This window comes from Mycobacterium sp. KBS0706 (assembly GCF_005938675.2).
GTDB lineage: Bacteria > Pseudomonadota > Alphaproteobacteria > DSM-16000 > Inquilinaceae > Inquilinus.
In genome coordinates this window covers 1-57330 of the sequence record NZ_VCCH02000005.1, presented here as the reverse complement: position 1 = coordinate 57330, position 57330 = coordinate 1, and the positions used below count along the sequence as shown (strand labels likewise).

The 57330-nt window shown below is 69.7% G+C and carries 51 protein-coding genes (1 of these 51 only partly in view); 24 read left to right on the top strand and 27 right to left on the bottom strand.

Annotated features, from left to right (window positions below; translation table 11 throughout):
- The 5 genes in view from FFK22_RS04045 to FFK22_RS04025 are tightly spaced (at most 60 nt apart) and all read right to left on the bottom strand, a layout consistent with a single transcriptional unit that may run on beyond the window.
- Nucleotides 1-613 carry the 5' portion of an ABC transporter permease gene (locus FFK22_RS04045; RefSeq protein WP_138890366.1) on the bottom strand. The gene continues 461 nt to the left of window position 1, outside the view, so the window shows 613 of its 1074 coding nt (coding positions 1-613); it begins with the start codon at nt 611-613; the stop codon falls past the left edge of the window.
- The gene (locus FFK22_RS04040; protein ID WP_138890367.1) at nt 610-2154 is read right to left on the bottom strand and encodes a sugar ABC transporter ATP-binding protein; all 1545 of its coding nucleotides are present in this window, start codon (nt 2152-2154) and stop codon (nt 610-612) included. The genes FFK22_RS04045 and FFK22_RS04040 overlap by 4 nt, the downstream gene beginning before the upstream one ends.
- Nucleotides 2151-2819 (bottom strand): DUF2291 family protein, encoded by a 669-nt coding sequence (locus tag FFK22_RS04035; RefSeq protein ID WP_138890368.1) that lies wholly within the window; start codon nt 2817-2819, stop codon nt 2151-2153. Before FFK22_RS04035 ends, FFK22_RS04040 begins: the two co-directional genes overlap by 4 nt.
- Before the next feature lie 25 nt (nt 2820-2844).
- The gene (locus FFK22_RS04030) at nt 2845-3783 is read right to left on the bottom strand and encodes a D-ribose ABC transporter substrate-binding protein (RefSeq protein ID WP_138890369.1); all 939 of its coding nucleotides are present in this window, start codon (nt 3781-3783) and stop codon (nt 2845-2847) included.
- A 60-nt stretch (nt 3784-3843) separates the two neighbouring features.
- Complete coding sequence (locus FFK22_RS04025; RefSeq protein WP_138890370.1) at nt 3844-4671, bottom strand: phosphogluconate dehydrogenase C-terminal domain-containing protein; 828 nt, start codon at nt 4669-4671, stop codon at nt 3844-3846.
- Between the two features lie 106 nt (nt 4672-4777).
- On the opposite strand from FFK22_RS04025, the gene FFK22_RS04020 reads away from it, so the two are divergent.
- The gene (locus FFK22_RS04020) at nt 4778-6022 is read left to right on the top strand and encodes a ribulose-bisphosphate carboxylase large subunit family protein (RefSeq protein WP_221938372.1); all 1245 of its coding nucleotides are present in this window, start codon (nt 4778-4780) and stop codon (nt 6020-6022) included.
- A gap of 385 nt (nt 6023-6407) precedes the next feature.
- Nucleotides 6408-7766, top strand: a complete 1359-nt coding sequence (locus tag FFK22_RS04015) for a four-carbon acid sugar kinase family protein (protein WP_138890372.1) — start codon at nt 6408-6410, stop codon at nt 7764-7766.
- On the opposite strand, the gene FFK22_RS04010 is transcribed toward FFK22_RS04015, so the two are convergent.
- The 18 genes from FFK22_RS04010 to paaZ form a co-directional block, all read right to left on the bottom strand.
- Nucleotides 7747-9552: a glycoside hydrolase family 36 protein gene (locus FFK22_RS04010; protein ID WP_138890373.1), complete on the bottom strand. Its 1806-nt coding sequence runs from the start codon at nt 9550-9552 to the stop codon at nt 7747-7749. The two genes, FFK22_RS04015 and FFK22_RS04010, sit on opposite strands and share 20 nt — an antisense overlap.
- Entirely contained in the window at nt 9552-10538 is a 987-nt protein-coding gene (locus FFK22_RS04005; RefSeq protein ID WP_138890374.1) for a Gfo/Idh/MocA family protein, read from the bottom strand. The genes FFK22_RS04010 and FFK22_RS04005 overlap by 1 nt, the downstream gene beginning before the upstream one ends.
- Complete coding sequence (locus FFK22_RS04000; RefSeq protein WP_138890375.1) at nt 10535-11578, bottom strand: zinc-binding dehydrogenase; 1044 nt, start codon at nt 11576-11578, stop codon at nt 10535-10537. Before FFK22_RS04000 ends, FFK22_RS04005 begins: the two co-directional genes overlap by 4 nt.
- A gap of 2 nt (nt 11579-11580) precedes the next feature.
- Entirely contained in the window at nt 11581-12861 is a 1281-nt protein-coding gene (locus FFK22_RS03995) for a trehalase family glycosidase (protein ID WP_221938371.1), read from the bottom strand.
- A 37-nt stretch (nt 12862-12898) separates the two neighbouring features.
- On the bottom strand, nt 12899-13939 hold the full coding sequence (locus FFK22_RS03990) for an ABC transporter ATP-binding protein (protein WP_138890377.1): 1041 nt from the start codon (nt 13937-13939) through the stop codon (nt 12899-12901).
- A gap of 14 nt (nt 13940-13953) precedes the next feature.
- Nucleotides 13954-14799, bottom strand: coding sequence for a carbohydrate ABC transporter permease (locus FFK22_RS03985; RefSeq protein ID WP_138890378.1), 846 nt, complete (start codon nt 14797-14799; stop codon nt 13954-13956).
- A complete protein-coding gene (locus FFK22_RS03980) occupies nt 14796-15641 on the bottom strand; it encodes a carbohydrate ABC transporter permease (RefSeq protein WP_138890379.1) in 846 nt (281 codons plus the stop codon). The genes FFK22_RS03985 and FFK22_RS03980 overlap by 4 nt, the downstream gene beginning before the upstream one ends.
- A 298-nt stretch (nt 15642-15939) precedes the next feature.
- Complete coding sequence (locus tag FFK22_RS03975; RefSeq protein ID WP_138890380.1) at nt 15940-17214, bottom strand: ABC transporter substrate-binding protein; 1275 nt, start codon at nt 17212-17214, stop codon at nt 15940-15942.
- 64 nt (nt 17215-17278) lie between these two features.
- Nucleotides 17279-18340: a LacI family DNA-binding transcriptional regulator gene (locus FFK22_RS03970; protein ID WP_138890381.1), complete on the bottom strand. Its 1062-nt coding sequence runs from the start codon at nt 18338-18340 to the stop codon at nt 17279-17281.
- Between the two features lie 219 nt (nt 18341-18559).
- Nucleotides 18560-19180: a glutathione S-transferase family protein gene (locus FFK22_RS03965; RefSeq protein ID WP_138890382.1), complete on the bottom strand. Its 621-nt coding sequence runs from the start codon at nt 19178-19180 to the stop codon at nt 18560-18562.
- A 263-nt stretch (nt 19181-19443) separates the two neighbouring features.
- Nucleotides 19444-20565, bottom strand: a complete 1122-nt coding sequence (gene pqqE, locus FFK22_RS03960) for a pyrroloquinoline quinone biosynthesis protein PqqE (protein WP_138890383.1) — start codon at nt 20563-20565, stop codon at nt 19444-19446.
- Nucleotides 20562-20846 carry a pyrroloquinoline quinone biosynthesis peptide chaperone PqqD gene (gene pqqD / locus FFK22_RS03955; protein WP_221938370.1) on the bottom strand — a complete coding sequence of 95 codons (285 nt, stop codon included), beginning with the start codon at nt 20844-20846 and terminating at the stop codon, nt 20562-20564. The genes pqqE and pqqD overlap by 4 nt, the downstream gene beginning before the upstream one ends.
- Nucleotides 20843-21580 carry a pyrroloquinoline-quinone synthase PqqC gene (gene pqqC, locus FFK22_RS03950; RefSeq protein WP_221938369.1) on the bottom strand — a complete coding sequence of 246 codons (738 nt, stop codon included), beginning with the start codon at nt 21578-21580 and terminating at the stop codon, nt 20843-20845. Before pqqC ends, pqqD begins: the two co-directional genes overlap by 4 nt.
- A 6-nt stretch (nt 21581-21586) precedes the next feature.
- The gene (gene pqqB, locus FFK22_RS03945) at nt 21587-22504 is read right to left on the bottom strand and encodes a pyrroloquinoline quinone biosynthesis protein PqqB (RefSeq protein WP_138890385.1); all 918 of its coding nucleotides are present in this window, start codon (nt 22502-22504) and stop codon (nt 21587-21589) included.
- 57 nt (nt 22505-22561) lie between these two features.
- Nucleotides 22562-22642, bottom strand: coding sequence for a pyrroloquinoline quinone precursor peptide PqqA (pqqA, locus tag FFK22_RS44755; RefSeq protein ID WP_034852526.1), 81 nt, complete (start codon nt 22640-22642; stop codon nt 22562-22564).
- Nucleotides 22643-22943: 301 nt separating this feature from the next.
- Nucleotides 22944-23279, bottom strand: coding sequence for a helix-turn-helix domain-containing protein (locus tag FFK22_RS03935; protein ID WP_138890386.1), 336 nt, complete (start codon nt 23277-23279; stop codon nt 22944-22946).
- A complete protein-coding gene (locus tag FFK22_RS03930; protein WP_306770070.1) occupies nt 23260-23583 on the bottom strand; it encodes a type II toxin-antitoxin system RelE/ParE family toxin in 324 nt (107 codons plus the stop codon). The genes FFK22_RS03935 and FFK22_RS03930 overlap by 20 nt, the downstream gene beginning before the upstream one ends.
- Before the next feature lie 101 nt (nt 23584-23684).
- The gene (gene paaZ / locus FFK22_RS03925; RefSeq protein ID WP_138890388.1) at nt 23685-25715 is read right to left on the bottom strand and encodes a phenylacetic acid degradation bifunctional protein PaaZ; all 2031 of its coding nucleotides are present in this window, start codon (nt 25713-25715) and stop codon (nt 23685-23687) included.
- Between the two features lie 133 nt (nt 25716-25848).
- On the opposite strand from paaZ, the gene paaG reads away from it, so the two are divergent.
- The 8 genes from paaG to trpA all read left to right on the top strand — a co-directional run bounded on the left by paaG (nt 25849) and on the right by trpA (nt 33233).
- Nucleotides 25849-26637 (top strand): 2-(1,2-epoxy-1,2-dihydrophenyl)acetyl-CoA isomerase PaaG, encoded by a 789-nt coding sequence (gene paaG, locus FFK22_RS03920; RefSeq protein ID WP_138890389.1) that lies wholly within the window; start codon nt 25849-25851, stop codon nt 26635-26637.
- Nucleotides 26634-27086 carry a hydroxyphenylacetyl-CoA thioesterase PaaI gene (paaI, locus tag FFK22_RS03915; RefSeq protein WP_138890390.1) on the top strand — a complete coding sequence of 151 codons (453 nt, stop codon included), beginning with the start codon at nt 26634-26636 and terminating at the stop codon, nt 27084-27086. Before paaG ends, paaI begins: the two co-directional genes overlap by 4 nt.
- A 16-nt stretch (nt 27087-27102) precedes the next feature.
- A complete protein-coding gene (gene paaK, locus FFK22_RS03910) occupies nt 27103-28404 on the top strand; it encodes a phenylacetate--CoA ligase PaaK (RefSeq protein WP_138890391.1) in 1302 nt (433 codons plus the stop codon).
- A gap of 94 nt (nt 28405-28498) precedes the next feature.
- Entirely contained in the window at nt 28499-29620 is a 1122-nt protein-coding gene (locus FFK22_RS03905) for an FAD-dependent oxidoreductase (protein ID WP_138890392.1), read from the top strand.
- On the top strand, nt 29617-30369 hold the full coding sequence (gene pyrF, locus FFK22_RS03900; protein ID WP_138890393.1) for an orotidine-5'-phosphate decarboxylase: 753 nt from the start codon (nt 29617-29619) through the stop codon (nt 30367-30369). Before FFK22_RS03905 ends, pyrF begins: the two co-directional genes overlap by 4 nt.
- Entirely contained in the window at nt 30366-31016 is a 651-nt protein-coding gene (locus FFK22_RS03895) for a phosphoribosylanthranilate isomerase (RefSeq protein WP_138890394.1), read from the top strand. The genes pyrF and FFK22_RS03895 overlap by 4 nt, the downstream gene beginning before the upstream one ends.
- Nucleotides 31017-31179: 163 nt before the next feature.
- Entirely contained in the window at nt 31180-32412 is a 1233-nt protein-coding gene (trpB, locus tag FFK22_RS03890; protein WP_221938368.1) for a tryptophan synthase subunit beta, read from the top strand.
- Complete coding sequence (gene trpA, locus FFK22_RS03885; RefSeq protein WP_221938367.1) at nt 32412-33233, top strand: tryptophan synthase subunit alpha; 822 nt, start codon at nt 32412-32414, stop codon at nt 33231-33233. Before trpB ends, trpA begins: the two co-directional genes overlap by 1 nt.
- 88 nt (nt 33234-33321) lie before the next feature.
- Here trpA and FFK22_RS03880 read toward each other — a convergent pair whose 3' ends face one another.
- Nucleotides 33322-33621: a HigA family addiction module antitoxin gene (locus tag FFK22_RS03880; protein ID WP_138890395.1), complete on the bottom strand. Its 300-nt coding sequence runs from the start codon at nt 33619-33621 to the stop codon at nt 33322-33324.
- Nucleotides 33621-33899 carry a type II toxin-antitoxin system RelE/ParE family toxin gene (locus FFK22_RS03875; protein WP_138890396.1) on the bottom strand — a complete coding sequence of 93 codons (279 nt, stop codon included), beginning with the start codon at nt 33897-33899 and terminating at the stop codon, nt 33621-33623. Before FFK22_RS03875 ends, FFK22_RS03880 begins: the two co-directional genes overlap by 1 nt.
- Nucleotides 33900-34023: 124 nt before the next feature.
- Here FFK22_RS03875 and accD point away from each other — a divergent pair, with 124 nt between their 5' ends.
- The 5 genes from accD to FFK22_RS03850 all read left to right on the top strand — a co-directional run bounded on the left by accD (nt 34024) and on the right by FFK22_RS03850 (nt 38503).
- Nucleotides 34024-34965 (top strand): acetyl-CoA carboxylase, carboxyltransferase subunit beta, encoded by a 942-nt coding sequence (gene accD, locus FFK22_RS03870; protein WP_138890397.1) that lies wholly within the window; start codon nt 34024-34026, stop codon nt 34963-34965.
- The gene (locus FFK22_RS03865) at nt 34958-36262 is read left to right on the top strand and encodes a folylpolyglutamate synthase/dihydrofolate synthase family protein (protein WP_138890398.1); all 1305 of its coding nucleotides are present in this window, start codon (nt 34958-34960) and stop codon (nt 36260-36262) included. Before accD ends, FFK22_RS03865 begins: the two co-directional genes overlap by 8 nt.
- Nucleotides 36263-36325: 63 nt before the next feature.
- Complete coding sequence (locus FFK22_RS03860; RefSeq protein ID WP_138890399.1) at nt 36326-36577, top strand: exodeoxyribonuclease VII small subunit; 252 nt, start codon at nt 36326-36328, stop codon at nt 36575-36577.
- A 33-nt stretch (nt 36578-36610) separates the two neighbouring features.
- Nucleotides 36611-37480, top strand: a complete 870-nt coding sequence (locus tag FFK22_RS03855; RefSeq protein WP_138890400.1) for a polyprenyl synthetase family protein — start codon at nt 36611-36613, stop codon at nt 37478-37480.
- A 129-nt stretch (nt 37481-37609) separates the two neighbouring features.
- Entirely contained in the window at nt 37610-38503 is an 894-nt protein-coding gene (locus FFK22_RS03850) for a DMT family transporter (protein WP_138890401.1), read from the top strand.
- 4 nt (nt 38504-38507) lie between these two features.
- Here the strand turns inward: FFK22_RS03850 and FFK22_RS03845 are convergent, their stop codons facing one another.
- Nucleotides 38508-38879 carry a hypothetical protein gene (locus tag FFK22_RS03845; protein ID WP_138890402.1) on the bottom strand — a complete coding sequence of 124 codons (372 nt, stop codon included), beginning with the start codon at nt 38877-38879 and terminating at the stop codon, nt 38508-38510.
- Between the two features lie 154 nt (nt 38880-39033).
- Between FFK22_RS03845 and FFK22_RS03840 the strand changes: the two genes are divergently transcribed.
- The 6 genes from FFK22_RS03840 (at nt 39034) to FFK22_RS03815 (ending at nt 52730) form a co-directional block, all read left to right on the top strand.
- Complete coding sequence (locus FFK22_RS03840) at nt 39034-44238, top strand: alpha-2-macroglobulin (protein ID WP_138890403.1); 5205 nt, start codon at nt 39034-39036, stop codon at nt 44236-44238.
- A 782-nt stretch (nt 44239-45020) separates the two neighbouring features.
- Nucleotides 45021-46484 carry a methyl-accepting chemotaxis protein gene (locus tag FFK22_RS03835; protein ID WP_138890404.1) on the top strand — a complete coding sequence of 488 codons (1464 nt, stop codon included), beginning with the start codon at nt 45021-45023 and terminating at the stop codon, nt 46482-46484.
- 71 nt (nt 46485-46555) lie between these two features.
- On the top strand, nt 46556-47422 hold the full coding sequence (locus FFK22_RS03830; protein ID WP_186002293.1) for an OmpA family protein: 867 nt from the start codon (nt 46556-46558) through the stop codon (nt 47420-47422).
- Nucleotides 47419-48726 (top strand): EH signature domain-containing protein, encoded by a 1308-nt coding sequence (locus tag FFK22_RS03825; RefSeq protein ID WP_138890406.1) that lies wholly within the window; start codon nt 47419-47421, stop codon nt 48724-48726. Before FFK22_RS03830 ends, FFK22_RS03825 begins: the two co-directional genes overlap by 4 nt.
- Nucleotides 48723-51938 carry a DEAD/DEAH box helicase gene (locus FFK22_RS03820; protein ID WP_138890407.1) on the top strand — a complete coding sequence of 1072 codons (3216 nt, stop codon included), beginning with the start codon at nt 48723-48725 and terminating at the stop codon, nt 51936-51938. The genes FFK22_RS03825 and FFK22_RS03820 overlap by 4 nt, the downstream gene beginning before the upstream one ends.
- A gap of 108 nt (nt 51939-52046) precedes the next feature.
- Nucleotides 52047-52730, top strand: a complete 684-nt coding sequence (locus FFK22_RS03815; RefSeq protein WP_143956795.1) for a hypothetical protein — start codon at nt 52047-52049, stop codon at nt 52728-52730.
- Between the two features lie 240 nt (nt 52731-52970).
- Here FFK22_RS03815 and FFK22_RS03810 read toward each other — a convergent pair whose 3' ends face one another.
- Entirely contained in the window at nt 52971-54497 is a 1527-nt protein-coding gene (locus FFK22_RS03810) for a hydroxymethylglutaryl-CoA reductase (protein WP_138892021.1), read from the bottom strand.
- A 237-nt stretch (nt 54498-54734) separates the two neighbouring features.
- Between FFK22_RS03810 and FFK22_RS03805 the strand changes: the two genes are divergently transcribed.
- From FFK22_RS03805 to FFK22_RS42700, 3 genes are all read left to right on the top strand, one after another.
- On the top strand, nt 54735-55622 hold the full coding sequence (locus FFK22_RS03805) for an NAD(P)-dependent oxidoreductase (protein WP_186002292.1): 888 nt from the start codon (nt 54735-54737) through the stop codon (nt 55620-55622).
- The gene (locus FFK22_RS03800; RefSeq protein ID WP_138892019.1) at nt 55619-56470 is read left to right on the top strand and encodes an alpha/beta fold hydrolase; all 852 of its coding nucleotides are present in this window, start codon (nt 55619-55621) and stop codon (nt 56468-56470) included. The genes FFK22_RS03805 and FFK22_RS03800 overlap by 4 nt, the downstream gene beginning before the upstream one ends.
- Nucleotides 56471-56555: 85 nt before the next feature.
- Nucleotides 56556-57330: hypothetical protein (locus FFK22_RS42700; protein WP_186002291.1), on the top strand; the 775-nt coding region annotated here is incomplete at its 3' end.

Below are 57330 nucleotides of genomic sequence, written 5' to 3'. Positions count from 1 at the left end.
CGGCGACCAGGATCAAGAGCCAGATGGTCAGCGGCAGGCCCAGGAAGGTACCGGCGCCGAGCGTGGCGAAGCCGGTGGTGCCGAGCTCCGCCTTGCCCGCGAGGTTGGGGAAGGTGGCGCCGTCGGACAGCAGCAGCGCCGCGCCGCGGGCGACGTAGAGCGTTCCCAGCGTGGCGATGAACGGTGCCACCTTCAGCCGGGTGATCAAGAGGCCGTTGACCGCGCCGATCGCCACCCCGAGGGCGAGGGTGATCAGCATGATCTCCGGCACGTTGAAATACAGCGTGTACTCGAAGCCGAGCGCCGAGAGGTCGATGCCGTGCAGGATCAGCCCGCCCGCCACCATGCCGCACAGCCCGACGATCGACCCGACCGACAGGTCGATGCCGCCGGTGATGATGACGAAGGTCATGCCGATCGCCAGGAAGGCGTTCAGCGCGACATGCTTCGACATCAGGATCAGGTTGGCGGTGCTGAGGAAGTTCGGCGCGATCGCCGAGAACACGATCAGCACCGCGAACAGCGCGATGAAGGTGCGCAGCTTCATCAGATGGAGCGCGATGGCGTCGCTGCTCCACCCCTCCCGCCCGGCCGCCTTGTCCGCTGCCATCATGCGCGCGCCTCCTCCCTGAGGCCTTGGTCAGGTCCATGCCCGGCGGCCGACGCCGCGACGACGCGGTCCTCGGTCGCCGTGGCGCGGTCGAAGATCTCGACAAGCCGGCCGTTGCTCATCACCGCGATCCGGTCCGACAGCGCCATCACCTCCTCGAGGTCCGAGGTGGCGAACAGGATTCCGAGGCCCTGGGCGGCGAGGTCGCGCATCACCCGGAAGATCTCGGCCTTGGCGCCGACATCGATGCCGCGGCTGGGCTCGTCCATCAGCAGCACCCGCGGGCCGGTCATCAGCGCCTTGCCGATCACCACCTTCTGCTGGTTGCCGCCCGACAGCGCGCTGACCTCGATGCCCGGATCCGACACCTTGATCGCCAGCTCGCGGATCGACCGCCGCGCCGCCTCGATCTCGGCCGACCGGCGCAGATGGAAGCCGCGCTTGAAGCGCCGCAGGCTGGACAGGGTCAGGTTCTCGGCCACCGACAGGATCGGCACCAGCCCGTCGCGCTGCCGGTCCTCCGGGATGATGGCGAGGCCGCGGCGGATCCGCCCGGTCACGTCGCGCGCCATCACCCGCTCGCCATCGAGATAGATCGCGCCGCGGGAATAGGGGTGGCGGCCCATGATGCAGTCGAACAGCTCGGTCCGTCCGGCGCCCATAAGCCCATAGAGGCCGAGGATCTCGCCCGCCCGGAGCGACAGCGAGACATGGTCGACCGCATAGCCGCCGGTCGTCCGCGGCAGGCAGATCGCCTCGGCCCGGAACACCTCCGGCCCCGGCGGCCGGTCGCCCGGTGCCGCGAAATCCTTCATGGCGGAGCCGACCATCTGCCGCACGATCCAGGGCACGCCGATCTGCCCCATCCGCTCATGGCCGGTGATGCGGCCGTCGCGCAGCACGGTGATGTAGTCGCCGATCCGCACCAGCTCCTCCAGCCGGTGCGAGATGTAGACGATGGCGACGCCCTGGGCCTTCAGCTCGGCGATCACCCGGAACAGGATCTCGACCTCGGCGGCGCTGAGGGCCGAGGTCGGCTCGTCCATGATCAGGATGCGGGCATCCTGCGCCAGCGCCTTGGCGATCTCGACGATCTGCTGCTGGCCGATGCCCAGGTCGCCGACCTCGGCGCGCGGGTCGATGTCGTGCTCCAGCCGCCGCAGCAGCTCCGCCGCCCTTTGGTTCTGGCCGCGATGGTCGATGCCGCGCAGCCCGCCCTTGAGCTCGCGCGCCATGAAGATGTTCTCCGCCACCGACAGGTTGGCGCAGAGGTTCAGCTCCTGGAACACGATGCCGATGCCGTGCCGGGCGGCGTCCTGCGGGCTGTGCAGCACCACCGGCTTGCCATCGACCAGGACGCGGCCTTCGGTCGGCTGCTCGACCCCGGCGATGATCTTCATCAGCGTCGACTTGCCGGCGCCGTTCTCGCCGACCAGGACGTTGACCGCGCCGCGATGCACGGTGAAGTCGACGCCCTTCAGCGCCACCGTGCCGGGATAGACCTTGGTCACCCCCTCGACCTGGAGGGCAGGGGCCTCGGTCACGGCACCGCCTCCAGGCTGAGCTCGGCCGGGGTGACCAGCGGCTTCGCCTTCGGGTCGTCCAGGGTGAAGACGCCCAGCAGCGTCACCGTCCGCCCCACCAGCTTGTCCCGCGGCAGCGCCGTCAGCGTGGCGTTGTAGATGTGGGCGTTAAGCGCCTTGCCGAATTTGGCGTATTCGATCTGGTTGGCGAAGCTGTTGAACGAGACGAAGTCGATGCTGTCGCGCAGCGCCGTGCCCTTGAACACCGGGCCGATCTGCACGGTCAGGTCGGCGGCGCCGTCGCCATCGGTGTCGACCTCGATGGTCGCCGCCCGGGTGCCGGTGTCGGCCGCCGTGATCTTCCCTTCGATCGTCGCCGCCACGGTCCAGGGCATGCTGTCCACCGCCCGGTAGCCGAAGCGCTTGCCGGCCTCGTCCGGGCCGCCCTGCACCGCCTGCCGCACCTCCGCGAAGGGGCCGGTCTTGGCCTTCAGATAGGGCAGCAGCTTCGGCTGCCAGATCTCCTCGACCGTCTTCTCCGGGTCGAAGGCCGGGTTGTCGAAGGAGGTCGCGACGCTGCCCGCCGTCGAGGCCACCTGCGGCGGCTCGTTCTTGACGAGCTTGCAGGCGGCCAGCGGCAGGCCGGCGGCCAGGATCGCGATCGCCAGGCATCGGGACGGCGCCATCGCGGGGCTCCAGCCTCGACCGCCCTTATTTCATCGCGAAGGTTTCCAGCTTGGTCGCGTTGTCCGGCGTGATCAGCAGGCAGTCCATCAGCTGCTTCTCGGGCTGGCCGGTCTTGCCGGTCTTCAGATACTGGTCGGCCTGCTCGACCGCCAGCTCCGCCTGGCGGTAGGCCGGCTGCAGCACGGTGGCCTTGATCCCGCCCTGCCGGATCGAATCCCGCACGTCGTTGCTGCCGTCGAAGCCGACCAGGATCACATCGGTGCGGCCGGCGGCGGTCAGCGCCGCCCAGGCGCCCATCGCCATGGTGTCGTTGCCCGAGATCACGCCCTTGATGTCGGGATGGGCCTGCAGGATCGACTCCATCTTCGAGAACGCCTCGGTCTGACTCCAGTTCGCCGACTGGCGGGCGACCATCTTCAGGTCGGGATAGTCGTCGATGACGTCGTGATAGCCCTGCGAGCGGATGCCGGCATTGGTGTCTGCCTCGCGCCCGACCAGCTCGGCATAATTGCCCTTCTCGCCCATCAGCTTGACGAACTCCTGCGCGCCCAGCTGGGCGCCCTGGTAGTTGTTCGACACGATCTGGGCGACGGCGACGCCGGTGACGTTGATCTCGCGGTCGATCAGGAAGGACGGGATGCCGGCATCCTTCGCCTTCTGCACCGCCGCCACCGTGGCGTCGGCCCCGGCATTGTCGAGGATGATCGCCTTGGCGCCGCGGGCGATGGCGGTGTCGATCCGCTCCATCTGCTTGTTGGCGTCGTCGTCATGGACCAGGACGATGGTGTCGTAGCCCAGCGCCTGGGCGCGCTTCTGGGCGCCCTCGGCCTCCGCCTTGAAGAAGGGGTTGTCGTGCGACGGGGTGATGATGGCGACCAGGTCGGCCGCCTGCGCCGCGACGCTGAAGCCGAGGGCCAGGGTGCCGGCGATGCCGGCGGCGAGAAGCGCCTTGGTGAAACGCATATGATCCTCCCTGTGGATGTTGTCGATTTCGCCCGGTTCGGGCCTGCGGCCCGCCGGATCTCAGGTGATGCGCTGGATGCTGGCCGCGATCTCGTCCGGCTCGAACACCCGTTTCCAGTCCGGCCGCATCAGCACCGGCTTGCCGAACTCGATCGCCTTGTTGCAGGCGTCGGAGAACACGCCCTCGCGCTCGTCGAAGATGACCGAGGCCAGCACGTTCAGATGGCCCAGCAGGAAGTCGCGGGCCGCGTCATGGGTCACGCCGCGGGCCACCACCTCGTCCATCGCCTCGCGCATCACCACCAGCAGCGTGGCGCAGACAGTCTCGGACAGGCCGGGCTCCAGCAGCGCCATCTGCTCGACCGAGACCCGGTGCGAGCGCATCACCGGGGCCCAGATCACCTTGGCGACCTCCTCGCCCAGGGCATAGGCCTCCTCCGGCCCCTGCATCAGGGCGGAGACGATGTGCTGCTTGGCCGCGATGCCGCCGAAATAGTCGGTCTTCGCCGCCATCTCGGTCTCGTCGTTGAAGATCGGCGGATGGCAGGGATGGGTGACGAAATAGGTCAGGTCGTCGCGCTTCGGCAGGTGGCCGGCGAAGGGGGCGGCGGCGTCCAGCGCCACCACCATGGTGCCGGGCTTCAGCTGCTTCTCGATCCCGGCGGCAACCTTGCCGATCAGCGTGTCGGGCACGGCCAGGATGACGACATCGGCGCCGTCCAGCGCCGTATCGGCCGGGACGCAGTCGACGCCGAGCCTGGCCTTCAGCTGGGCGCGGCCGGCCTCGCCGACCTCGACATGGCGCACGTCGAAGCGCGACCCCTTCAGGTTGCTGGACAGCCGGAAGCCCATCTTGCCGCCAGCCCCGAACAACGCGATCGACGTCATGGGCGCTCCCCTCTCTTGCCAGGTTCTTGTCGAGACGAGTAAGACAACTGGTATGATGAGTCAATCAGCATGATTTGACCATCCGATGGATGGGAGAGGGCAGGGGATGGAGCGTATCGAGGCCGACTACCTGATCGAGACGGCCTATGACCCGTGGACGGCGGCCGAGGCGATGGCGGGCGAGCAGTCCTCCGGCACCTTCGTCGCGGTGCCGGGCGAGACGCCGGCGCTGAAGGAGCGGTCGGCGGCGCGGGTCGAGCGGCTGGAGGTGGTGGGCGAGGCCGCGGCGCCGTCCCTGCCCGGCGCGGGCGGCAAGGGGCCGGTCGTCCGGGCGCTGGTGACGCTGTCCTGGCCGCTGGCCAATCTCGGGCCGTCGCTGCCGAACCTGATGGCGACGGTGGCCGGCAACCTGTTCGAGCTGAAGCAGTTCTCCGGCCTCAGGCTGCTCGACCTCCGCCTGCCGCCGGCCTTCGCCGCCGCCTATGCCGGGCCGCGCTTCGGCATCGCCGGCACCCGGCGCCTGGCGGGGGTCGAGGGCCGGCCGTTGATCGGCACCATCATCAAGCCCAGCGTCGGGCTGGGGCCGGAGGAGACGGCCGAGCTGGTGCGGACTTTGGCCGAGGCCGACATCGACTTCATCAAGGATGACGAGCTGCAGGCCGACGGCCCGGCCTGCCCGTTCGACGACCGCGCCCGCGCCGTGATGCGGGTGGTCAACGACGTCGCCGAGCGCAAGGGCCGCAAGGTGATGGTCGCCTTCAACCTGACCGGCGACCTGGACGAGATGCGGCGCCGGCACGATCTGGTGCAGGCGCTGGGCGGCACCTGCGTCATGGCCAGCGTCAATTCGGTCGGGCTCGCCGGCATGATCGCGCTCGGCCGCCACAGCGCGCTGCCGATCCACGCCCATCGCAACGGCTGGGGATACCTGTCGCGCCACCCGCTGCTCGGCTTCAGCTTCACCGCCTGGCACAAGGTCTGGCGGCTGGCCGGGGCCGACCACATCCATGTCAACGGCCTGGCCAACAAGTTCTCGGAGGATGACGACAGCGTCATCGCCTCCGCCCGCGCCTGCCTGGCGCCGCTGTTCCCGGACAAGCCCTGCCCGATCATGCCGGTCTTCTCCTCCGGCCAGACGGTGCGGCAGGCCTCGGGCACCTGGCAGGCGCTCGGCTCGACCGACCTGATCTTCGCCGCCGGCGGCGGCATCATGGCCCATCCCGCCGGCCCGGCCGCCGGCGTCGCCGCGCTGCGCGAGGTCTGGGAGGCCGCGGTCGACGGCGTCCCGCTCGCGGATTACGCCGCCACCCGCCCCGCTTTGGCCCGGGCGCTGGAGGCGTATAGGGAATGAGAGATCGTTTCGGACTGGCCACTCTTTACTTTAGTCCCCTCTCCCGCGAGCTAGGGCATATACACATCGATCGGCGACACCGACGGCGGGCTTACGAGCAGATTGCCTCTCCCGCTTGCGGGAGAGGTCGGACATCCGAAGGATGTCCGGGTGAGGGGATCGCGGTCTCGCCGAAGGCACAGCTTTGCCGCGAGCGAGCATGGATCTGCCCGGTCCTGAAACGCCGGTCCTGGTGTCGCGGCCGAGCCGCCCTCACCCGGTCTCGCTGCGCGAGCCCGGCCTCTCCCGCGAGCGGGAGAGGCAATCCGATGACGCCGGGCAGATGTGAAGATGCCCTAGCTCCCGCAAGGGGATGGGGGACTCGTCTACCTGGGGAACCCCGCCCATGACCTCCTTCCTCCCCCCAGGCCCGCTCGTCTCCTGGTATGGCGACGACTTCACCGGCGCCGCCGCGGTGATGGAGGTGCTGAGCTTCGGCGGCGTGCCCTCGGTGCTGTTCCTCGACGTGCCGACGCCGCAGCGCCTCGCCGCCTTTGCCGGCTATCGCGGCATCGGCATCGCCGGCGTGGCGCGGTCGAAGGACCCGGCCTGGATGGAGCGGCATCTGCCGCCGGCCTTCGCCGCCCTGGCCGGGCTCGGCGCGCCGATCGCGCAGTACAAGATCTGCTCGACGCTCGATTCCGCGCCCCATATCGGCTCGATCGGCAAGGCCGTCGACCTGGCCGTGCCATGGCTCGGCGGCGCCTGGCATCCCTTCGTGGTGGCGGCGCCGGCGATCGGGCGCTGGCAGTGCTTCGGCAACCTCTTCGCGGCCTTCAACGGTGCGGTGCATCGCCTCGACCGGCACCCGACGATGAGCCGCCACCCGGTGACGCCGATGCACGAATCCGATGTCCGGCGGCATCTGGCGCATCAGACCGACCGGGCGATCGGCCTCGTCGACCTGACCGACCTCCGCTCCGGCGGGGGCGAGGCGGCGCTGCGGCGCGAGATCGCGGCGGGCGCCGGGATCGTCGCCTTCGATGGGACGGACGAGGCCGATCTCGCGGCGGTGGGCGAGGTCATCTGGCGGAACCGCGGCGACCGGCTGTTCGCGATCGGCTCGCAGGGGCTGGAATACGCGCTGCTGGCCCATTGGCGGCAGGCCGGGCTGATCGCACCGCCTCCGCCGGCGCCGAGTGCCGGGGCGGTCGAGCGCGTCGCGGTCGTCTCCGGCTCCTGCGCGCCGCAGACCGCCGCCCAAATCGAGCATGCGCTGAAGCGCGGCTTCCAGCCGGTCCCGGTCGACGCCCGCCGCGCCGTCGACGCCGCCGCCTGGTCCGGCGAGATCGGCCGGGCGGTCGAGGCGGCGCTGGCCGCGATCGGCGAGGGGCGCGATCCGCTGCTGTTCACCGCCCAAGGCCCGGACGACCCGGCCGTGGCGGCGCTGAACCAGGCGCTGGCCGCCTCCGGCGCCGATCCGGCCGCGGTCAACGAACGCATCGGCACCGGCCTGGGCATTGCGCTCAAGGACGTGCTGCGCCAGGCGGGCCTGAAGCGCGGCATCATCGCCGGTGGCGACACCTCGGGCTACGGCGCCAGCGTCCTCGGCATCCATGCCCTGACGGCGCTGGCGCCGACCGTTCCCGGCGCGGCGCTGTTCCAGGCGCATGGCGACGACCTGGCCGGGCTGGAGATCGCGCTGAAGGGCGGCCAGATGGGCGCGCCCGACTATTTCCTGCGGATCAAGGCCGGGGGCGGGTAGACGTCTCATGCGGGCGCAGCGACACGGTGCCGGCCCCAAGCACCGTGCCCTCGAACGGGTGGTCGCTGGCGTTGAACAGGCTGACCAGCTCGCCGCCAGGGGCGCCGCGCACCCGCTGCACGATCAGGTCCGGGTCCGGCCGGCCGATGGCGGCGCCCAGGCGCGGGAAGTCGCAGGGTCGGGCCTTGCCGTCGGCCAGCAGTTCCCGCAGCAGCGCCTTGCGTGCGGGGGAAAGCTCGCCGAGATGATCGCTGGTCATCAGCACCCCGCCGGCGAGCCCGGCGAACCGCGCCAATGAGTCGACCTCGATGTCCGACAGCTCATGGAAGCGGTCGCGCAGCAGGATGCAGTCGGGGTCGGCCTGCCACAGGATGCCATTGGCGAAGCTGCGGGTGGTCTGGTCGCGCAGCAGCGATTCCGCCGATTGGTGGCCGCTCCAGGACACGCCGATGTCGCGGCCGATGCGCATGGCGTCGACCAGCCCCACGGGGGCGAAGATCGGCGAGCCGCAGCCGAGCCACAGCGCGTCGCCGATCTCCTCGCGGATCAGCCGGGCCATCCGCATCCAGATCTCGATCCGGGTCAGCCCGTCCCGGTGCCATCGCGCCCGGTCCGGGCCGAACTCCGACCCCGCATTCATGAAGTCGGTCTTGAAGTAGCGGCAGCCCCAGTCCCGCGCCCAGGTTCGGAACACCCTACGGATATGGGCCTCCGCCCCGGGATGGGTGATGTCGAGGACGTAGTACTCCTCGCTGCGCTTGTGCCAGCGGAACTCGCCGTAGAATCTGGAATAGGCCAGCGGCTCGTCGCGGTCGCGCTGGCGCACCACCCAGTCGGGATGGTCGCGGTAAAGGCGGCTGCGATTGCCGACCAGGAAGGGCGCGATCCACAGGCCGGGAACGAAGCCCGCGGCGGCGATCTCGGCCAGCAGCGGCGCCATGCCGCGCGGGAATTGCGGCTTCACCTCCAGCCAGTCGCCCATCTCCGGCGTGAAGCCGTCATCGATCTGGAACACGCGCAGCGGCAGGCCCTCCGCCTTCGCCTGCCGCGCGCCTTCGAGGTGATCAAGCAGGTTTCCCTCGGTGATCGCCGCGTAGAGATTGTACCAGGAGCACCAGCCGGTGATGCGCTCGTCTGACACGCGCGGCGGGAGAGACGAAGCCTCCGCCACCGCCCGGGCCCAGGCGCGCAGCCCGTCCTCCACCTCTGCATGCTCGAACAGGGCGAACCATTCGGAGACGGCGTGCCCGTCCTGCGGGGCGTGGTCCCACAGGGTTTCAAGGGTGATGGCGAAATCGTCCGCCGCCGGCCGGTAGCTGAAGCGGTGCTGGAACCGGTCGTGGCGCAGCGCTGCAAGCACCACCCCGCCATCGCCCTCGCGCGGCAGCAGCTGGGTCATGGCAAATCCGGTCCGCGCCTTCTCGTCGCCGGCCAGCCGGTCGGGCGTGACGTAGAAGCTGCCGTCCCAGCTGTGATAGCCGGTGCGGAGATAGGCCCGGGCCGGTCCGGCTCGGCCGATCTCGATCCCGAGCGCCGACAGCGGCCGGTCGGTCGGCCGCCCGTCGAGCATGAAGCGGAAGGCGACGCCTTGTGTGCCGCCGAAATCGCGGCGCTCGACCTCCAGCCGGAACTGCCCGCCCTCGACCGGCCATTCCACGGCCCAGCCGTCAGCCACCTCACGGATGTCCGGCGCCCCGCGCACCGCCTCGCCGTCGATCACCGGCGCGATGTCCGCGAGGCGGAGCGTGGAGCCGTGGAACGCAAGGGCGTCGGCGTCGAACCGCATCAGAACGCCACCTCCCGCCTTTCCTCGGCGGAGCGCAGCGCCGCCAGGGCCAGGTGCAGCGACCGGGCGCCGTCGCGGATCGGGGTGCGGGCCGGGCGGCCGCTGCGGATGGCGTCGACCAGGTCCAGCAGCTGGGCGGCGAAGACGTCGCGGCTCTCGGCGATGCGCTCCGCTGCCGGTTCGCCCTCGGTGCGGGTGAGCGTCGCGCTGTTCCAGTCGGTGAAATGGCCGGTCATCCGCTCCGCCACCAGATGGATCTCCTTCTCCCAGCGGCCGGGCACGGCGCCGTTGGTGGCGTTCAAGAGGGCGACGCGGCCGTCGTCATAGCCCAGCAGCATGGCGCTCAGGTCGTCGCTGTCGTAGCGCTCGACGCCGCCATGGAAGAAGGTCGCGCTGCGGGCATAGACCGTCGCCGGGTCGCCCAGAAAGTACCGCGCCAGGTCGATCATGTGGATCAGCTGCTCCACCATCTGCCCGCCGGATTTCTGCCTCTCCCGCCACCACGGCGCGTGCAGCGCATTGCAGTGGAAGCGCGCGGAATACAGGCCCGGCCGGCCGGTGGCGCCGGCGTCGGCCAGTTCCGTCCAGCGCTCCACCGCGGTGCCGAAGCGGCCCATGAAACCGACCTGGGTCGTGATGCCCGCGGCCTCGGCCGCCGCCACCATGCGGTCGGCATGGTCGCCATCCAGCGCGATCGGCTTCTCCAGCAGCAGGTGGATGCCGCGCCGCGCGGCGCTCTCGACCTCGTCGGAATGGGCGAAGGGCGGCAGGGCGACGATCAGGATGTCGAGCGCCGCCTCGTCCAGCATGCGCTCGCGATCGGCATAGGCCCGACCGCCATGCTGGGCGGCGAAGGCGGCGGCTTTGTCCGGGTCGCGGCCGCAGCAGGCGACCAGCGTCGCCGCCTCCGGATGGGCGGCGATCGCCGCGGCGTGGCGGGCGGCGATGCCGCCGGCGCCGAGGATGCCGACGCGCAATGGCTTCATTCGTCCTCTCCGAAGGTCAGCACGGTCTGCAGCATGTCCGGGTCGCCGCGGTCGAGCCGCTCGAACAGCGTCGGCGCCTGCCGGAACGGCACCTCCGCGGTGATCAGCGGCAGCAGGTCCAGCAGCCCCTCATGCTGCAGCTGCACCGCCGTCTGCCACAGCCGCGGCTTCGACCAGCGATAGCTCGCGCCCGGGGCGACGCCGGAGATCTGCGAGCAGACCAGCTGCACCCGGTTGTGGTGGAATTCCTCGCCGAGATGCAGGCCGCGCGACTCGCCCTGGAAGAAGCCGAGAGCGACGACCCGCGCCGAATAGGCCACCGTCCGGATCGCCTCGGCCAGCGCGGCCGGAACGCCGGAGACCTCGATCGCCACATCGGCGCCGCGCCCGCCGGTCTTCTCCTTGACGATCTCCGCGACCGAGCCAGCGGCGGGGTTCAGCGCCTCCGCAGCCCCCAGCCGCAGCGCCGTCTCGCGCCGCGACGCCACCGGGTCGACCGCGATCACCTGCGCGCCGGAGGCCCGCGCCGCCTGCGCCACGATCTGGCCGGGCACGCCGAGGCCGAACACCACGACAACATCGCCGATCCGGATCTCGGCATCGTGCACGCCGTTCAGCGCCACCGCGCCGATATGCGAGAAGATGCCGATCCGCGGGTCGGCGCCCTCCGGCAGCAGCCGCACCGCCTCCCGCGCGGCGACATGGTGGGTGCGGTGGCCCCAGGTGCCATAGACGCGCTGGCCGGGCCGAAGGTCGGCGACGCCGCTGCCGACCTCGACGATCTCGCCCGATTCCTCATAGCCGAGGTTGCGCACCGGATAGTTCCAGCTCGGCGCGTCGGCGGCGCGGAACAGCCGGCTCGCCTCGTCCCAGCGCTTCGCCATGAACGGGCTGGAGCCGCGGTACTGCGACAGCTCGGTGCCGGCGCTGACGCCGGAATACAGCGTCCGGATCCGTACCTCCTCCGGGCCGAGCGGCGGGTGCTCGAAGCTCTCGAAATCCAGCGCGCGCGGGCCGCGCAGCAGCAGGGCGTCCGGCACGGTCAGGCCGCCCGCTTCCGCACCAGCTCGGCGACCATGGCCGCGGTCCAGGTGAAGTTGCCGCCGCCCAGCCCTTCGCCGGTGACCGGGTCGTAATATTCGGCGAAGCCGCCCTCGATCAGCGTCAGGCTGTCCCGGTGCACCGCCTCGGCCGCCTCGGCCAGGCCGCAGCGGGCCAGGCCGTCGGCGACCAGATAGTTGACAATCAGCCACACCGGCCCCCGCCAGTAGCGCTTGGCCTCGAAGCGCGGATCGGCCGGGTCGTGGCTGGCGATGCCGAAGCGGGTCGCGCCGCGCCATTCGGCGATGCGGGCGGCCAGGGCCTGCTGCCGCTCCGGCGTGCCCAGCCCGGCGAACAGCGGCAAGAGCCCGCCGACGCTGCGGCTCTCGACCAGCGCGCCGGTGGTGCGGTCGAGGCACAGATACTGGCCGTGCTGTTCGCTCCACAGCCGCTCGAAGGCGGCGCGGGCCTTGGCCACCCGGGCCCGCGCGGCGGCGGCGAGACCGGCCATGCCCAGCGCCTCGCCCAGCGCCGCGATGTCCTCGTCGGAGCGGATCAGGATGGCGTTGAAGCCGGGGTCGACGACGCGGAAGGGCGAGGCATCGTGCAGCTTGGCGTTGTCCCAGCCGAGGCCGCGGAAGCGCTGCACCAGCCAGAGATAGCGGTCGTACTCCGCCTTGTGCGGCCGCTGGGCCGCGTCGACATGGCTGGTGTCGCGGCGCTGATAAGGCTCGATCCCGTCGGTCGGCACCCGCGCCAGGGCGGCGTCCCAGTCGCAGGAATTGTCGCGGCCGGACTCCCAGGGATGGAGCAGGGCCACCAGGCCGGTCCCCTCGGGGTCGCGGGTGGCGTAGAACCAGCGGTGCCAGGCATCCGCCGCGCCGATCAGCGCCCGCGCCTTGGCTTCGGCCAGCACCTTGTCCTTGGCCTCCTCATACAGGCGCCGCAGCACGAAGCCCATCACCGGCGGCTGGGTGATGCCGGAGGTCGGGGTCGGCCGACCGGTCTTCCACACATCCGGGCCTGGAAAATAGCCATCGTCGTAAACGTGGAAGATGATGTGCGGGATCATCCCATCCGGCCATTGATGGGCGGCCAGGGTCTCGATCTCGGTCCAGGCGCGGGCCTCGTCGATGTGGCGCTGGCCCAGCGCGGTCAGGCAGGAATCCCAGTTCCACTGGAACGGGTACAGCCCCTTGGTCGGGACGGTGTAGGTGCCGCGATCGTTCTCGGACAGAACGGTCGCCGCCCGTTCGAATGCGGTGCTGTCGTCGAAGGTCACAACGGGGCTCCGGTAAGGCTCAGGAAGGGAAGGGGGATCATTGCAAAGCGAGGCCGGTCTCGGCGTCGAACCAGCGGCCGCGGCCGGGCTTCGGCCGCAGGCTGATCGCTTGGCCGGGCTCGACCGCATGCTCGTTGTCGACCACGGCGCGGAACAGGTGGCCGGCGACGTCGACGGTCAGCAGCTTGTGCGGTCCCAGCGGCTCCACCACCCGGATGGCGCCGGGCAGGCCGTCGCCGCGGATCTCGACATCCTCGGGGCGGATGCCGAACTCGATCCGGCCGGACGTGGCCTTCGGCGGCTCCAGCGTCAGCCCGGCCACTTTGAGGCCAGCGCCATTCGGCTCGGCCGGCAGGAAGTTCATCGGCGGGTTGCCGATGAAGCTGCCGACGAAGCGCGTGGCCGGGTCGGCATAGACCTCGGTCGCCCGCGCCGCCTGGACGATGCGGCCCTGGTTCATCACCGCGATCCGGTCGGCCAGGCTCATCGCCTCGACCTGGTCGTGGGTGACGTAGATGGTCGTGGTCTTGCTCTCTTGCAGCACGCCCTTCAGCTCGGCCCGCATCTCCAGCCGCAGCAGCGCGTCCAGGTTCGACAGCGGCTCGTCCATCAGCAGCACCGCGGGCTCGACCGCCAGCGCCCGGGCGACGGCGACGCGCTGGCGCTGCCCGCCCGACAGCTGGCCGGAATAGCGCTGCAGCAGCTGCCCGATATGCATCAGCTCGGCCGCGCGCTTCACCTTCCGCGCCACATCCGCCTCCGGCACCTTCTTCATGCGCAGGCCGAAGGCGATGTTCTCGAACACCGTCATGTGCGGGAACACGGCGTAGTTCTGGAACACCATGGCGATGCCGCGGTCGCGCGGCGCCAGCCCGTCCACCCGCCGGCCGCCGATCCGCACCTCGCCGCTGGTCGCGGTCTCCAGCCCGGCGACGATGCGCAGCAGCGTGGTCTTGCCGCAGCCCGAGGCGCCGAGCAGCACCAGGAACTCCTGGTCGCGGATGGTGAGGTCGATGGCGTGCAGCGCGGTGTAACTGCCGAACCGCTTCTCGACGCCCTTGATGTCGATGTCTGCCATGGTCGGAACTCCGATCAGCGGTTGGCGATGCCCCAGAGGGAGAAGAGGTACTTCCGGATGAGGAACAGGAAGATCAGCGCGGGGACGACCAGCACCAGCGCCCCGGCGAATTTCAAGGGCAGGGGCGAAACGTCCAGGCTGGTCAGCAGGAAGGCGGTCAGGGTCTGGTTCTGCACGGTCAGCACCGAGGCCGCGAACACCTCGTTCCAGGAGGTGACGAAGGCGAACACGCCGGACGCCGCGATGCCCGGCAGGGCCAGCGGCACCACGATCTTCAGGAAAGCCTGGAACCGGGTGCAGCCCAGCGTCCAGGCCGCCTCCTCCAGCTCCACCGGGATGCTGGTGAACAGCGAGAAGGTGATCAGGATGGCGAAGGGCAGGGCCAGCACGGTGTGCACCAGCGCCAGGCCCCAGATGGTGTCGTCCAGACCGGTGCGGATGTAGAAGATCGCCAGCGGCAGGGCCAAGAGCGGCAACGGGAAGGCCCGGGTCATCAGCACCAGCAGGCGGAAACTGCCCTTGCCGCGGAAGCGGAACCGCGCCAGCGCATATCCCGCCGGCGCGCCGATGCCGATTGACAGGATCATGGTCAGCCCAGCAACCAGCACCGAGTTCAGCAGCGCCCGGGCGACCCCCGCGTAGTTCCAGAAGAAGGACAGGCTGTCGATGTCGAAGGTCGGGACGAAGGCCTTGGGCCAGCCGGTCACCGCCTCGCGCGAATTGAAGGCGTTCACGGCCAGCAGATACAGCGGCACCAGCACCCACAGGCACAGGAGGATGGTCGAGATCCGGATCCCCCAGCGGCTCGGCGCGGCCTCCGCGGCCGGGACGGCGACGATGTCGGGCGTGGTCGCGGTCATCGGGTTTCCTTCCGCTCGCCCAGCGCCCACAGGAAGAAGAGGGTGAAGGCGATCGAGATGCCGAGGATGACCATGGCGTAGGCCGAGGCCCCGGCGCGGTCCTGCAGCGCGAACTGCCAGTTGAAGGTCTCGCCCATCAGGATCGGCAGGTTGTTGCCGGCCAGCACCAGGACGATGGCGAACACCTCGAAGGCCAGGATGGTGCGCAGGATCAGCGCGGTCTGCAGGCTGGGCCGCAGCAGCGGCAGGGTGATCCGGACGAAGCGCTTCCACGGGCTGGCGCCGAACACCTCCGCCGCCTCGTAGTATTCGTTCGGGATCAGCGACATGCCGGCGACCAGGATCACCAGCACGATGGCGGTGGCGCGCCACAGCTCGGCGATGATGATGGCGGCGAACAGGGCGACGATGCTCTGGTAGCTCAGCAGCAGCTTCGGGCCGGGAATCAGCCCGACATAGTACACCACGCTGTTCAGGAAGCCGTTCTGCTCCAGGATGGCCAGCCAGATCAGCCCGGCCGCGAGGTCGGAGATGCCGAGCGGGATGGTGAAGATGTACAGCGCCACGTCGCGGCCGCGCTTCAGTGCCATCACCAGGCTGGCCATCGCCAGCGCCAGCGCGATCTGCAGCGGCACCAGGATCAGCGTCAGCACGAAGGTGTTGCGCACGGCCGGCCAGAACTTCCAGTCGCGCGCGATCGACTGGAAGTTGCCGAAGGACAGATGGCCGTACTGGGTGAAGGCCTCGACCGCCACCTGCCCGAACGGCACCAGGAAGAAGCCGACCAGGAACACGGTGGCCGGGGCCAGCAGGATATAGGGCAGCAACCGCGCGTCGCTCATGGCGGGCTCCGTCGGTCAGGCTCGGCAGACGGGAGGAGGCGGACCGAGGCCTCGCGGTCTACCGCACTCGCGGTTGTCTCCGGCGAAATACGTGAGGGGATTGCGGCTGTCCCGAAAGCATAGCTTTGTGGCGAGCGAGCGCATGATTCGCCCTTGTCCTGAAACGCTGGCACTGGTGTCGCGGCCGGCCGCCCTCACCCGGTCTCGCTGCGCGAGCCCGACCTCTCCCGCAAGCGGGAGAGGCAATCGAACCGAAACTGAGAGGACAGCGATCACGGCAGAATTTCCGGGACGGTGATTACTGCACCTTGCACGGGCCGGTCCCGACCGGATCCGGGGCCCAGCAGGGCGCGCCCTTCTCGTCGAAGATCGCCTGCAGGCTCTGCGCCTGCTGGTCCAGCACCTCGCGCACGTCCTGGCCGGACAGCACGATGCGCTGGAAGGTGTCGCTGAACACCTTGTTGTAGCGCCCGCCGGCGTCGCCCAGGCCCATCGGCAGCAGCACCGGCAGGGAATCCTTCGCCGCGCTCTGCGCCGCCACCACCGGCTGCAGCATCTTGATGCTGGTCGGCACGTCGTCCGGCAGCTTGACCTCGACCACCGGGAAGAAGCCGGTCGCCTTCATCATCGCGACCTGGTTCTCCGGCTTCTCCATATGGGCGACCAGCGCCTTGGCGTCCTCCAGCGAATTGCTGGTCTTGGGGATACCGATGCCGGTCAGCACCGGCATATGGGCGCGCCCGGCCGGGCCGGCCGGCACCGGGAAGACCACGAACTCGTCCGGCTTCTGGTTCAGCGCGTCCTTCAGCCGGGCGACATGGTCCCAGGCCACCCAGACCTCGCCAGTCAGCAGCGGCTCCTGCATGAAGGCATAGCCGGTCGAGGCCGGGGTGACCGAGGTGGTCCAGAAGTCGCGGAACGAAGTCCACATCGCCTCGGCCTCGGGCGACTTGAACTTCACCACGGGCGAGCCGGTGTAGGACGGGTACAGATAGCCCTGGAAGAAGCGGTGCATCAGCCCCTTCGGTCCGGCCGGAAAACCGATCTTGGGCGACCCGGCGGCCGCGGCCATCGCCTTGCCCCAGGCGGCCAGCTGGTCATAGGTCAGGGCGTTGATGTCGGCGCCCTGCGGCAGGTACTGCAGCGCCTGCTTGTTGGCGGCCATGACATAGGTCGCCTGCATCCAGGGCAGGTATTTCTGCTCCGCCGTGCCGAGCTTGCCGAGATCGAGATAGGATTTGGCGATGGCGCCGTCGGGCACGATGCCGGACAGGTCGACCAGCCCGTCCGGGATGCTGGCGAATTCGCCATGCAGCCCGCCGATCACGGTGACGGCGCCGGACCCGGCCTTCAGCTCGGCCTGGATCCGGGTCATGAACGGCCCCGGCTCCTGCGCCGAATAGGTCACCGGCTTGCCGAAGCCGGCCAGCACGCTGTCGCGCATCGCCTGGGATTCCTCGACCGGCGTGGCCTGGGTCGACCAGAAGAGGATGTCCTGGGCGCCGGCCGTCCCGGCCAGGCCGAGGCCGATCAGGCCGGCGGTCAAGGCGGCGACTGTGGTCCGGATGGTCATTCCTGTCCTCCCTCTTTGTCTGTGGCCGGCCTCGACGGCGCCGGTCCAATTCACGCCGGCCCGGTCACCCGGGGCGGTTGCGTTTCCGTGGCTTCGGGGCCGGGCCGTGGCTGGCCCGGGCGACGAACTCCGCCGCGACGAGGCGCGGCTGGACCCCTTCGGGTCCCTGCTCGATGGCGTCGATGACCATGTCGGCGATGATGGCGGCGCTGCGCTCGATGTCCTGGGCGAAGGTCGACAGTGGCGGCCGGGCATAGGCGGCGATCGGCACGTCGTCGAAGCCGACCACCGACAGGTCTGCGGGGATGCGCAGGCCCGCCTCCTGCGCCGCCTCCATCACCGCCAGCGCCAGCCGGTCGGTCATGCCGATGATGGCGGTCGGGCGCGGTGCCAGGGCGAGCAGCCGCTGCGATGCGGCGATGGCGGCGGCGCGGTCGGCGACCGGCACCGCCGGCAGCCGCTCCGGCGCCAAGCGAATGCCATGCTCGATGAGGGCGCTCTCGAAGCCGCGGCGCCGGAACTCGGCATAGCTGTAGGGCTCGCTCGGCCCCAGCAGTGCGAATTCGCGGTGGCCCAGCGCGTGCAGCCTGTGCACCAGCCCGGCGAAGGCGGCCTCGCCGTCGGTATCGAACCAGGGATAGGCCGGCGGCGGGTCCAGCAGCCGGCCATGGGCGACGAAGGGGAAGTGGCGCTCGATCAGGTACCGCACGCGCGGATCGTCGCGGGTGACGCGGTTGATCACCACGGCGTCGATATGGCCGCCATCGACGACATGGCGCAGCACGGTCAGGTCGTCCTGGCCGCGCGGCACGGCGGCCAGGAACAGGTCACGCCCGCGCCCGGCCAGCCCGTCGGCGACGCCGGACAGGAACTGGCCCAGGAAATCATCCATGAAGTTGTGGGCGCTGATTGGCAGCAGCACGCCGACGATGTTGGTGCGGCCCGACACCAGCATGCGGCCGATGCGGCTGGCGACATAGCCATGGGTGCGCGCGGCCTCCTCGACCCGGCGGCGGGTCTCGGCGCTGACGTCGGAATAGCCGGCGAGGGCGCGCGACACCGTGGTCGGCGACAAGCCGAGCTTCGACGCCAGCTCCTTCAAGCGGATCTGCCGCTTTGCCGTCACCCGCAGGCCTCCCTGTCCCGCAATCGGGTTCAAAACGTTTTGGATCGTGCACAGGCGTTTTCCAAAACGTTTTGGGAGTGTGTCGCGGATTTAAAATCCGGTCAAGGGTCGGGCGCCAGGGACCGCTCTACAGGAGCGCGGTCGCGGGCTGCGGCATCGCGCAACCCGCGCCCCGGCCGTTCCAAGAATGACGGGTCAGGAGAGGGAGCGGAGCACCTCTTATCCCACCGCCAGCCCGGCAAACGGATCGCGCCAGGCGTCGATCCGGTTCAGCCGGTCGTGCCAGCGCATGATGTTCGCGTATTGCGTCACCGGGATACTGCCCTTCTCGGCGAAGGGCAGCGCGGTGGCCACCCGGAAATCGGCATAGGTCAGGTGGTCGCCGACCAGCCAGCTGCGATCGGCCAGGACCTCGTCCAGCACCGGGCCACACCTGGCCAGGTCCTCGGCCGCGTTGTCCAGCGCCGTCCGGTTGGCGGGCCGCGACATGAATTGCGGCCGGATCAGGTTCTCGAAATAGAACACATCGGCGGCCCGGGTGAAGTGGTGGGTGCCCCAGCTGACCCAGCGCAGCATCTCGACCATGCGCTCATCGGTCGGCCAGAACTCGCCGCCGGCCAGGGTCGACAGGCGATAGGCGATCGCATCCGTCTCCCACAGCGGGGCGCGGCCCTCCTCGGTCAGGATCGGCACCCGGGTGTTCGGGTTCAGCGGCCGGAACTGCTCCCGGTAGCGCGGATCCATCGGCCTGGCGCGGACGAACTCGACCGGCGAGTCGAGATGCTTCGCCACCGCCACGGCGACGCGCGGGTTGAGGTTCGGGGAATAATAGAGCTTCACGGCGCTGCCTCCTGAGCGGACGGGTCGCAGGGCGATCGCCCTGCACCCCTGGTCGCGCGGGGAAGAGCGGATTCGACAGGGCCGTGAACGATAGGTGCTTAGCGGATGGGCCGGGGCCACCCCCTCACCCGAAATCGCTGCGCGATTTCGACCTCTCCCAAGGAGAGGTGAATGGGGCGATGGCTTGTTTTTCCTCTCCTCGGGGAGAGGGAGGGCCCGCCGCGTTGGCGGCGGGAGGGTGAGGGGGATTCGGGCCGGTTGCCCTACCGCACCGGCTCCACCGGCCCCCGCATCCGCCGGTAGACGAAATCCGGCGGGGCCTCGCTGTGCGCGGCGGTCTCGGCCAGGCCCAGCATGGTGTCGTGGAACGGCGACAGCACGCAGGCCGGGTCGGTGGCGTCGGCCTGGCCGGTCAGCGCCAGGGCCTGGCAGCGGCAGCCGCCCCAGTCGACCTCGCGCTGGTCGCAGCTGCGGCACGGCTCCGGCATCCAGGCGGTGCCGCGGAAGCGCTGGAACGCATCCGACGCCGCCCAGATCTGGGCCAGCGGCTTGTCGCGCACCGATTCGAAGCCGAGGCCGGGGATGGTCTCGGCGGCGTGGCAGGGCAGCACCTTGCCAGCGGGGGTGATGTTCAGGAAGCGCCGGCCCCAGCCGCCCATGCAGGCCTTGGGCCGCCGGGCGTAGTAGTCGGGCACGACATAGTCGATCACCAGCGCGCCGTGCAGCCGCTGCCGCGCCGCCTCGACCACGGCGCTGGCGGTGTCGAGCTGCTCGCGGCTCGGCATCAGCGCGTCGCGGTTGTGCAGGGCCCAGCCGTAATACTGGACATGCGCGACCTCGATCCGGGCGGCGCCGAGCTCGACGGCGAGGTCGATCATCTCGCCCAGCCGGTCCAGATTCTGGCGGTGCACGACGGCGTTCAAGGTCAGCGGCAGGCCTTCCTCGCGCACCCAGCCGGCGAAGGCCAGCTTCTTCGGCTGCGCCCCGGGATAATGGCCGATGCGCTCGGCCGACTGTGCATCGGTGTCCTGGATGCTCAGCTGGGCGTGGTCCAGCCCGGCCTCGACCAGGCCGTGGAAGCGGTCGCGGTCGATGGCGACGCCGGAGGTGATCAGGTTGCTGTAGAGGCCTGCCTCACGCGCTCCGCGGATCAGCGCTTCCAGGTCGCGCCGGACGGTCGGCTCGCCGCCGGAGAAATGCACCTGCAGGATGCCGAGCGCCGCCGCCTCGCGGATCACCCGCAGCCACTCCTCGGTCGACAGCTCGTCGCGCGCCCGGTCCATCTCCAGCGGGTTGGAGCAGTAGGGGCATTGCAGCGGGCAGCGATGGGTCAGCTCCAGCAGGGCGGCGAGCGGGGGCTCGGGGCGAGGGGCGATGTGGTTCATGGCGCCAGGATCCGCTTGGCGGTCAGGTCGTCGATCAGCTCCACCACGTCGCCCTCGACCTTGCCGGGATCGGCCTCGAAGCTGCGGGCGAGGTCGGCGACGATCTCGGCGACGGTAGCGGTGCCGTCGCAGCGCCGGACGATCTCATGCGCGGTCTCGTCCAGCAGGATCACCCGCTCCGGCGCCAGCACCACCCAGCTCTGCCGCGCCTCGTCCCAGCGCAGCCGCGACCCGGGCGCCAGCCGTGGGCGTGAGGCCGCAGGCTCGGCCTGGGCGCTCACCGCCGCCCCTCGGGCACGAAGGCGCCGGGCGGGATGTTGCCGGGCTCGACATAGGCGTGGTGCAGCGCGTCCAGCTGGGCCCACAGCACGTCGCATTTGAACAGCAGCGCGTTCATCACATCCTGCTGCTGGTCCGGCCGCCGCGCCTCGCGCTTGACGTAGTCCAGTGCGAAATCGGCGTCGCGCGGCGCCTGGGACAGGCGCTTGTCGAAATAGGCCAGGGCCTCGCGCGACACGAAATCGTAATTGGCCAGCATGCCGGCGACGCGGTTGCCGATGATGCCCGGGGCGAACAGCTCGGTCAGGGATGAGGCGACGGCCTCCAGCAGTGTCCGCTCGCGCACGAAACGGACATAGGCGTCGACCGCGAAGCGGGTGGCCGGCAGGATGCCGCGGCCGTCAATCACCGCGGCGCGGTCCAGGCCCAGCGCATCGGTCAGATGCAGCCAGCGGGCGATGCCGCCTTCGCCGTCCTGCTCGCCGTCATGGTCGACCACGCGCTGCCGCCATTCGCGGCGCAGCGCCGGGTCCTCGGCGCGCGACATCAGGGCCGAATCCTTGAGCGGGATGCGGCTCTGGTAGTAGTAGCGGTTCAGCGCCCAGGCCTGCACCTGGCCGCGGTCCAGCTTGCCGCCATGCAGCAAGGCGTGGAAGGGGTGGCGGTCATGGTAGCGCTCGCGTCCGATCGCGCGAAGCGCCGCTTCCAGCTGGTCGGGGGTCATCAGGTCAGCCATCGGTCCTCACAGCGCGATTTCCATGCCGTCCTCCGCCACCTCCCAGCCGGATTCGGCCAGGGCAGCGCGTTCGGGCGAATCCTCGTCGAGCACCGGGTTGGTGGTGTTGACATGGATCAGGATCCGGCGTCGGGCGCCGAGATCGGCGAAGGCTGCGATCGTGCCGTCCGGCCCGTCGATGCTCATATGGCCCATCCGCCGGCCGGTCTTGGCGCCGACGCCGGTCGTGATCAGCTCGTCGTCGCGCCACAGCGTGCCGTCGAAGAACACCAGGGGCGATCCCTGCAGCCGGGCCCGCAGCTGCGGCGTCATCGCGGCGCAGCCGGGGATGTAGTGGAAGCGCCGGCCATTGGCGGCGATCTCCAGCCCCAGCGTCTCGTCTGGCGCTCCGTTCAGGTCGTCTCCGGCCTGGCCCTCCAGATACAGCGGCACCTTGCCCGGCACGGGGAAGGCGGTGATGGTCAGGCCCAAGCCCCCGCCGCGGCCGGCGATCGGGAACGGGCCGTTCGGCGCCACTGCGTGGCGCTCGACCGAACGGGGGCTCAGCGCGTCGAAGATCGGGTTGGCGGCCAGCGCGGCCAGCACCGGCGGCGCCGCCCACAGCGCGAAGGGCTGGGATTCGCGCATCGACAGCAGCCCGGCGACATGGTCGATCTCGCCGCTGGTCAGGATCACTGCCGAGATCGGGGAATGCCGCAGGCCCTGCTGCGGCCATAGCACCGGCGTGGCTGCGACCTGCTGCCGGAAATCGGGGGAGGCGTTCAGCAACAACCAGCGCTCGCCGTCCGCGCTGACGGCGAGGGAAGCCTGGGTGCGCGGCTTGGCGCGCATCTTTCCCGTCCGCACCCCCCGGCTGGTGGGTGCGTTGCAGTTCCATTGCGGAAAACCTCCGCCGGCGGCGGAACCGAGGACGACGATGCGCATGGTCTCAGCCCCGCTTTCCGCAGCCTCGCCGATCCGCCGCGTGGCGGAGGGTGTCCGTTAAACGGTCGCGCAGGCGTAGGCGTTGATCTCGCAGCCCACGGAGATTTCGCGGATCTTCGGTGTCTTCCAACGCTTCATGAGGCTTCTCCGGTCGAGGTGAGCTCTCTTGGGATGACGCCCTGAACCGGCGATTGGTTCCGGACCGGGGCATCGAGAGCATGATGCGCCTTCCGCGCGTCAGGGGAATACTACTTTGGAGCCATTCCAGGAATTTCTTGTCGCGGCGGCGTGCCGTCGGTCGGCTCACCGGTCTGATCGTCGAGAAGATCGTCGCGAGGAGTGTGCTCTGCTGGTACCTCAGCATGTGCGATCAACTCGGCGTCTTCGTCCGTCACATCCTCGACCCGCACCACGCGGCGATCAGCCACTTGAGAAGGCATCACGCAACGGCCAGCGTCAGATGCCCGATCGGAGCGGCGGCGGGCTTCACCGTGATCTCGATGTCGTAGCCGAGGCGATTCAGGCATTCCATCAGCTTGCGCTCCGACAGGTTGGAGAAGTCGCCGCGCAGGAGCGCGGAGACCTTCGGCTGCGGAAGTGCCATCCGCTGGCCGGCTTCCTCCTGCGTGAGCCCAAGGCGGCGCACCGCCTTCGTGATCTCGATCATCAGGCCGGACTTGATCTTCAGCTTCTCGGCGCCGGCAAGGCCCAGATCGGCGAACACGTTGCCGGAGCTGGCCTCGACCTCGGTTCCGTCAACGACGCGGGGCGTCATGCTTCATCTCCTTCGCGAGGGCCTCCGCCACCCTGAGTCTGGCGCGGATGATCTCCATTTCCTCCCTCGGCGTCGCGATCCCGCTCTTGCTCTTCTTCTGGAAGCAATGCAGGACGAACACCGCCTCAACGAACCTCACGGTGTAGACGGCGCGATATGTGTCGCCGACGGCATCCTCGATAACTTCGAGGACGCCGGCCCCACCGAAACCTTTGAGCACCTTCGCGGCCGGATGCCGGCTTCCCTGCTGTGCGAAATGCAGTGCATAGCCGAAGACCTTCCGAACCTTGGTCGGAAGCTGCATCAGGTCCTTCCGGCTGCTGCCGATCCACAGCAGTGGGCGTTCTTCCGAGTTCACGCTCAAGTTATACCGGAACGGGTATAAATGACAATCGGGCAGTGCCGCTACGCCTCGGCCGCAGGCCGAGCACTCATCGTCAGCAGGTCGTAGCGCGCCACCGTCTCGTCGGCCTGGTTGAACACCTCGACGTCCCAGCGCACCTCGCCGTATTCCGGCATGCGCGCGGCGGTCTTGCGCTTGACCGTCAGCCGCACCCGGATCGAGTCCCCCGGCGACACCGGCTTCAGGAAGCGCAGATTGTCGAGGCCGTAATTGGCCAGGAGCGGCCCGGGCGCCGGGTCGACGAACAGGCCGGCGGCGAAGGACAGGATCAGATAGCCATGCGCCACCCGGCCGGGGAAGAACGGGTTCGCCTTGGCCGCGTCCTCGTCCATATGGGCGTAGAAGGCGTCGCCGGTGAATTCGGCGAAATGCTCGATATCCGCCAGGGTGATGGTGCGGGCGGCGGTTTCCACCGTCTCGCCGACCGCCAACTCCTCATAGTTGCGGCGGAACGGGTGGGTGGCCGGCACCGGCGCCGGGGCGCCGTGCAGCCAGGTCCGGGTCAGGGCGGAGAGGCGGGCGGGCGAGCCTTGCAGGGCGGTGCGCTGCAGATAATGGTGCACGCCGCGGATGCCGCCCAGCTCCTCGCCGCCGCCGGCCCGGCCGGGGCCGCCATGCACCAGGCCGGGCAGGGGCGAGCCATGGCCGGTCGACTCGCCGGCGCAGTCGCGGTCGACCACCAGGATGCGGCCATGGAACGGCGCCAGGCCGAACACCAGCGCATCGGATACCGCATCGTCATGGGTGAAGACCGAGGCCACCAGGCTGCCCTCGCCGCGGCGCACCAGCTCCACCGCCTGATCGAGGCCGTCATAGGCGATCACGGTCGCCACCGGCCCGAAGGCCTCGACCACATGCACCTTGCGCGCCGTTGCCGGGTCGGCACAGCGCAGCAGCACCGGGGCCAGGAAGGCGCCGCCCGGGGCGCCGTCATTGGCCGGGTCGCCGACCACGATTTCCGCCTCCGCCGTCAGCTCGGCGATGCGGGCGCGGACGTCGTCGCGCTGGGCGAGGCTGACCAGCGGGCCCATCCGCGTGCCTTCCTGCCGCGGATCGCCGATGGCGAGGCCGGACAGCTTCTGCGTCAGGGCGGCGATGACGTCGCGCTCCAATGCCCGCGGCACCAGGATGCGGCGGATGGCGGTGCATTTCTGCCCGGCCTTCGCCGTCATCTCGCGCACCACCTCCTTGACGAACAGGTCGAATTCCGGCGTGCCGGACACCGCGTCCGAGCCCAGCACCGCGGCGTTCAGCGAATCCCGCTCGGCGACGAAGCGCACCGCGTTGCGCGAGATCGCCGGGTGGTTGCGCAGCTTTTCCGAGGTCTCGATCGACCCGGTGAAGGCCACCAGATCCTGCCCGGTCAGGTGATCCAGCAGGTCGCCGGTGCCGCCGGCTATGAATTGCAGGCTGCCCGCGGGCAGGATGCCGGACTCCGTGATCAGCTTCACCAGTGCCTCGGCGACATAGGCGGTGGCCGAGGCCGGCTTGGTGATCACCGGCATCCCGGCCAGGATCGCCGGCGCCAGCTTCTCCAGCAGGCCCCAGCACGGGAAGTTGAAGGCGTTGATGTGGACGGCCACGCCGGTCAGCGGAGTCAGCACATGCACGCCGATGAAGCCGCCGCCCTTGGACAGCCGCTCGACCCCATCCTCCAGCAGGAAGCGCTCGCTCGGCAGCTCGCGGCGCCCGCGCGAGGCATAGGCGAAGATCGTGCCCAGCCCGCCATCGATGTCGATCAGGTTGTCGCGCTTCGTCGCCCCGGTGTCGGCGGCGAGGGCGTAGAGCGGCTCCTTGCGCTCGGAGAGATACAGCGCCAGGGCCTTCAGCAGGTCGGCGCGCTGGTGGAAGGTCAGCCGGCGCAGCGCCGGGCCGCCGACCTCGCGCGCATGGCGGACCATCGCCGCGAAATCCAGGCCGCGGCTCGACAGCCGCGCCACCACCCGGCCGTCGATGGCGCTGGCGATATCGGTGAGCCCCTCGGTCGCGGCGACCCAGTGGTCCTCGGCGTAGCTCTGCAGGATGGCGGTCATGGCGTCCTCCCGATGACCCGGTCCGCATCGTCGATTGCCGATTGACAGGCCGGGTCCCGGGTCTAAGAATTAACCGAACGATCGTTCAATTCAAGAGGTCCGGTGCAACCGGCCCAGCTGAGGAGGATGCCCCGTGGAGCCTACGGTTCTGGTCGATCGCCGCGACGGCTGGCAGGTGGTGACGCTCAACCGTCCGGACCGGCTGAACGCCTTCACCGCGGAGATGCACCGCGCCCTGGCCGAGGCGCTGGCCGGGGTCGAGGCCGATGCCGGCTGCCGGGCGGTGCTGCTGACCGGGGCGGGGCGCGGCTTCTGCGCCGGGCAGGACCTCAACGACCGCGCCACCAGCGGCGAAGCGCCCGATCTCGGCGCCACGCTGGACGGGCTGTACAACCCGCTGATCCGCCGCCTGCGGGCTTTGCCGAAGCCGGTGGTCTGCGCCGTCAACGGTGTCGCCGCCGGGGCCGGGGCCAACATCGCCCTGGCCTGCGACATCGTGCTGGCCGCGCGGTCCGCCAAGTTCATCCAGTCCTTCGCCAAGATCGGCCTGGTCCCCGATTCCGGCGGCACCTATGCGCTGCCGCGGCTGGTCGGCGCGGCCCGCGCCCGCGGCCTGGCGTTGCTGGCCGAGCCGTTGCCGGCGGAGAAGGCGGAGGAATGGGGCCTGATCTGGAAGGCGGTGGACGACGCCGCGCTGCGTCCGGAGGCCGAGGCCCTGGCCGCCCATCTCGCCACCCAGCCGACCCAGGGTCTGGCGCTGATCAAGCAGGCGCTCGACGCCTCCGCCGGCAACAGCCTGGACGTCCAGCTCGACCTCGAGCGCGACCTGCAGCGCCGGGCCGGGCGCACGCCGGACTACGCCGAGGGCGTGCGGGCTTTCATCGAGAAGCGGCCGGCCAAATTCACGGGGCAGGCGGAATGAAGGCGACGACGGGGGCGGAGGCCGAGGCGGTCGCCCGGGCCGCGGCCGAGACGATGTGGCGCGACGACGGCGCCAGCCGGGCGCTGGGGATGGAGATCCTGGAGGTCGGGCCCGGCCGGGCAAGGCTGGCCATGACCATCCGGCCGGACATGACCAACGGCCATGGCACCGCCCATGGCGGCTTCATCTTCACCCTGGCGGATTCGGCCTTCGCCTTCGCCTGCAACTCCGGCGGCGAACGCACGGTGGCGGCGCATTGCAGCATCACCTTCCTGCGGCCCGGCGCGCTCGGCGACCGGCTGGTGGCGACGGCGCGGGAGGTGTCGCGCTCCGGCCGTTCGGGCCTCTATGACGTCAGCGTCGCGGTCGGCGAGACGGTGATCGCCGAGTTCCGCGGCCATTCCCGCACGGTCGGCGGCTCGTTCATCGAACGGCCGGCCGAAGACTGAGAACAGGGAGGGGACGATGGCGGTGATCCCGGGGCTGGACGCGGCCGAGCGGGCCTCGCGCGACGAGATCATGGCGCTGCAGTGCGAACGCCTCGCCTGGTCGCTGCGACACGCCTACGACAACGTCCCGCACACCCGCCAGGCTTTCGACGCCGCCGGGGTGCACCCTTCCGATTTCCGCGACCTGACGGACCTGGCGAAGTTCCCCTTTACCACCAAGCAGGACCTGCGCGACGCCTATCCCTTCGGCCTGTTCGCCGTACCGCGAGAGCGGCTGGCCCGCATCCACGGCTCCTCCGGCACCACCGGCAAGCCGATCGTGGTCGGCTACACCCAGGCCGATCTCGACATGTGGGCGGCGGTGATGGCGCGGTCGATCCGCGCCGCCGGCGGCCGGCCGGGCATGATGGTACATGTCGCCTATGGCTACGGCCTGTTCACCGGGGGGCTGGGCGCCCATTACGGGGCGGAGCGGCTGGGCTGCACCGTGGTGCCGATGTCGGGCGGCATGACCGAGCGCCAGGTCCAGCTGATCACCGATTTCAAACCGGACGTCATCATGGTGACTCCCAGCTACATGCTGGCGATCCTGGACGGGTTCCAGGCGCGGGGCCTTGATCCGCGCGACAGCTCGCTGCGCTTCGGCATCTTCGGGGCGGAGCCCTGGACCAATGCGATGCGGCAGGAGATCGAGCAGGCCTTCGCCCTCGACGCCACCGACATCTACGGCCTGTCGGAGGTGATCGGCCCCGGCGTCGCCCAGGAATGCGTCGAAACCAAGGACGGGCTGCATGTCTGGGAGGACCATTTCCTGCCGGAGGTGATCGACCCCGAGACCGGCGCGGTGCTGCCGGACGGCGAGATCGGCGAGCTGGTCTTCACCTCCCTGACCAAGGAGGCGTTCCCGGTCATCCGCTACCGCACCCGCGACCTGACCCGGCTGCTGCCCGGCTCGGCCCGGCCCGGCATGCGCCGGATGGAGAAGGTGACCGGCCGGTCCGACGACATGATCATCCTGCGCGGCGTCAACGTCTTCCCGACCCAGATCGAGGAGGCACTGCTGGCCTGCGACTGGTGCGGCGGCCATTTCGTCATCGAGCTGAGCCGCCCCGGGCGGCTGGACGAGATGACGGTGCTGGCGGAGGCGCGGGCGGAGCATTGGGACGGAGCCGGCCTGACCGTCGCGGCCGAGCGGCTGACGCTGCGGCTCAAGGACACGATCGGGGTCTCGGCCCGGGTGGTGATCCATCCCCCCGGCACGATCGAACGCTCCGCCGGCAAGGCCAAGCGGGTGATCGACAAGCGGCCGAAGGGATAGGCAAAGGCTTGACCTGGCGACCCGGACGATGTCGACAGTCCCTGTTTGCCCGTGAAAGGGCGTGCGCCCGTTCGAGCGTAAGGGATCCTTGCACATGACCAGCATCGTCGTCGGCGCCGGGGTGATGGGGCTCGCCACCGCCTGGCACCTGGCCCGGGCTGGAGAGGCCGTCACGCTGCTGGAGCGGGGGCCGATCCCGAATCCCTCGGCCGCCTCCTGGGACAGCCACCGGCTGATCCGCGCGCTGTATCCGAACTCGCCCGGCTACACCCGGATGGCGCTGGACGCCTATGCCGCCTGGGACGAGGTCTGGGCCGCGGCGGGAGTGCGCCACTACGCCAATTGCGGCTCGATCGCCTTCAGCCGGGCCGAGGGCGACTGGGCCGATGGCTGCCGCGCCCCGCTCGACGCGCTCGGCGCCGCCTATGAGCTGCTGCCGCCGGAGGAGCTGGCGCGCCGCTTCCCCTTCCTGATCCCGGACGGCATCCGTTGGGGCCTGTTCATGCCCGAGGGCGGGGTGCTGTTCGCCGACCGCATCGTCGCGACCCTGGTCGACCTCTGCCGCGCCGCCGGCGTGGCGCTGCGGCCCGAGGCGCCGGTCCGGGCGGTCGATGCCGAGGCCGGCACGGTCACCCTGGCCTCGGGCGAGGACCTGCGCGCCGAGTCGGTGGTGGTGACGGCCGGCGCCTGGGTCGGCGGGCTGTTCCCGGACCTGGCCGGACGGCTCACCCCCCACCGCCAGCTGGTGGTCTATCTCGACCCGCCGGCGCAGCACGCCGCCGCCTGGGCCGCAGCGCCGGGCATCATCGATTGCGGCTTCCCGGACGACCACTGGGCGACCCCCCCGGTCGGCGGCACCCGGCTGAAGATCGGCCTCGGCGCCTGGAAGCGGCCGGCGGATCCCGAGGCCGATCCGGCCGTCGCGGCGGGGGAGGCGGAGGCGTTCCGCGAGCGCTACCGGCCGGTGCTGCGCGGCCTTGACGAGTATCGCATTCTCGAAGCCCGCCCCTGCCGCTATATCTTCACCGCTGACAGCCGCTTTATGCTGGAGCGGCGCGGCCGGGCCTGGCTGGTCAGCCCGTGCTCGGGCCACGGCTTCAAGTTCGGGGCGCTGATCGGCCGGGCGGTGGCCGACGGCGTGCTCGGCCGGCGCGAGGCCGGGGAACTGAAATCCTGGGCGGCCGGCCACCTGCCGGTGGAGGGAGTGCGAGCATGACCACGAACCCTGTCTACGTCGCCATCGACGCGCCGACGGTGGACGAGGCGAAGCGCCTGACCGGCCTGGTCGCGGGCGCGGTCGGCGGCATCAAGCTGGGCCTCGAATTCTTCATGGCGGCAGGGCCGGAGGGGGTGCGGGCGGCCCGGCCCACCGGCGTGCCGCTGTTCCTCGACATCAAGCTGCACGACATCCCGAACACCGTGGCCGGCGCCATCCGCTCGGTGGTGCCGCTGTCCCCGGCCTTCATCACCCTGCACGCCTCCGGCGGCCGGGCGATGATGCAGGCGGCGGCCGAGGCCGCGGAGAAGGAAGCGGAGAAGTGCGGGGTGCCGCGGCCGAAGCTGCTCGGCGTCACCGTGCTGACCAGCCTCGACGTCGCCGATCTCGAAGCGGTGGGGCAGGGGATGGAGGTCGCCGGCCAGGTCGAGCGCCTGGCCCGTCTGGCCGAATCGAGCGGCCTCGACGGCGTGGTCTGCTCGCCGCGGGAAATCGCCCGGTTGCGCCGGATCCTGAAGCCGACGACCGTGCTGATGGTGCCCGGCATCCGTCCGGCCGGGTCGGAGGCCGGCGACCAGAAGCGGGTGATGACGCCGAAGGAGGCGATGGAGGCGGGCGCCACCCATCTCGTCATCGGCCGGCCGATCACCGCCGCCGCCGACCCCGCCGCCGCAGCCCGCGCGATCGCCACCGAGCTGGGCCTGGCGCTTGATGCCGAGGCCGCGGCCCCCACATCTCCTGTGCCATGACCATCGACGCGAAAATCTGCGGCATCCGCACCCCCGAGGTGCTCGAGGCCGCGGCGAAGCACGGGGCCCGCTGGGTCGGCTTCAACTTCTACCCGCCCAGCCCGCGCTCGGTGGCGCCGGATCTGGGCGCCGAGCTGGCGCGCATGGTGCCGACCGGGCTGCGCAGCGTCGGCCTGTTCGTCGACCCGACCGAGGACGAGCTCGGCGCCGTGCTCGGCCGGGTGCCGCTCGACGTGATCCAGCTGCATGGCTCCGAGACGCCGGCGCGGGTGGCCGAGATCCGCGGCCGCTGGGCCATGCCGGTGATGAAGGCGATCAAGATCGCGACCGCCGAGGATCTTGACGGGATCGCGGCCTATGAGGCGGTCGCCGACCGGCTGCTGTTCGATGCCAAGCCGCCGAAGGGCGTGGCCTCGCTGCCGGGCGGCAATGGCCTGGCCTTCGACTGGTCGCTCCTGTCGGGTCGGAGCTGGTCCAAGCCCTGGATGCTGGCCGGCGGCCTGACCGAGGCCAATGTCGCCGAGGCCGTCGCCCGCACCGGCGCCGTCACGGTCGACGTCTCCTCCAGCATCGAGGAGCGCCCCGGCCACAAGACGCCGGAACGGGTGCAGCGCTTCCTCGCCGCCGTGCGGGCGGTCGGGCAGTAGCCCAGGCGTTTCTCCCCACACCGTGAGGCGTGCGCTCCTTGCGGGTCTGCGATGCGCGCGCCTCGGGCATTCGCCACAAATGTTTGGCGCGGGCGGCGGGCGCCGGTAAGGTCACGGCTCTTCGCCCATATTTCGCCACGATTTGTGCCGGGAGCCGCCCCGCTTGACCGAGACCGCACCCTTCCAGCCCCGTCCGAACAGCTTCCGCACGGGTCCGGACGAAAACGGCCGCTTCGGCCTCTATGGCGGCCGCTTCGTCGCCGAGACGCTGATGCCGCTGATCCTCGAGGTCGAGAAGGCCTATGCCTCCGCCCGCAAGGACGCCGAATTCAACAGCGAGCTGCGCTACTACCTGACGCATTACGTCGGCAGGCCCAGCCCGCTGTATTTCGCCGAGCGCACCACCGAGCATCTCGGCGGCGCGCGGGTCTACTTCAAGCGCGAGGAGCTGAACCACACCGGCGCGCACAAGATCAACAACTGCATGGGCCAGATCCTGCTGGCCCGGCGCATGGGCAAGACCCGGATCATCGCAGAGACCGGCGCCGGCCAGCACGGCGTCGCCACCGCCACGGTCTGCGCCCTGTTCGGCCTGCCCTGCACCATCTACATGGGCGAGGTCGACATCGAGCGGCAGAAGCCGAACGTGTTCCGGATGAAGCTGCTGGGCGCCGAGGTGGTGCCCGTCGTCTCCGGCAGCCGCACGCTGAAGGACGCGATGAACGAGGCCCTGCGCGACTGGGTCACCAATGTCGAGGACACCTTCTACATCATCGGCACCGTCGCCGGCCCGCATCCCTATCCGCTGCTGGTGCGCGACTTCCAGTCGGTGATCGGCAACGAGACGCGCGACCAGATCATGCAGGCCGAGGGCCGCATGCCGGACACGCTGGTGGCGGCGGTCGGCGGCGGGTCCAACGCCATCGGCCTGTTCCACCCCTTCCTCGACATGCCGGAGGTCGCGATCCACGGCGTCGAGGCGGCGGGCCACGGCGTCGACACCGGCAAGCACGCGGCGTCGCTGAATGGCGGCCGGCCCGGCGTGCTGCACGGCAACCGCACCTATCTGCTGCAGACCGCGGACGGCCAGATCGAGGAAGCGCATTCGATCTCCGCCGGCCTCGACTATCCCGGCATCGGGCCCGAGCACGCCTGGCTGCACGATGTCGGCCGGGTGCAGTATTCCGCCGTGACCGACAAAGAGGCGCTGGAGGCGTTCCAGCTCTGCGCCAGGCTCGAAGGCATCATCCCGGCGCTCGAATCGGCGCATGCGCTGGCGCATGTGATGAAGATCGCGCCCGACCTGCCACCGGACAACCTGCTCGTCATGTGCCTCAGCGGCCGCGGCGACAAGGACATCTTCACCGTCGCCGACGCGCTCGGAGTGCAGATCTGATGACCCGCATCACCGCGCGCTTCGCCGAGCTGAAGGCGCAAAACCGGGCCGCCCTGGTCACCTTCGTCACCGCCGGCGACCCGGATGCCGAGACCAGCTTCAAGATCCTCGAAGGCCTGCCCAAGGCCGGCGCCGACCTGATCGAGATCGGCATGCCCTTCACCGACCCGATGGCCGACGGCCCGGCGATCCAGGCAGCTGGCCTGCGCGCGCTCGCCGCCGGCATGACGCTGGTGAAGACGCTCGACCTGGTCCGCCGCTTCCGCGCCGGCGACCAGGCCACGCCGGTGGTGCTGATGGGCTACTACAACCCGATCTACTCCTACGGGGTCGAGCGCTTCCTGGCCGATGCCAAGGCCGCCGGGGTCGACGGGCTGATCGTGGTCGACCTGCCGCCGGAGGAGGATGCCGAGCTGTGCCTGCCGGCGCTGGCGGCGGGGATCGACTTCATCCGCCTGGCGACGCCGACCACCGACGACGCCCGGCTGCCGGCGGTGCTGCGCAACACCTCGGGCTTCATCTACTACGTCTCGGTCACCGGCATCACCGGCGCGGCCGCAGCGAATGCGGCGGCGGTGCAGCCGGCGGTCGACCGGCTGCGGCGCCACACCGACCTGCCGGTGGCCGTGGGCTTCGGCATCCGCACGCCGGAGGCGGCGGCGGCGATCGCCCGGATCGCCGACGCCGCGGTGGTCGGCACCGCCATCGTCGAGGAGATCCGCCACTCGCTGCACGCCGACGGCCGCCCGACCGTGGCCACGGTCGAGTCGCCGTTGGCGCTGGTCCGCCGCCTGGCCGAGGGAGTCCGCGGGGCGCGGTAAGGGTTCGTCCCGCTGCCCTCTATCCTCCGTCATCCCCGCGAAAGCGGGGATCTCGTCACGCCATGATCGACCATGTTGCGCCAGCCGGTCAGGCGACAGCTTCCAGCGTCGGGATGTCGTCGGTCTTCACCTCGCGCTTGGCATGCCAAAGGTCGTAGGCGGCCTGTAGATTGACCCACAGCTCGGGTCCATTGCCGCACAGCTTGCCGATCTTCACGGCCATCCTGGGGGTGATCGGGGCCTGTTCGCTCAGGATGGCGTGGAGCGTCTGCCTGCTGATGTGCAGCAGCTTGGCGATTTCGGTCTGCGACTTCCGAAGCGCCGGGAGGACATCGTCCCGCAGGATCTCGCCCGGATGCGTCGGCTCGATGTCTGGATGGCGTTCCATCAGTGATAATCCTCCAGATCGACGTCTATCGCGTCTGGCCCGGACCATCCGAATGTCAGGTGCCAGTTCGCGTTCACGCTGACGGCATATTCTCCGCTGCGATTGCCTTTCAGCGGGTGGAAGCCCCACCCTGGGACATTCATCTGCCCAGGGGCTGCCGCCGCATTCAAGGCCTGCAGCTGCCGGTTGATCTTCGGCAGGAATGCCGGATTGATGCCCTTCCGGACGCCGTTGATCCAATACTGCTCCAGCGCTTTGCTTCTGAACGACTGGATCATCGCTGTAAGGTGATGCTTTACGTAATGTAAGTCAATGAATTACAGCCGCGCGTCGGGGCTGACAGCCAGGACAGGGATCGCGCCCTATCTTGACGCGCCCGGCCGAAAGGCGGAAAACCGCGCCATGAACTGGCTGACCAACTACATCCGCCCGAAGATCCGGGCCCTCGTCTCCTCGTCCCGGCCGGAGACGCCGGACAACCTGTGGACGAAGTGCCCGAATTGCGAGGCGATGCTGTTCCATCGCGATCTGGAGGCGAATCTCTACGTCTGCCAGCATTGCGGCCATCATATGCGGCTGGCTCCGGCCAAGCGTCTCGCCATGCTGTTCGACGATGGCGCCTACGAGACCATCGAGCTGCCGAAGCCGGCGGTCGACCCGCTCAAGTTCCGCGACACCGAACGCTACACCGACCGGCTGAAGAAGGCGCAGGCCAAGACCGGCGCCGGCGACGCCATCGTCGTCGCCCATGGCAAGATGGGCGGCCGCGACACCGTGATCGCCGCCTTCGACTTCAGCTTCATGGGCGGGTCGATGGGCATGGCGGTGGGCGAGGGGCTGGTCGCCGCCGCCAAGCTGGCGGTGATGCAGCACGCGCCCTTGGTGGTGGTGCCGGCCTCGGGCGGCGCCCGGATGCAGGAAGGCATCCTGTCGCTGATGCAGATGCCGCGCTCGATCATCGCGGTCGAGCAGGTCAAGGACGCCGGCCTGCCCTACATCGTGGTGCTGACGGATCCGACCACGGGCGGCGTCACTGCCTCCTTCGCCATGGTCGGCGACATCCACATCGCCGAGCGCGGCTCGCAGATCGGCTTCGCCGGCGCCCGGGTGATCGAGGAGACGATCCGCGAGACCCTGCCGGAGGGTTTCCAGCGCGCCGAATACCTGCTCGACCACGGCATGGTCGACGTCGTGGTGGTGCGCAAGGAGCTGCGCGAGACGCTGATCCGCACCCTCGGCCATCTGGCCGGCGGCGCGCCGTCGGCACCGGCCGATATCGTGGTCGACCCGGCCGATCTCGCCGCCGCGGCCGCGATCGAGGGCGAGCCCGCCTATCGTGCCTGACGCAAGCGCGGCCGCGGTCGAGGCCGCGCTCGACCGGCTGACCCATCTGCATCCGAAGCGGATCGACCTGTCGCTGGGCCGCACCGAGCGGCTGCTGGCGGCGCTGGGCGACCCGCAGCTGCGCCTGCCGCCGGTGGTGCATATCGGCGGCACCAACGGCAAGGGGTCGACCACCGCCTTCCTGCGCGCCTTCCTGGAGCAGGCGGGCTACCGCGTCCATGTCTACACCTCGCCGCATCTGGTGCGGTTCCACGAGCGCATCCGCCTGGCCGGGGCGCTGATCGACAGCGCCGCCCTGGTCGAGCTGCTGGAGCGGGTCGAGGCCGCCAATGCCGGCCAGCCGGTGACCTTCTTCGAGGCGACGACCGCCGCCGCCTTCCTGGGCTTCGCCGAGGTGCCGGCCGATGTGGTGCTGCTCGAGGTCGGCCTCGGCGGCCGCTACGACAGCACCAATGTGGTGCCGCGGCCGGCCGCCACCGCGGTCACCCGCATCTCGATGGACCACATGCAGTTCCTCGGCGACACGATCGAGGCGATCGCCGCGGAGAAGGCGGCCATCGCCAAGCCCGGCGTGCCGATGGTGGTGGCGCCGCAGCTGAGCGCCGCGGCCGTTTCCGTCCTGACCCGCGACATCGAATCCGCCGGGGCGCCGCTGCATCTTGCCGGCCGCGACTGGTCGGTGGCTCCCGCGCCCGACGGCTTCGTCCTGCGCACCGCGGCAGGCGATCGTGCCTATCCCCGCCCGGCGCTGCCCGGCGACCACCAGTTCGCCAACGCCGCCACGGCGATCCGGCTGCGCGATCTCCTCGCCGGCTTCGACATTCCGGAAGAGGCGGTGCGAAGCGGCCTCGCTGCGGTCGAATGGCCGGCGCGGCTGCAGCGCCTGACCCGCGGCCCGCTCGCCGGCCTGCTGCCGCCGGGCTGGGAGCTGTGGCTCGACGGCGGCCACAATGACAGCGCCGGCGAGGTGCTGGGGCAGTGGCTCGGCGGGCTCGACAAGCGGCCCCTTCACCTGGTCTGCGGCATGCTGGAGAGCAAGCAGCCGCAGGAGTTCCTGCGGCCCCTGGCGCCCTTCGTCCGGTCCATCCGCACCGTGCGGATCCCGGGGGAGGAGGCAAGCCTGCCGGCCGAGGCCGTGGCCGATCACGCCCGCGCCGTCGGCCTGACCGATGTCGCCACGGCCGAGGACGTGACCGCCGCGGTCGCCGCCGCCGCCCGGCCCGGCGACCCGCCCGGCCGCGTGCTGATCTGCGGCTCGCTCTACCTCGCCGGCCGGGTGCTCGCCGCCAACGGCTGAGCTCCCGTTGCCTCTTTCCTTCACCGCGCTTATTGTCGCCGCCCGAATGAGAACGGACAGCCCATGGCCGATCGACCCATCCCTGCCGACATCGCGGGCCTGAGCTTCGAGGACGCCCTCGCCGAGCTGGAGACCATCGTGCGCCAGCTCGAGGCGGGGCAGGGCAAGCTCGACGACAACATATCGGCCTATGAACGCGGTGCCTTGCTTCGCGCCCATTGCGAGGCGAAGCTGCGCGAGGCGCAGGCGCGGGTGGAGATGATCTCGCGCGCCGCCGACGGCACCGTCACCGCCAAACCCGCGAATTTCGATTGAGGCCGTGTCTTGTCGATTGATCTGAGCAAAGCCATGGCCGAGGCGGGCGTGCAGCTCGAGCGCGTCCTGGATCGCCTGCTGCCCAAGCCCCAGGCGGGCGAGCCGCCGCTGGCCGAAGCCATCCGCTACGCCTCGCTGGGCGGCGGCAAGCGGCTGCGCCCCTTCCTGGTGGTATCGTCCGCGCGGCTGTTCGGCGTCGCCGAAAGCTGCGCGCTGCGCGTCGGCGCGGCGGTCGAGATGATCCACTGCTATTCGCTGGTCCATGACGACCTGCCGGCGATGGACAATGACGATCTGCGCCGTGGCAAGCCGACCACGCACAAGGCCTATGACGAGGCCACCGCGATCCTGGCCGGCGACGCGCTGCTGACCCAGGCCTTCGAGGTGCTGGCCGACAGCGAGACCCATGCCGACCCGAAGGTGCGCATCGCCCTCGTCGCTGCACTGGCCCGCGCATCGGGTTCCGCCGGCATGGTCGGCGGCCAGGCGCTCGACATGCAGGCGGAGCAGACGCCGCTGACCGAGATCGGCGCCATCACCCGGCTGCAGCGGCTGAAGACCGGCGCCCTGTTCGAGTTCTCCTGCGAGGCCGGGGCGATCCTCGGCAAGGTCGAGGATTCGCGGCGCGGCGCGCTGCAGGCCTATGCCCACGACATGGGCCTGGCCTTCCAGATCGCCGACGACCTGCTCGACGTCCGCGGCCGGGCCGAGGAGATCGGCAAGACCCCGGGCAAGGACCAGGCGGCCGGCAAGGCGACCTTCGTCTCGATCCTCGGCCTCGAACGGGCCGAATCCCAGGCCCGGATGCTGGCCGACCAGGCCTGCCGCCATCTCGACCCGTTCGGCGAGCGCGCCGAGGCGCTGCGCGCCGTCGCCCGCTTCGTGGTCGAGCGCAAGGCCTGACATCGGCCGGACGCGAGGGCGGCCCGGACGGCCGCCTTCGTGTCCTGCATGCCCGGCCCGTGGCCTTTCCGCTTCTGTCCGACAAATTCCTCGGGCAGAGAAGGGCGAACGGAATGGGGAAACGCGGGAATGGCGGCGATCGGCGCCCAGAAGCTGGACGGTCGGACGGAGGGCGGGCACGGCGCCGGCATCCTGCTGTTCTTCCTCGGCATGTCGCTGTTCACCTTCAACGACGCGCTGGGCAAGTGGCTGGTCGCCGACTACACCGTCGGCCAGGTGCTGCTGATCCGCAGCATCGGTGCCTTCATCCTGCTGCTGCCCTGGGTGATCCGCGGCTTCCGCAGCCTGCTGACGCCGGACCAGCCCTGGATGAACCTGCTGCGCGTCGTCCTGATGGCGGCCGAGGTCGCGACCTTCTACTTCGCCGTGCGCGGCCTGCCGCTGGCCGACGTCATGACCTTCTACATGGCCGCGCCCTTGATCGTGACCGCGCTGTCGGTGCCGCTGCTCGGCGAGAAGGTCGGGCCGCGGCGCTGGGCGGCGGTGCTGATCGGCTTCGTCGGCGTCCTGATCGTGCTGCGCCCGACCGGGGCGGCGCTGTCCTCCTCGGCCCTGATCGCGCTGGCCGGCGCCACCATGTTCAGCCTGATCCTGATCGTCACCCGCCGCGTCCGCCACACCGGCGGGCTGGGCCTGATCACCTACCAGATCATCGGCACCGGCCTGGCCGGCGCCGCCACCGTGCCCTTCGCCTGGGTGCCGCCGACCGGCTTCGACTGGGCGCTGCTGCTGGGCCTCGGCGTGGTGGCGATGGGCGCACATCTGTGCATGAACAAGGCGCTGTCGCTGGCCCCGGCCGCGGTGGTGGCGCCCTACCAGTACTCCACCATCGTCATCGCCGCGGCGCTCGGCTGGGCGATCTGGGGCGACGTGCCGATGCTGAACATCGTCATCGGCAACCTGGTGATCATCGCCTCCGGCCTGTTCATCTACTACCGCGAGCGGCAGCTGAAGGGGGCGTAGGCCCCTAGAGATTCCCCGGATTCCCCGGCTTCAGCTCCCCCACCGCGACCAGCGACCCGTCATCGGCGAAGAGCTGGATCTTGCTGCCGTCCAGCTGGACCTTGTCGCATTCCTTGGTCTCGCCCAGGTCGAAGCACATCCGGTCGTTCTCGATCGACCACTGCCCGGCATAGGGCCCGTCGTCGCCCAGCCCGTGGATGGTGCCGTCGGTGGCGTAGAATTCGGTGTATTCGACGTCGCCGGCCGTGCCTTCGACCGTGTTGCCGACGATCTGCGCCTGGATCTGCGCGCCGGTCAGCGGGTCGGCGGCCCAGGCGGCGGCGGCCAGGACGGGGGACACCAGCAGCGGCAGGACGATCGCCAGGGGTCGAATCATGGGCAGCTCCGCGAAGGACGGGCGATCATAGTCGCGTCGCCGCGGCAGGGGGAGCGCGTTCCGCCGTCGCAGCTGCGTCATGGTTTCGACGCGATCTCGCGTATAGTTTGTCGCAGGGGCTCCGGCGAACCGGGCACCGTGATTGGGGGATCTCATGGCCTTGAAGCTGCGTTTCGCCACTCTTGCCGCGGCGGCGGCGCTCCTGACCGCGACCCTGGCCATGCCCCCGGCCGCCTCGGCCTATCAGGCGCCCGGCTACGCCGCCGGCGCCGCCGCCTATGCCAGGAAGCTGGAGCAGCAGGCCAGCGCCGCCCCCGCCGACCAGCGCGACCTCAAGGCGCTGCGGGCCCGCGCCGCCGACGCCGCCAAGGGCGAGCGCTGGGACGATGCGGTCTCGGCCTGGCAGCTGATCCTCGGCCAGCGCCCCGCCGACGCCGGCGCCTGGTTCGGCCTGGCCCAGGCGCTGCAGCAGAGCTCCCCCTATTCGCAGGACGGGCTGAACGCCGCCTTCGCCGCCTACAGCAACGCCGGCACCGACAAGCTGCGCGGCGCCGCCCTGATCCTGCTGGCCCGCGGGCTGGAGCAGCAGGACAAGGGCCGCGAGGCGATCAAGGTCGCGGCCGAGGGCGCCCAGCTGGCGCCGAGCGACGACAACACCGAATACGCCAACACCCTGCGCGACCAGTACGGCTTCCGCGTCACCTCGACCTACGCCCAGAACGACCGCGACGCGCCGCAGCTCTGCGCCGATTTCTCCGATTCGATCGTCGACGGCCGCACCGTCCGCTACTCCGACTACGTCAGGATCGAGCCGGCCGTGCCGGTCGAGGTGATCCCGTCGGACAAGCAGATCTGCCTCGAAGGCGTGTCCTTCGGCCAGACCTACACCGTGACGCTGCTGGCCGGCATCAAGTCGGTCGACGGCGACACGCTGACCGCCGATGACAGCTTCGACCTGACGGTCGACGACCGCCCGGCCAGCGTGGTGTTCCGCGGCAGCGCCTATGTCCTGCCCAAGGGCGGCGAGGGCACCGTGCCGCTGACCACGGTCAACATCTCCGAGGTCCGGCTGCGCCTGCTGCGCATCAACGACCGCAACCTGATCGACCAGGTGGCCCAGGGCCGCATCGGCCAGATGCTGGAGAGCTACGACGTCGACAGCCTGGCCCAGGATGCCGGCGAGCAGGTGTGGTCCGGCACCATGCCGGTCGAGAGCGAGACCAACAAGGCGGTGGTCACCGGCGTGCCGATGGACACGGTGCTGCCGCAGCCCAAGCCGGGCGTCTACCTGCTGTCGGCGGTCGACGCCAAGGCGGACGAGGACAGCTACCAGACCCCCGGCACGCAGTGGATCGTGGTCACCGATCTCGGCCTCGCCAGCTTCTCCGGCCAGCAGGGGCTGACCGTCGCCACGCGCTCGCTGTCCTCGGCGAAGGCGCAACCGGGCGTCAAGCTCGCCCTGCTCGCCCGCAACAATGCGGTGCTGGGCGAGGCCGAGACCGATGCCGGCGGCCTCGCCACCTTCCCGGCCGGGGTCATGGCCGGGCAGGGCGGCAACCGGCCGGCCGCGGTCTATGCCTATGGCTCCGGCGACTTCACCTTCCTCGAGCTGACCGGCCCGGCCTTCGACCTGTCCGACCGCGGCGTCAGCGGCCGGGCCGAGCCGGGGCCGCTCGACGCCTTCCTCTACCCGGAGCGCGGCGTCTACCGCCCGGGCGAGACGGTGCATCTGACCACGCTGCTGCGCAACGAGCGCGCGGCCGCCATCGACGGCGTGCCGCTGACGGTCAAGATCAGCCGGCCGGACGGGGTCGAGGCCCAGGTCCAGCAGGCGACCGACCAGGGCGGCGGCTCCTACAGCATCGACGTGCCGCTGGCCGACAGCGCCTATACCGGCACCTGGACCGCCGAGGCCTATGTCGACCCGAAGGGCCAGGCCATCGGCAGCACCCCGTTCCAGGTCGAGGAGTTCGTGCCGGCGCGGATCCGCGTCGACCTGAAGACCGACGCCAAGGACCTGCGCGTCAGCAAGCCGGCGGTCGTCGCCATCGACGCCCAGTTCCTGTACGGCGCCCCGGCGGCCGAGCTGGCCACCGAGGCCAGCCTGACCCTGCAGCAGGCGGCCCAGCCCTTCCCGGACTATTCCGACTACAAGTTCGGCCTGGTGCAGGACGCCTTCTCGCCGCGCACCCGCCCGATCACCACCCCGGCCACCGATGCCGCGGGCCAGAGCCGGGTCGACATCCTGTTGGACGGCCTGCCCGACACCACCGTGCCGCTCGAGGCCGAGATCCGCACCGCGGTGTTCGATTCCAGCGGCCGCACCGCCAACGAGACCATGACCCTGCCGGTGCGGCAGGAGCATCCCTGGATCGGCCTGAAGCCGCTGTTCTCCGGCTCGCTGGCCGAGGGCGCCGACGCCCGCTTCGAGGTCATCGGCCTCGATGCCGGCGGCCGCCCGGCCGCGCTCCGCGGCCTGCGCTGGGACCTGGTGGAGGAGATCCACGACTACCAGTGGTTCTCGACCGACGGGCATTGGGACTACAAGGTCGTCACCCGCGACCGCAAGGTGGCGGACGGCACCGTCGACGTCGCCCCGAACGCGCCGGCGGCGATCCGCCAGCCGGTCGGCTGGGGCAATTTCCGGCTCGACGTCTACGACCCGAAGGGCGGCGGCGCCACCTCGTCCCGCTTCTATGCCGGCTGGTGGGTGTCGGACGACCCGAACCCGACCCCGGACAAGCTGACCGTCGCCCTCGACCGCACCAGCTACAAGGCCGGCGACACCGCCCGGGTGCGGATCGAGCCGCCTTTCGCCGGCGACGTGCTGCTGTTCATCGCCAATGACCGGGTGCTGGAGACGCGCGACGTCGCCGTCCCGGCCGACGGCGCCACGGTCGAGATCCCGGTCTCGTCCGACTGGGGCGCCGGCGCCTATGTCCTGGCCACCGCCTTCCGCCCCTCGGGCGAGGGCGGCGAGCGCCGCCACGGCCCCGGCCGCGCCGTCGGCGTCGCCTGGTTCGGCATCGACGTCACCGAGCGGGTGCTGGGCGTCTCGATCGACGCGCCGGCCGAGATCCGCCCGAACCAGCGGCTCGACCTGCCGCTGACCGTCACCGGCGTGCCGCAGGGGCAGGGCGCCTGGGTCACCCTGGCCGCGGTCGACGAGGGCATCCTGCTGCTCACCGACTTCCAGTCGCCGGACCCGACCGACCATTATTTCGGCCGCCGCGCCCTCGGCGTCGAGATGCGCGACGCCTATGGCCGGCTGATCATCAGCGACGGCCGCCGCGGCCAGGTCCGCACCGGCGGCGACGCCGCGGCCCAGCAGATGGCCGGGCTGCCGAAGCGCTCCACCCGCACCGTCGCGCTGTACAGCGGCATCCTGCCGGTCGGCGCCGACGGCCGCGTCACCGTGCCGCTCGACCTGCCGGATTTCGACGGCGAGCTGCGGCTGATGGCCGTGGCCTGGACGCCGACCGCGCTCGGCGCCGCCTCCACCGCGATGAAGGTGCGCGACCCGGTGATCGCCGAGATCGGCGTGCCGCGCTTCCTGGCGCCGGGCGACCAGGCCCAGCTGGCCTTCTCGCTGCGCAACCTGTCCGGCCCGGCAGGCGACTACGCCGTCCGCGTCGCGGCCGAAGGCCCGCTCTCGGTCGCCGCCGCCTCGGCCCAGTTCACCCAGACCGTCGCGGCCGGGGCCGAGGCCCGTCGCCCGATCCCGCTGACCGCCACCGCCAGCGGCGTCGGCAAGATCCGGATCAGCGTCACCGGCCCCGACGGCTTCCAGCGCGACCGCGACTGGGACCTGTCGGTGCGCCCGGCCCAGGCGCTGACCACCGACCGCATCGCCACCCTGGTCCAGCCCAACCAGTCGGTGGTGCTGAACGCCGATCTGGTCAAGGGCTTCCTGCCCGACACCGTCCAGGTCTTCGCCAGCTTCTCCACCCGCCCGACCTTCGACATCCCGGGCCTGTTGAAGGCGCTGGACGACTACCCCTATGGCTGCGTCGAGCAGACCACCAGCAAGGCCCTGCCGCTGCTCTACGTCGCCAAGGTGGCGGAGAAGGTCGACAGCGGCTTCAAGCCGGACGACGTGCGCCGCAAGGTGCAGGGCGCCATCGACCGGATCATGACGGCGCAGCAGCCGGCCGGCGGCTTCGGCATGTGGTCGCCCTTCGGCGACGCCAACCCCTGGCTCTCCGCCTATGCGCTCGACTTCCTGACCCGGGCGCGGGCCGAGGGCGGCTACCGCATCCCGGAGCGCGCCTATCAGCGCGGCGTCAAGTACCTCGCCAACTACCTCGACTGGTACGAGGCGCGCACCGAATGCACCCCGGCCAGCGCCTATGCGCTGTACGTGGTGTCCCGGGCCGGCGGCGGCGATGTCGGCACCATGCGCTACTACGTCGACAACTGCCTGCCGAAGTACCAGACCCCCGTGTCGCAGGCGCAGATCGCCGCGGCCGCCGCCCAGTTCGGCGACACGGCGCGCACCGCCAGGGCCTTCGCCGCGGCGACCTCGACCGAGCGTCCGGAGAACTTCTACGGCGACTACGGCTCGCCCTTGCGCGACCACGCCGCCACCGCGGCGCTGCTGCACGAGGCCAAGCAGCCGCAGGACGAGGTTCTGCAGCAGGTCGACGTCGCCGCCGACCTGTTCGCCCGCGACCGGTACTGGAGCACGCAGGACATGACCTGGCTGCTGATCGCGGCCGACGCGGCGCTGGACGGCGCCACGCCGCTGTCGCTCGACGTCGCCGGCAAACCGGTGGCCGATCCCGGCATCCTCTACCGGCTGAACCCGGAGGCCGCGGCCCTGGCCGCCGGCATCATGGTGAAGAACACCGGCAGCGGCCCGATGCGCCAGGTGCTGACGGTGCGCGGCGTGCCCGCGGCGCCGCTGCCGGCGGGCGGCGATGGCTTCGAGATCACCCGCACCTATCTCGACCGCGACGGCCGGCCCTTCGATCCGGCCAAGACGGCGGTGAAGCAGGGCGACCTCGTCACCGTGCTGCTGCGCGGCCGCGCCACCGACGACCTCGACCACCAGGCGCTCGTGGTCGACCTGCTGCCGGCGGGGCTGGAGATCGAGAACCCGTCGGTCGGCAACGGGGCGAAGCTGGGCGACATCGCCGACACGCTGTCGGACACGCAGCATGTCGAGATGCGCGACGACCGCTACGTCGCGGCGATCGACCTGGCCGGCGACACCCGGTACTTCACGGTGGCCTATCTCGCCCGCGCCGTGACCCCGGGCCGCTTCGCCCTGCCGGCGCCCTATGTCGAGGACATGTACCGCCCGCAATACAACGCCCGCGGCGGCTTCGGCGCCCTGACCGTCGAGGCGCGGAAGTAGGGGGCTGCGGCCAGCCTCCTGCTTCGGCGAGACCTTTCTCCTTCGGCGAGATCCCTTCGAAATCGCCGAAGCCCGCTCCTTCCTTCTTCCCCTCCCCTTGCGGGAGGGGGACAGGGGGAGGGGTCTGCGCGCGTCCGCGCGCGAATGGTCCGGGACGCATTCGCCTTCCGCGCCGGCTTGCGACGGTCGGGCTGGGCCGAGCCAAGAGACCCCTCTCCTCCGACTGAAAGCAGACATTGCACGGTTGCGTGAGCATCCGGGACATTTGGACCGTGCTCGCCCTCGTCAGGCATACCCCATTTGTCGAAGTCGCGTATCATTCGTACCGGCATACTTGCTTGGCTGCAGCTAAGCATGAGAACAGGTCCCAACGCTTAGCGATGCGAAGCTAGTAGGGCGCAACAGCAGTGCCAATTTGGTGGTATCCTGCGGAACGTCGGCGGCGGCGTTAACATCGTTTCGGTCGACCCGCTGTCTTTGGTCCATTAGAGAGGGATTTCGGCGCGCGACGGTACGTGCTATTTAGCCGTGTTGTTCATTCCGTTGTCCGACCGGCATGGGGTTCCGAGGATGAATGAATCTTTGATGAGCACGGGTTGCGTTGAGGCCATATCCGCAGTAGATGCTGGCTAACGCAGTCACTCTACTTTTGTTTGGTTTTGATATTGGATGACAAGGGGATGTTATTTTTTCCTACCATTTATGCTTCGGCGCTGCATGTCGATCTAATTTGGTTGTCGTGGATGTGCTCTTAGAGTTTGCGCGTAATTTATGAGGCCGCGATGGACTGGATTTCCCTAGGAACAAATATAAGAAATTTTATTCTAAAAATTGCTGACCTCGTCACGCTCGATTACTCACCTGGATTGGTGAGTCTTGGGCTGGCTATCGTCCTTGCGATCCTTTTGATCTTGATGATCGGCGTCATGCGCCAACGGCGCGGGATTCTAATCAAGACAACCAATCGCATTCGCTCCACTGGTGATGCAGCAGGCTTTCAAAAGCAGCTTCACGATATCGAGAGGGAGCTGCACCGGCACAATTCACGTCCGGGTCGTCGTCTGGCTGCGGCTTTCGTGGAATTCCGCGAAACGTTGATTGAGCCAGATCGTGATGGCGACAGCTATGTGCGCAATTCAGTACGCCCGTCGGCCTTCATCAATCTCGAGGATTTGCATTTCGGGCTGTCTGGTTGGCGTGTATGGCCCGGCCTTTTTGTTTCCGCGGGACTGTTCTTTACCTTCTTGGGCCTGATCGCAGCACTCGCCCAGACGCAGAACATCCTGGAGGTCGGCGGCGGCGATCAGACTCAGATGATCGGCGCATTGGAACGCCTCCTTGGGACGGCATCGGCCAAGTTCACCATGTCGTTGACCGGGCTGTTCTGCTCGATTGTCTTCACGGTCGTGCAGCGGGCCTGCGCGGCGGGGCTTGAAGGCGCCGCCACGACGCTCGCGCATGAATTGGAAAAGCGCATGAGCTTCGTCAGCCTCGAAGCGCTCGCGGATCAGCAGCTTGCGGCGATCAAGGAGCAGACCACCCAGCAGCAACTGTTGAACACCCAGTTGATTGCCGAGCTCAGCAAACCGCTTGAGCGCATGACGGCAACCGGTGCGGAAGCCATCGGTGGCATGGTGCACGAGCTCGGCCAATCCTTGACGGCCAATCTCGGGCAGTCCATTGCGGTCGTCGCCGAACGCATCGACGGCGCGGCGGACCGGCTGGCCGACCTCTCCGCCGCACTCGGCGAAACTTCCGAGCGGTTCAGGACGACGCTTGAGCGCTCCTCTTCGAACTTCGACGCGCTGGTCCAGCGCATCGAGGCCGCCGCTGGGCAGCTCGCGACCTCCGCCGACAGCATGAACGCGGCCTCAACCCCGGTCTTGGAGACAGCGCGCTCAACGGCGGACTCCGCCCGCGCCCTGGCCGATGGCTCGAGGAGCCTGGTCGACGCCGCCAAGGTCGCCGTGGATGCGGAGAAGACGGTGGTGGTCGCCTCCGCCCGCTCCATCGAAGAGCTGATCCGGGCGTTCGAGTCCCGCGCCAAAGCCTATGACGGGCAGCTCGACAAGGCGTTCAGCGACTATCTTGGGCAGGTGCAGCGCACCCTGGGCGAGCTGCGGCAGCATGGCGACGGCGTGCACGACCGATTTGCCGAGGCCCTGCAGACTCTGCAGGCCGTGATCGAGAATGCGCGTGCCTTCGTTCCCGAGAGTGATCCGCCGCAGGAGCGGCTGTCGGCATGAGGACAGCGCGGCGCCATCGGAGGGCGGAGGAGGAAGAAGAGTCCGCCTTCATCTCTATGACGGACATGACGGTGAGCTTCCTGTTCATCATCATGATCCTGCTGGCCTTCTTCGCGACCCAGATCGCCCCGAAGAACGGCGTTCCGCAGGAGCGCTACGACAAGGTGGCCGACGAGGCGCGGTGGCTGCGTGAGGAGAACGCCCGGCTGCAGGAGCGCTATGACCAGATGGCCGAGGAGGCGCGGCAGCTGCGCGAGGAGAAGGCTTGGTTGCTTCGCCGGCTGGCGGCGCAGGGAGAAAACCCGATCGAGCGCTACAACTTCCGGACCGCTGAGCTACGGGGCCGGATGCTCGATCGTATCCAGAAACGGATCCAGGCCGCCGACAACTCGATCGACGTCTCGATCAGCCGCAACGGAGATGCGCTCGAATTCAAGGGCGACGGGCTGTTCGGATCGGGAAGCGATGCGCCGAGCCCGCTCGGGCGACGGAAGATGGAACTGATAGCGGGGATTCTTGACGAGGAGCTACGGTGCTTCTCCTTCGGCGATCGCACGCTCCTGTCCGCGGCCTGCAATCCCGCCGTGGCGCTGATCGACGCGCTGCAGATCGAAGGCCATACGGACAACACCGGCACCGATGTGCTGAACATGGATCTGAGCTCGCGCCGAGGCACCTCGGTGTATTCCATCATGGTCACGGCCAGTTCGGATCTGCTGGGCTTCCGCAACCTGAAGGACCAGCCGATTTTGTCCGTCGCCGGATATGGCAAGGGCCGGCCGATCCGGGACAATGACTCCGACCAGTCGCGCGACGCCAACCGCAGGATCGACCTGCGGTTCATCATGTTCACACCGCCCGAGGAACAGTACATCCCGCAGCGGATCGAAGACCTGCCCCGCCTCCGACGGCTTCTCATGGCGGGACCCGTGCCATGAGTTTGCTCGACCGGACCGCGGCGCTGCCATCCGCTCTGCCTCCGGCGCGAGATCCCGTCCGGCTGGTGCAGGCGGCCGAGCGCATCCGGCTTCGTTTCGGTGACCGGCGGCCCGTGCAACTGGAGGCTCTCGACGTTTTGATCTCGCGCTTCGGCGTGGCGCTCACGCGCTGGGACTGGGCCGGCATCACCGAGGGACAAACCGCCCAGGTCGTGCGGGCTTGGGCGGCCCGGATCGCTCGGCTTCCGGCGGAACTGGAGGCCTTCTTCCTGCGTGAGTTGCGGCACTGCACCCGGATGACGCTGCTCGGAGCCCTGTGCGACGGCTTTCTGGCCGGCTGGATCACGAACAATCCGCTGACTCTGGAACTCGGTCGCATCATTCAGTCCCGGGCGGCCTGGCTGCCCAGAGCATGGCAGGCCGTGTTCCGATCGGTGCCGGAGCTCCTCGATATCATGGCGGGCGCTCAGACCTTCGGCCGCTGGCTGGCCGTGCAGGCCGATCCTTACGAGGCCGCGCTCGGCAAGGGCATATCCGCCCCGCACGGGCCAGGCTTCATGGCCCAGGTGCATGCGGCCTGGCTGGCGGCTCTGCCTGAGCCAACCGACGAACCCGCCGCCCGGCGGACGCTCGCCTGGATCCGCCCGGCCGGTGCGCCCGCGCTCGACGGCGACCGCGCAGCGCAGGTGGTGCAGCGGCTGTTGCGTCCGTGGCGGAACGGGATGCCGCCTCCGGCGCTGCGCGCGCTGCTGCTCAAGGTCCTGACCGAGACCTATGGCGATCCCCGCCGCGACAATCCGCAATTCTGGGATCGGGTCGGCGAGGATGGCCGTCGCGTCATGCTCCGCTGGTTGGCCGGACAACGCATGGAGGCCTTCCTCGACGTGGTTTCGCGCGCCGAGGAAAACCTGGATGGCGGTCAGCAGTGGCCCGCGCGGCGCCGGTTCTGGATGGGCCTCTACGAGCAGGGGCGCATCGACGAAGCTTGGCCGTCCTTCGGGGCGGACGCCCAGGCCATTGCCAATGAGCGGGCTCGAACGACCGGGGACTCGGCCTACTCCTCCTACGGCCGCCAGCTTCGTCGCAAGAACATCAGCCTGCTGATCATGCGGATCGGACGGTACGTCATCGTGGAGGGGTCCCACAACTTCCGTGTCCATGTCTTCCGACAGGATGCCATCGGAAGCCCTCGGCTTTACGAGGACCAGTACGACGTCGATGCCTTCATCCTGCCCGACCTCCATCCTGACGCCCGGAGACACATCGGCGACTGGATGGGCTGGGTCCGAGAGAGGATCCGATGAGCCTGAGCTTCGGCTTCGCCTGCGATGCGGAGGGCTGCACGCTGTCCGTCATTCAGCCGAAGCGCGGACTGCTGTCATTTCTGAGCTCCCGCCGACAGCACAACCTCGAGGCCCTGCCGCGCGAGCAGCGCGAGGTGGCGATGGCTCTGGCCCGGCTCCGCGTGCTCGACCGCGACCGGCGGGAGCATACGATCGCGGGGGATACGGTCCGCCTGTCGCATCGGCTGGTCGCGGAGCTCGACAATTCCACGGCGCGGGTGCTCGGCCTTCCTCCCCCCGTGTCCCGGTATATCTTCAAAGCGGCCATGAAGGGCTCGATCGGCGGCCCGGATTTCCGGCTCGATTGGTGGTGGGAGACGGGTGGAAGGAAAGTGCCGTTGCGCCGGATCGGCCCGGTTGTCGAGGACGCCTCGGGGTTTTTGCGGCTGCCGAGTCCTATCTGGCAGGCGATCGAGATTGCGGAAGCGTTCGATGCCCAGGCGCCGCTTCAAGACCATTGGCTCGCCCTCGGCAAGTTCCGCCGCGCCCTAGGTATCGAAGCGCTGGACGATGCCGGTTCGATTGGCGTGGAAGGCGCCCTGAAGCAGATCGAGATCGTCACCTGCGACAGTGTCGGTTTAGCCCTCGATCCCGAGGGCGACAGCCTGTTTGCTCCACTGCCGTTCGTCGGCGCACAGCTGCCGCAGGATGTCCAAGCCGACGCGTCGAAATCGTCGCTTCAAGGGGAAGAGTTGGCGGCGTTCCAGCGGCAAGCTGCGGCGCGCAAGGCCCAGCCGGCCTATCGCGTCGGGCCGGCGAAATTCCTGATCCTCGATCGATCTGCGATGCCAGTGATCGATGTGATTGCCGAGGCCGCGGCCCGGGACGCTGAGGGCCGTCGTCACTTCATCCGCGACGCGGAGCGGGTCATCGCAGAGGCGATCGAACGGCAGGCGCTTGAGGATGGCCGGCTGAACGAACTGATGAGCCCCGAAGGCTATCAGGAGGCGCTTGAGCGTGAGATCGCCCGTTCGTGGACCGAGACAAGCGAGTGGTCATCTCGGGTCATTGCTATCGCGGAGTGGGCACGCCCCACACCCGCCCAGATTAGCGGCTCGGGAACGACGTGGCTTCCGGCGACAATGACGCCCGAGCTCGGCGAATTGCTGGGCGCCTTGCGTGACGAAGAGGTAGAGCCGCTGCTTCTCGACCTTGCAGAAGCCAAGGTGGCGGTAGCGGAAACGCTGATCCATCGCGTTGGCTCCATACCGGTGATCGACGAGGTAATCGAAGCTTTGGCGCGGCGGCTCGAGATGCTACGTCGCCGCGCGGAGGCGCCTGAGGCGGGCGATCCGCAAGCCGTGTTTCTGCCGCTCACGCACAGCAACTTCTGGGACCAAGATTTCTGCGCGAAGGTGAAAACACGTGGCGAGCGGGAGCCGGTTTCTCTCCCTTCGGCAGTCGCCACCGAGCTGCGCCCCTACCAGTTCGCGGCCTTTGAATGGCAGGTGTCCGCCTGGCAGGCGGGTCTTCCGGGCATCCTGAATGCGGATGAGCAGGGCCTTGGCAAGACCTTGCAGACCCTCTCCTTCCTCACTTGGCTCGCGGAGCGCATGCAGGCCGGCCGCTTTGCGCCGCGGCCCTTGCTTATCGTGGCTCCCACCTCGCTGCTGCGGAACTGGGAGGCCGAATGTGCCGCCCATATGCATGCCGGCTTCTGGGATGAGCCTGTGCGACTCTATGGCCAGCACCTTCAAGCCTGGAAGGCTCCGGGCCGGCCTGGGCGGGATATCGACGACGGGACTGCGCGGCTCGATCTCGGGCCCGTCGAGAATGCACCGCGGCTAGTGATCACGACTTATCAGACGCTGGCCAACTACGCCGTCACCTTCTCGCAGACCAGGTTCGCGGTTGCGGTATTCGACGAGATCCAAAATTTGAAAAACCCGATCGCGATGCGCTCTGAGGCCGCGAAGGCGGTGGATGCCGATTTCCGAATCGGCTTGACCGGCACGCCGGTCGAGAACGCGACGCGCGACATCTGGGCGGTCATGGACCAACTGTTTCCAGGAGCACTCGGACCGCTTGCCGAGTTCCGAAGAGTCTTCGACGAGCCACGGGAGGAGCGCATGCGACAATTGCATGCGGCGATCTTCACGGGCCAGTTGGGGCACCCACCACTTGGATTGCGCCGGCTGAAGAAGGATGTCGCACCCGAGCTGCCCCCCAAAGCCCGCATCCTGCACCCGCGTATCATGCCCGAGGTGCAGGCGATGCGTTACGACGAGATCCGCGGCAGGGGCGGCGGGATGTTTGCCCTGCTGCATCATATCCGCCGCATATCCCTGCATCCCGGGCTGGTTGAGGGCGAGGTGCCGAAGACCTTCACCTCCTCTTCCGCCCGACTCGATGCAGCCATGGACATACTCGCCGCCATCAAGGCGAAGGGCGAGCGTGCGCTGGTCTTCGTCGAGAACCGGGACGTTCAGGCGTGGTTTGCCGAACTCATCAAGATCGAGTTCGGGCTGGACCGCGTCTACGTCATCAACGGCGGTACGCCCATCGATGCACGCAAGGAGATCACCGACCGCTTCCAGCGGCACCTGGTTGACGACGGCGGCTTCGACGTCCTGGTCATGGGACCGCGCGCGGCGGGCACCGGGCTGACTCTCACGGCGGCAAACCACGTCATCCATCTCACGCGGTGGTGGAACCCCGCCGTCGAGGAGCAGTGCAACGACAGGACACACCGGATCGGTCAAAGCCAGCCCGTCACCATCCATATCCCACTCGCCGTCCACCCGCGCCTCGGCCCCAATTCCTTCGACTGCCTGCTGCAGCGACTGATGAACCGCAAGCGCGGGATCGCCGACGCAGTGTTGTGGCCCCAGGAGACGGATGGCGGTCCGGAGCTGCTGGAACTGTACCAAGCCGTCATCGACGGTCCCGAAGAGGCAAGTCCCGACACCTCCGTCTTGCCGATGGCAAACCGGCCTGATCTGCGCATGACTGAGGTGCGGCCCGGCATTCTCCGGGCGGAGGTAAAAGGCGGCGGCGGGAGCATTCTGGTCGTCCACGGGGTCGACCCCGATCTCGCCGTCGGCATCGCCCGCGCCTCCGACAAGGCCATTATCTCCATGGCGGCGCCAGTCATGCGGCCCGAAAAGACCGATATTCCTCTGTCTGCCTTGCCGGATCTTTCCTTATGGCCTGACTACATTCTGCCGAGTTAGCAGGGGATCGTCGCCCGGGCCCGCCGGCGGCCGCCGTCATGGCCGGCCGGCGCCGGGTCACGCAATGTTCATTGCGCGCGCCGGCGATTCATGTTCATGATACGTTCTATGAACAACCCGCAATCCGACTCCGAGGACATCCGGCCGACCGATCCCGACATGAAGTGGACGGGGTGGGCGCTGGACATGCTGCGCAGCATGATCGAGGTCGATGACCGCACCAAGCGGATGCTCATGCGGCAGCAGGAGCAGAGCCCGCGGGGGGCGGATGCGCCGGACTACGCGCTGATGCAATCGCGCCTCTCCCGCTCGATGCGGCTGTCGATCGCGATGACCGAGCGGATCCGCGTCGACTTCGGGATGCGGAAGAAGAAGCGCAAGGACTCGGGCGAGGAGGAGCGGCACCGGCAGCGGCGGGAGCAGGCCACCGAGGCCGTGGTCGAGGCGGCCGCGGCGCCCGATGTGGCCGAGGATGTCGAGCACGTCCGGGCGACGGTCCGGGAGACGCTGGTCGAGGACGAAATCCTGGACGCGCAGCTCGACTCCCTGTCGCCCGAGGAGTTCGTGCGCGAGGTCTGCCGCAAGATCGGCCGCCCGCCGAACCCGGGCTGGCTGCCGCGGGGCTGGGCCGATGTCGCCGACACCGATCCGGACCCCGCCGACACCATGCCCGGCGGGAGCACGGAATCTGTTGCCGCGAGCCCTCCGGCCGCGGCGGGCTGGGCCCGTCCGCCGGATGAGTCCGACGCTGGCCGACCGATGCCGAAGCCGTCGATACCGGACAGCAGCTGAGCCGGCACGACCGCGCGGGTTGGGTTCGCGTCGCGAACCCGACATCTCGCCGGCATGCCACTGGGTTCGCTCGGCCCGCGGACCCAAACTGCGAAGCCATCATCGGCCTTCCAGTCTCCCCATCCCCTTGCGGGAATGGGGCAGGGGGAGGGGCGTGCGCGCTCCGCGAGCGAATGCGCAGAGAACAGGCCTCGCCATCATGGCCGAAGCGTCAGAGTTCAGGCTCGCCTTGACGGCGACTCACCCGGAGGCCCGAGCCTTGACCAGCGGGTGGTGCGCGGCGGCGAATTCGTCGGCGACCAGGGCCGACAATGTCGACAGGTCCAGGGCCAGGGCGAAGCCGCAGATGATCTCGGCAAGCCGCGGCGACTTGCCGGCGCCGTCGCAGTCGATCATCTGCAGGCACCGGCGCTGTTGCGGCAGCCGGGTGCCACCGCCGACGGTGCCGATCAGCAGGCTGGGCAGGACCAGGCTGGCATAGACCGCGGCGCCGGCGTCGACCAGGTCCAGGGTCAGATGCCCCACCCCGGATTCGTGCACGCTCGCAATGTCCTGCCCGGTGGCCGTGAAAATCGCGGCCACCATGTTGGCGATGTTGATGTTGACGCCGATCATGCCGCCCGCCACGCCGCCGGCGGCGAGGCTGTGATAGCCGCGGACCAGCTGCTCCGGGGTCACGTGGAGGAACCGCTGGGTCACCTCGGCCGGCAGCCTGCATTCGGCCACCGCCCTCGTGCCGCGGCCAACCATGAAATTGTTGAATGTCACCTTCTTGTCGCTGGAGAGGTTGGACTCGATGATGAATCGCTCGACCTTCAGGCCGAACGCGCTGCCGATCTCGGCCATGATCCAGTGGCATGCCCGCCAGGTGCATCCCGTGGTCATGTTCTGGCCTGCGGCGTCGGCGGAGTCGTAGACGAAGTGAAGGTGCAGGTCCCGGCCGAGGATCTGCGGCTCGATCCGCTTCAGCACCGCGTGCTTCGACATCAGCTCGGTCTGGCGGCGGATGTCGGCGAACCGCGACTGCACCCATTGGCCCAGGAACATCGCATCGTGCAGATCCGCCATCTGGAACAACGGAACGCGCGTGATCCGGCGGTCGAGAACCGCCGTCGTCACCCCGCCGCTGGCGGTGATCGCCGTCGCTCCGCGGATCGCCGAAGCGACCAGCGACCCCTCCGTCGTCGCCATCGGCGCGAACAGGTGACCCAGCGCGTGCTGACCATGGAACAGCAGCGGTCCGGCGGCGCCGACCGGGACCTCCACCGTGCCGATGAACGCTTCGGTCACCCGGGTCAGGCTTTCCGGGTCCAGCGACGTGGTCGCGATGTCGTCGAGCTCGACGCCGGTATGCTCCTGCAGGAAGCTCACGCGCTGCCGGCGCGCCGCTTCCGTGTATTGCGCGCGCACCGGCAGGCGTGGCCACCCGGTGGTCGCGGCCGGGGCATCGGCTCGTCGCGCATGACGCCGCAACGCACGCCAGAATGCCGAATCGTCCTCCGGGCTCGAAAATGCGGCGGAGACGACGGTCTTGTCCTTCCCGCTCCTGATGCAATCGATCAGATCGATCTCGATTTGGTGCCTGATGTCGTTGCCGAAGTGAAAGACGGCCGCTTTCCTCTCTCCGATGTCGAGTTGATCGATCGGGTCGTCGCAAGAGAGTTTCAGAAAATCTGCGCTAATTTCGTCTAGAATCAGATCATTCGGTAGAGAGGGATGTCCGACCTTGATGGAAAGGTTGCGCAGCTGATGACTTGTGTTTGACATATGCTTGGCCTCCGCGAGAGCGTCCCTGGTTCATCTTGTTACTAGTCCGCGGATGCGCGGTCGGCACATGCGTTCGTGTCATGGAACCAGGTCTCAGGCACATGACGGGCGCGGCGGCTGCGGTGCCGACCGCCGGCGCCGCGTCCGGCACGGGCTGGCATCCGGCCCGGCCCTTTGTAGGATGCAGGCAGGCGCGGCCGGGCGGCCCGCCGAGTCGTGACGGAGAGGATGAGGGACATGGCCGACATCGCCTATCTCGGCCTCGGCCTGATGGGCCGGGGCATGGTGCGCAACCTGCTGCAGGCGGGGCACCGCGTGCATGCCTGGAACCGCAGCGCCGTGGACCTGCCGGCGGAGATCGCCGCCCATCCCCTCTATGTCCGCGCCGCCTCGGTGGCGGCGGCGGCGGCCGGCCGCGACCGCATCATGCTCTGCGTCACCGGGCCCGACGCCCAGCGCGGCGTGCTGCTCGGCCCCGACGGCGCCTTCGCCCATGCCGCCCGGGGCGCGGTGGTCGTCGACAGCACCACGACCGACCCCGCCGTGTCGCGCAGCCTGGCCGAAGCGGCGGCGGCGGCCGGCCACGCCTATCTCGACGCCCCGGTCTATGGCAGCAAGGACCAGGCCTGGGACGGCAGCATCGGCTTCATCGTCGGCGGCGATCCCGCCGTGCTGGATGCGGTGCGGCCGATCCTCGCGGCGATCTCGGGCGGGGTGCACCATCTCGGCCCCAGCGGCGCCGGCGCGGTGATGAAGCTGATCGGCAACCTCCTGTCCGCGGCGCAGATGGCGGCGCTCGGCGAAGGCCTGGCCCTGGCCCGCAAGAACGGGCTGGCGGCCGAAGGCGTGATCGAGGTGCTGGACCGCTTCGGCGGCTCCTCCGGCGTCATCCGCGGCACCGCGCGCAAGACCCTGGCCAACGACTTCACGCCGGCCTTCCACCTCAAGAACATGGCCAAGGACATCGGGCTGATGCTCGATCTCGGCCGCGCCAGCGGCGTGCCGATGCCGGGCACCGCCCTGACGGCGGAGCTGTATCGCGCCGCCCTGGTCGCCGGCTATGGCGAGCTGCAGGCCAACGCCGTGCACAAGCTGCAGTTCCGCCTCGCCGGCATCCCGGAATGAGCCTCTCCGGCCCCGTTCACCCGGCCACCGCCGGCGGCGTCCTCACCCAGATGGCGATGCTCGCCGATGGCCGGGCGATCCGCTACCGCCGCATGGGCCCGGGGCAGGGCGCCCCGATTGTCCCCACCCCGATTGTCATGGTGCATGGCTTCGCCGGCGAGCTCCTGACCTGGGCCGCCTGCCAGGTGCCGCTCGCGGCCCGGCATACGGTCCTCGCGCTCGACCTGCCGGGGCATGGCGGCTCATCGCAGGACCTCGGCGCCGGCGGCGTGCCCGGCCTGGCCGAGGCGCTGCTGGCCTTCCTCGACGCCGTCGGCATCGGCCGCGCCCATCTGATCGGCCATTCCCTCGGCGGCGCGGTGGTGCTGCAGGCCGCCCTGTCCCGCCCCGGCCGCGCCGCCTCGCTGACCCTGGTCGCCCCCGGCAGCCTGGGCGAGGAGGCCGACACCGGCTTCGTCGGCCGGCTGCTGGCGGCGGACGACCCGCAGGCGCTGGCGGCGGCGCTGCGGCCGCTCTATGCCGATCCCGGGCTGGTCACGCCCGAGCTCGGCGAGCTGGTGCTGGCGGCCCTGTCCGGCCCGGGCGTGCGGGCGACGTTGCGCCGCCTGGCCGGCCAGTGCTTCGCCCCCGGCCGCCAGCGCCTGGTGCTGCGCGACCGGCTGGCGGAGCTTTCCATGCCGGTCCAGCTGCTGTGGGGCACCGACGACGCCATCCTGCCGGCGCGCCAGGCCCGGGGCCTGCCGCCGGCGGTGGCGGTGCATCTGTTCCCCGGCCAGGGCCACATGCTGCCGATCGAGGCGGCGGCCGGGGTCAACCGGCTGATCGAAGCGATGGTCGCCGCCGGCTGACGAGCTAGGAGGTCATCATACCACCTTGCCGGCCGGCGCAATCTGCGCTTCGTTGATGATCCTGGTCGCCATGGCGGAGCCTGGGATGGGTGAACTCGATCGGCTGAGCGACCTGATCGGCCGGATCTACGATGCCGGGACCGACCCCGACGCCTGGCGGCCCGTGCTCGCCGAGATCTGCCGCTGGGCGGGCGGCGAGATGGCGCAGGTCCTGGTGCTGGAATCCTCTGCCGCGGCCCCGGCCTTCACCGTCGCGGTCGGCTACGACGCGGCCGCCCATGCCCGCTATCTGCGCGACTATGCGCTGCAGGATCCGCGCCTGCCGGCCTGGCGGCGCCTGCCGCCGACCGTCCAGCTCTGCCATCAGGTGGTCGATCCCGCCTGGCTCGACCGCCAGGACTTCGGCGCCTTCCTGGACGAGAACGGCTGCCGCTGGACCATGGCCGCCATCGATCCGGCCTTCGACGGCATCGCCGGGATGAGCGTGCGCCGGCCGCGCCGGGCCGGGCCGTTCACGCCGGCGGAGGCCGAGCGCTTCGGCCTGCTGGTGCCGCATATCCGCCGCTCGCTGGCGCTGGCGCAGCGGCTGGACGGGCTGGCCGGCCGGGCCCGCCTGGCCGAGGATGTGCTCGACCGGCTCGACCGGGCGATGGTGCTGCTCACCGCCAACGGCCGGGTCGTCCACGTCAACGCCATGGCGGACCGGCTGTTCGAGAGCGGCCGGCTGCAGCTGCGGGGCAACCGGCTCGATTCCGCCGATCCGGCCGAGGCGGCGGCGCTGCGCGGCCTGATCGCGGCGGTGCTCGACCCGGCCTCCGGCCTCGGCCCGGTCCGGCTGCTGTCCGGCACCGCCGGGCCGT

Excerpts from the sequence above, each read along its gene's own strand:
- FFK22_RS04035 (WP_138890368.1), bottom strand. The coding sequence starts at position 2,819 with ATGGCGCCGTCCCGATGCCTGGCGATCGCGATCCTGGCCGCCGGCCTG.
- FFK22_RS04030 (WP_138890369.1), bottom strand. The coding sequence starts at position 3,783 with ATGCGTTTCACCAAGGCGCTTCTCGCCGCCGGCATCGCCGGCACCCTG.
- FFK22_RS04025 (WP_138890370.1), bottom strand. The coding sequence starts at position 4,671 with ATGACGTCGATCGCGTTGTTCGGGGCTGGCGGCAAGATGGGCTTCCGG.
- FFK22_RS04020 (WP_221938372.1), top strand. The coding sequence starts at position 4,778 with ATGGAGCGTATCGAGGCCGACTACCTGATCGAGACGGCCTATGACCCG.
- FFK22_RS04015 (WP_138890372.1), top strand. The coding sequence starts at position 6,408 with ATGACCTCCTTCCTCCCCCCAGGCCCGCTCGTCTCCTGGTATGGCGAC.
- FFK22_RS04010 (WP_138890373.1), bottom strand. The coding sequence starts at position 9,552 with ATGCGGTTCGACGCCGACGCCCTTGCGTTCCACGGCTCCACGCTCCGC.
- FFK22_RS04005 (WP_138890374.1), bottom strand. The coding sequence starts at position 10,538 with ATGAAGCCATTGCGCGTCGGCATCCTCGGCGCCGGCGGCATCGCCGCC.
- FFK22_RS03990 (WP_138890377.1), bottom strand. The coding sequence starts at position 13,939 with ATGGCAGACATCGACATCAAGGGCGTCGAGAAGCGGTTCGGCAGTTAC.
- FFK22_RS03985 (WP_138890378.1), bottom strand. The coding sequence starts at position 14,799 with ATGACCGCGACCACGCCCGACATCGTCGCCGTCCCGGCCGCGGAGGCC.
- FFK22_RS03980 (WP_138890379.1), bottom strand. The coding sequence starts at position 15,641 with ATGAGCGACGCGCGGTTGCTGCCCTATATCCTGCTGGCCCCGGCCACC.
- FFK22_RS03975 (WP_138890380.1), bottom strand. The coding sequence starts at position 17,214 with ATGACCATCCGGACCACAGTCGCCGCCTTGACCGCCGGCCTGATCGGC.
- pqqE (WP_138890383.1), bottom strand. The coding sequence starts at position 20,565 with ATGAACCACATCGCCCCTCGCCCCGAGCCCCCGCTCGCCGCCCTGCTG.
- pqqC (WP_221938369.1), bottom strand. The coding sequence starts at position 21,580 with ATGGCTGACCTGATGACCCCCGACCAGCTGGAAGCGGCGCTTCGCGCG.
- pqqB (WP_138890385.1), bottom strand. The coding sequence starts at position 22,504 with ATGCGCATCGTCGTCCTCGGTTCCGCCGCCGGCGGAGGTTTTCCGCAA.
- pqqA (WP_034852526.1), bottom strand. The coding sequence starts at position 22,642 with ATGAAGCGTTGGAAGACACCGAAGATCCGCGAAATCTCCGTGGGCTGC.
- FFK22_RS03935 (WP_138890386.1), bottom strand. The coding sequence starts at position 23,279 with ATGACGCCCCGCGTCGTTGACGGAACCGAGGTCGAGGCCAGCTCCGGC.
- FFK22_RS03930 (WP_306770070.1), bottom strand. The coding sequence starts at position 23,583 with ATGCAGCTTCCGACCAAGGTTCGGAAGGTCTTCGGCTATGCACTGCAT.
- paaZ (WP_138890388.1), bottom strand. The coding sequence starts at position 25,715 with ATGACCGCCATCCTGCAGAGCTACGCCGAGGACCACTGGGTCGCCGCG.
- paaI (WP_138890390.1), top strand. The coding sequence starts at position 26,634 with ATGAAGGCGACGACGGGGGCGGAGGCCGAGGCGGTCGCCCGGGCCGCG.
- paaK (WP_138890391.1), top strand. The coding sequence starts at position 27,103 with ATGGCGGTGATCCCGGGGCTGGACGCGGCCGAGCGGGCCTCGCGCGAC.
- FFK22_RS03905 (WP_138890392.1), top strand. The coding sequence starts at position 28,499 with ATGACCAGCATCGTCGTCGGCGCCGGGGTGATGGGGCTCGCCACCGCC.
- pyrF (WP_138890393.1), top strand. The coding sequence starts at position 29,617 with ATGACCACGAACCCTGTCTACGTCGCCATCGACGCGCCGACGGTGGAC.
- FFK22_RS03895 (WP_138890394.1), top strand. The coding sequence starts at position 30,366 with ATGACCATCGACGCGAAAATCTGCGGCATCCGCACCCCCGAGGTGCTC.
- trpA (WP_221938367.1), top strand. The coding sequence starts at position 32,412 with ATGACCCGCATCACCGCGCGCTTCGCCGAGCTGAAGGCGCAAAACCGG.
- FFK22_RS03880 (WP_138890395.1), bottom strand. The coding sequence starts at position 33,621 with ATGGAACGCCATCCAGACATCGAGCCGACGCATCCGGGCGAGATCCTG.
- FFK22_RS03875 (WP_138890396.1), bottom strand. The coding sequence starts at position 33,899 with ATGATCCAGTCGTTCAGAAGCAAAGCGCTGGAGCAGTATTGGATCAAC.
- accD (WP_138890397.1), top strand. The coding sequence starts at position 34,024 with ATGAACTGGCTGACCAACTACATCCGCCCGAAGATCCGGGCCCTCGTC.
- FFK22_RS03860 (WP_138890399.1), top strand. The coding sequence starts at position 36,326 with ATGGCCGATCGACCCATCCCTGCCGACATCGCGGGCCTGAGCTTCGAG.
- FFK22_RS03855 (WP_138890400.1), top strand. The coding sequence starts at position 36,611 with ATGGCCGAGGCGGGCGTGCAGCTCGAGCGCGTCCTGGATCGCCTGCTG.
- FFK22_RS03850 (WP_138890401.1), top strand. The coding sequence starts at position 37,610 with ATGGCGGCGATCGGCGCCCAGAAGCTGGACGGTCGGACGGAGGGCGGG.
- FFK22_RS03845 (WP_138890402.1), bottom strand. The coding sequence starts at position 38,879 with ATGATTCGACCCCTGGCGATCGTCCTGCCGCTGCTGGTGTCCCCCGTC.
- FFK22_RS03840 (WP_138890403.1), top strand. The coding sequence starts at position 39,034 with ATGGCCTTGAAGCTGCGTTTCGCCACTCTTGCCGCGGCGGCGGCGCTC.
- FFK22_RS03835 (WP_138890404.1), top strand. The coding sequence starts at position 45,021 with ATGGACTGGATTTCCCTAGGAACAAATATAAGAAATTTTATTCTAAAA.
- FFK22_RS03825 (WP_138890406.1), top strand. The coding sequence starts at position 47,419 with ATGAGTTTGCTCGACCGGACCGCGGCGCTGCCATCCGCTCTGCCTCCG.
- FFK22_RS03820 (WP_138890407.1), top strand. The coding sequence starts at position 48,723 with ATGAGCCTGAGCTTCGGCTTCGCCTGCGATGCGGAGGGCTGCACGCTG.
- FFK22_RS03815 (WP_143956795.1), top strand. The coding sequence starts at position 52,047 with ATGAACAACCCGCAATCCGACTCCGAGGACATCCGGCCGACCGATCCC.
- FFK22_RS03810 (WP_138892021.1), bottom strand. The coding sequence starts at position 54,497 with ATGTCAAACACAAGTCATCAGCTGCGCAACCTTTCCATCAAGGTCGGA.
- FFK22_RS03805 (WP_186002292.1), top strand. The coding sequence starts at position 54,735 with ATGGCCGACATCGCCTATCTCGGCCTCGGCCTGATGGGCCGGGGCATG.
- FFK22_RS03800 (WP_138892019.1), top strand. The coding sequence starts at position 55,619 with ATGAGCCTCTCCGGCCCCGTTCACCCGGCCACCGCCGGCGGCGTCCTC.